Source organism: Methanobrevibacter sp., from assembly GCF_030539665.1.
GTDB lineage: Archaea > Methanobacteriota > Methanobacteria > Methanobacteriales > Methanobacteriaceae > Methanocatella.
In genome coordinates this window covers 2,269-56,460 of the sequence record NZ_JAUNXR010000005.1, presented here as the reverse complement: position 1 = coordinate 56,460, position 54,192 = coordinate 2,269, and the positions used below count along the sequence as shown (strand labels likewise).

The window sequence follows — 54,192 nt, the reverse complement described above, 5'->3', positions numbered from 1 at the left end:
TGTTCCTGAAGACCTTTCCATTGACAGGTAATCCAAACCTACATCAACTAGGAATTTTAATCTTTCACGAATTTCCTTTAAAACTTCTTTGGCAATGAAATTTTCCCTTTCATTAAGTTCCAAATCTAAGAAGAACTGATAGGAATCCTTAATAGACATCTCTACAATGTCTGCAATTGATTTTCCTCCAACTGTAACTGCCAATGCTTCAGGACGAAGCCTTTTACCACCACAGACATGACACTTATGGTCACTCATGAATTTGGAAATATATTTCCTATTGTAGTTGGATTTGGTTTCCAAATATAAACGTTCCATTCTTGGAATTACACCTTCAAACTTACGGTTTACCTGATATGACCTGTTTCTACGTTTGAAAGTAAAAGGTATTTTATCGTTGCAGCCATATAATATTGTATCTTGCTGTTCTGTAGTCAATTCGTTGAATGGAGTGTCCATGCTAAAGTTGAAATGCTGTGCTACTGCAGTAAGCATCTGATGATAGTAATTTTCCTTTTTGTTGGATTTTGACCATGGTACAATAGCACCTTCATTTAATGTAAGGTTTTTGTTTGGAACTATCAAATCAGGGTTGATTTCCATTTTAGAACCAATACCATTACATTCAGGACAAGCCCCCTGAGGAGCGTTAAATGAGAACATTCTTGGTGACAGTTCGTCAAAGTTTATTCCACAGTCCACACATGCAAAATGTTCTGAGTATTTCTTTTCGAATTCCTCCCCATCCTTATCAAATAGAACATTGATTAAACCTTCACCAAATTCAGATGCTGTTTCAAGAGAACCTACCAATCTTCTTTTAAATTCTGTGTCTTTTCTGGTTTTCAATCTATCTACAACAACCTCTATTGTGTGTTTATAGGTTCTAGCAAGTTTAATGTCTTCGTCAAGATTTCTAATCTCTCCATCTACACGAGCTCTAACAAATCCCTTGTTTCTCAAATCCTCAAAGACTTGCTTATGTTCTCCTTTTTTGTCTTTTACAATTGGTGCGAGTATTTGGATTTTAAGACCTTCGCCCTCGTCCATAATATTGTCACCTATTTGACCAATTGTTTGATGGGAGACTTCCTTTCCACAATTAGGACAATGAGGTATTCCTATTCTGGCATATAATAATCTTAAATAATCATATATTTCTGTAATTGTCCCCACAGTTGATCTTGGATTTTCCTTTGTGGTTTTTTGATCTATTGAAATAGCTGGAGATAATCCTTCTATATAATCCATTTCTGGCTTTTTCATTTGGCCTAAAAACTGTCTTGCATATGCAGATAATGATTCAACATATCTGCGCTGTCCTTCAGCATATATTGTATCAAACGCAAGAGAAGATTTTCCAGACCCACTCAAACCGGTGATTACAACAAATTCATCTCTTGGGATAGCTAAATCAATATTCTGCAAGTTGTGTTCCTTAGCCCCTTTAACGACTATTTGTTTTTTTGAATTTACTTCCATTATATCTCCTCTTTTAAATAATAATCATCATAAAATCAGTTAGTAATTCTGTTGTGCTCCAATATTATATATTACCTAAGAGCATTTGAAAAATAAAATAAAAAATAGTAATATATAGCAATCTATTTATATATTAATAGTTCGTACTATATAAAACTTTCTAAAAATACTATGATTTTTTCATCTCTTTAATGGTGAATAATTTATTTCTAAGCTCTGCAGCCTTTTCAAAGTTCAGATTTTTAGCAGCTTCCTTCATATCACTTTCAAGATCCTTGATTAAAAGATTAAGCTCATCTTTAGGCATTTTACTAATGTCAGTAGCTGACTTGTCATACTTCTCTTCTGTTTCTTTTTTCTCTTTCAAAGTACGCCTAGCAGTCTTAGGAGTGATATTGTTTAACTCATTATACTTAAGCTGGATTTTTCTCCTTTTATTGGTAATATCCATAGCATTGCGAACGGAATCGGTCATTTCATCAACATACATGATTACCTTACCATTAACATTTCTTGCTGCCCTACCAATTGTCTGTATAAGGGAAGTCTGGTTTCTCAAAAACCCTTCCTTGTCAGCATCCAAAATAGCCACTAAAGATACCTCTGGCAAGTCAAGACCTTCCCTCAAAAGGTTTACACCAACAAGAACATCAAAAGTTCCCCGCCTTAAATCGTCGATGATTTCAGTCCTTTCAAGAGTATCGATTTCAGAATGCATGTATCTAACTTTAACACCAATCTTAGCATAATAGTCTGTTAAATCTTCAGCCATCCTTTTAGTCAGTGTGGTTACAAGGACCCTCTCATCCCTTTCTGCCCTTAATCTGACCTCATTAAGCAAATCGTCAACCTGACCTTGAACAGGACGTATGATGATTTCCGGATCGACCAGTCCTGTAGGACGATTAATCTGCTCTACAATATTTGTTGAACGTGAAAGCTCATAGGAAGCAGGAGTTGCTGAAACATATAAAACCTGATTCATAGCAGCTTCAAACTCATCAAAGCGCAACGGCCTATTCTCTTTGGCAGAAGGCAATCTGAAACCATGGTCAACCAATGTCTGTTTACGGGCCTTATCACCATTGTACATTCCCCTGATTTGGGGAACAGTAACGTGAGATTCATCAATAATGGTCAAATAATCATCAGGGAAATATTTGAGTAAGGAATAAGGCACATCTCCCCATTTCCTTCCAGACAAGTGCATTGAATAATTTTCAACCCCTGGACAGTATCCCATTTCATTAAGCATTTCAACATCAAAACGAGTTCTTTGTTCAAGTCTTTGAGCTTCCAAAAGTTTATTGGTTTGGTTTAACTCCAAAAGCCTGTCATTAAGCTCCTGATTGATATTATGAATAGCTGTTTCCATCCTATCCTGGCCTACGACAAAATGCTTTGCTGGAAATACCATGTAGCGAGGAAGAGATTCTTTCCTTTTGCCTGTAACCCTATCTATCAAGCTGATGGCATCGATTTCATCACCGAAAAGCTCAATCCTAACAGGAGAAGTTCCATCCACTGGATTTATCTCAATAACATCTCCACGTACTCTAAACTGACCCCTGTCAAATTCAATGTCATTACGTTCATACTGCATGAAAATTAAACGTCTGATAATTTCATCCCTATCATAAATATCCCCAACAGATATTCCGAAAGCAAATTCGCCATAATCTTCAGGAGAACCAATACCATAGATGCATGACACGCTGGAAACGACGATAACGTCATCCCTTGAAAGCAATGATTGTGTGGCAGAATGCCTCATTGTGTCAATCTCTTCATTGATTGAAGCTTCCTTGTCAATGAAGGTGTCAGTCCTAGGCACGTAAGCCTCCGGCTGATAATAATCATAATAACTGACAAAATACTCTACGGCATTGTCTGGGAAAAATTCCTTAAACTCTTCATATAGCTGTGCCGCAAGAGTTTTGTTATGAGAAATAATAAGTGTTGGCTTTTGAACTTTTTCAATAACGTTAGCCATTGTAAAAGTCTTACCGGAACCGGTGACTCCTAAAAGAGTCTGTTCCTTCTTTCCATTTAGAAAGCCTTCAGCTAAGGAATCAATAGCTTTAGGCTGATCCCCTAAGGGTTTATAAGGTGATTGTAGTTCAAATTGTTTCATGATTCATCCCCCAATTAATAACCTTATATTATGAAACAAGCATTATTTATTAATTGTGATGTTGAAACTAATATGAACATATGGTGGTGCACAGCAAGGTACAACTTTTCTATCCCGGATTTTTAAGATTTCATAATCCTTAAAAGCTTCTTCCAAATCTTCTCTTATTTTTTTAACTGAATCTTCCACCATTACCCTCATGTTTCCAAGGAAATTGATGTTTTGTGAGGTATTCATAATAGCTATATGATCCACAACATAAGGCTCATTATATTTTTTTAAAATATCATTAGATTTTTCAATTAAATCCTGCTTAATTACATCTTTATCTATTTCCATATAACCACCTTAATAATATTTGCTAATTTTCCAAGAGCAGTTGAAAAATAATTAATCTTTTAACTCTTCTGCAATTATATCAGCAAGAGAAACACGAGAAGTGTCTGAAGAAATACTGTTGGTGGAAATTAAGCTATTTGCACCTGCCTCATAGATTCTTGCAGTCGCACCGTTTACAAGAATAGGATGAACGCAGCATACATCCACTGATTTGGCTCCGTGCTGTTTTAAAATGTTAATAGCATTTACAATGGTTCCACCGGTAGCTATGATGTCGTCGATGATAACTACCTTTTTACCTTTAACGGCATCAACATTTACGGTCTCTTCATCTGCACCGTCACATCTAACGTCAACTATCCTGGTTTCCACCTTGTCTGGTCCAAGACGAACCTTGGAGAAGTAAGTGCATTCAGAATCTAGAATATGTGCAATTTCCTGAGCAAAATGATATGCTCCCTTATCAGGAGCTACAATTAAAGGCTTTTCATCGTCATCCCTAACATATTCTGCTATTGCAGGCATTGCAGACAATGTTTTTGCTGGAATACTGAAGAAATCAAGAACACATTTTTCATGAATGTTGAATGTTATAAATTCATCTGCACCTGCACATTCAATTAATTCTGCGACGATTCTTGCAGATACTGCTTCGCCAGGATTGAAACGTTTTTCTTGTCTTGCATAACCCATATATGGCATGACAACTTTAACTCTTTTAGCACCTAAATCTTTCACTGTTTTGATTAAAAATAATAATTCAAGAATGTTCTCGTCCTGAGGATAAGCAGTTGACTGGATAATGGTCACTTCGTCTTCAACTGGCCCGTTGACTTTAAGATATCTTTCTCCGTCAGGAAACTTTTTTGTTTCCACATAACACAATTTTTCACCAAGTATGTTAGCAACTTTAGCTGCAAGATCTTGAGAGGTTGAACCACCTATAATCACATAAATCACCTAAATATAAATATTATATAATTTATTTTTCAGAATATAAATAATTTACATAGAAAATTATTATATCAAAAAATATCCATACTATATAGTACTGTGAAATCAATATTCAAAATAATACCTTTAATACTCGTTATAGCAATAATAGGTTTTTTATTAACAGCTAACGTACTGATAATCGCAACAGACACTTCGGAAGGTGGAGATGTTGCACCCGGAGTGGATATGGGAGCAATCTGGAACTTGACTGGAGGAGTAAGTTGGATCTATCCGGGAAATTCAATAAACAGCAATCACCAAACATTGCATAACATTTATTTGGACAATCCTGACCATCCTTACCAGGCAGCATCAGAAATTATGGAATACACATACCACACAAAGCCGAATCTTGTTGTTACAGTAAACAATGATGCTGCTGGAAGAATATTCGGAAATAATTTGGTGGACAACATACGCTCTTATGATGGGGGACAGGGATATGACAGGGCCCCAGCAATAGAAGCCACCACAGGAAATACAAACATAAACTATATGGGTATTTTTGAAAGCCTGTTATTGGGTGACATTGGCATCCATTTCGTTTAAAATAAAAAAAAAAGTAATGTTATTAATTATAGAACAGCAGGTAAAATGACAAAGCAATTCCAACCAATGAGATTAATAACATTATATATCCATGTTTTCTAATTCTCTTATCCGGCGCCTGTATTAAATAAAAAGGCATGAATGCACCGAAGAAACCTAAATATCCAACTGCATATTTGGCCCTTAAAAGGTACACTACGACTCCACCCCATGATAAGATAATTGTAATTATATATGATATGATAATCAGTCTTGTTTTGGATTCCTCTGAAAACTGAATTGGCATTTCCGTACCAATTACGTTATCTGTTAATTGAGTACCACATTTCGCACAGTAATTATAACTATCCTCATTATTATAACCGCAGTTTTTACAAATTCTTACCATACCTATCAAATCTATAAAATATAATTAACATTATCCACATCAGCTCTAGGTGGACTTTGGATTTTGACATCACTTTCATAACCCACCAAAAGTCCGGAAATTGGAACAAATCCTTCAGGAAGTTCGAGTCTTAAAAGAACATCAGGTTCAACCAAGGTTTGTATCGGAGAGACCACATAACAGCTTCCAAGACCCAAATCAGTAGCTGCCAAAGCCATGGTAGTTATTGAACAAGCAGCATTGATTTCTGCAAATGGAACCTCAGGGGTTGAAACCACAATCAAGGTAGGAGCATTGTATAAAGGTTCGTATCCGGGCATTGAAGCCCTTTCTTTCATAAACCCTTTACTTGCCAACATCTTAATTTTGGTCTTATCGTTAATTTCAGTTAAAAACTCCTTATCCTGAATTACAGTAATATGGAAAGGACCTGCATTCGGTGCTTTGTTAGCAACTTCCACAATAGCAGATAACTCCTCTTCTGTAATTTGCTCATCATTATATCCACGAATACTTTTTCTATTGTTGATTGCATCAAAAGTTTCCATTTCTATCTCCTCCTATTTATCAATAATTATAAATAATCTTCACCTTTTAAATACATTGCTATCTCTTTAAATGACCTATAGTTAACATCTAATTTTTCAACCTCATCATAATATTTAAAACCTAACTTTTCAAGAACCCTTTTTGACCTTTTGTTCTGTTTTTGGTATGTCGCATATATCGTTTTCAATTTCAAATCCTCAAAACCATGTTTCAAAATTATTTTAGAGGCCTCTACAGTTATTCCCTGGCCCCAAAACTGCTCACCGATCCAATATCCGATTTCGCCGTTTCCATCACCCCAGTAATAATTGCCGTCGGGATGAACATACAATGTAATGCAGCCAATAGGTTTTCCCTTAAAGGTAATTGCATAAGTCTCTTTTTTGGAAAAAACCGTTTGAATAATATATAAACTTTCTTCCCTAGATTGATGAGGATTCCATCCCGCCATCGGACCTACATTTGGATTTCTTGCATAAAAATACAGCCATTTTGCATCTTTTTCATTCCAGGGTCTTAACACCAATCTTCTAGTTTTAAATATCATTAAATATATTATGTTTCTCATCTAATTTAATAATGTGAGGAAATTTAAATGAATCTTGAAAAAACCATTGAAAATATTGAAAAAACAGCAGATAGCTATATTGATCCAGAACTTGTATCCACAATAGTTTACGACAATTACACTCTTGGAACAAACGATTTCAATAGTTTGAACGAATATGGAATTCAAAAAGATGACAGCTACGCTAAAAAAGTGTTGAAGGTTTTGGAAAAAGAAAACGTGTTCATCAATTTGGGAATGCTCACCTTTGCTCCCGTGATTAATGAATGTGACATATATTCAACTGAAGACTGCACAATACAGTTAACTGCAGAGGAATTTGAAAAATATGGCCATTTGAAAGACAAATATTTCGGAATATTATTTTCTAAAAATAGCCAGGACTACGTAATCGGAGTCTGTGATTTGTGCGGCTGTAAGATTGATGCCTGTTTTAGGGAGTTAGAAGACACAGACGATGCTTTGATTAAAAAAATAAAAGAAATAATAAATGATAAAATCATTTAATTAATTTTTGTTTAATGTTTTCCCACATAGCCTGTTCTTCACCGCAACCAGTCATTATAACATAGTCATAGTCAGAATTGGTAGCTAACTCACATAACTTATCAATTCTTTCAGGCATGTTTTCATAGCTTAAAGGATAAAAGTCTGAATTAAATTCATCTTTGATTTGATTATAGTATTTTTCTGCTATTTCTACAGATTCCCTACCTGGAACAACAATCAAGTGTGCAGGATCAAGTGCACGAATTGACTTTAAATGGTCTTCAAATATTTCTTCTTCATTGACGTCGGGAGTTGTATAAATAAACTCCAAAGGACCTTCAATATATTGATTCATGAACAATGCATTAATTTTGGCTGCATCCCCATTATCTCCTTGTCCCAAACCTACCTTTTTACCATTGACATCCACCACTTCAAATCTTCCAGGCGGAATAAAAGACATATCAAGATTATTGAATATCTCACCAATTGTAGATTCTATTTTTTCAGGAGTTGGTGTAAAGGTTGCATAAGCTGTAATTGAAGCCAGAGTATTGTAAACATTGTGCAAACCGAATGGCGGCACTGTGATTTTAACATTAAAGGAAATATCCTTATTTACAGAGTAGTTAAAGAGATTTCCTACAATATCTAAAGTCCATTTATCTCCAAATTCTATATCTTTCAAGTAGACATTTAATTTTGGTCTTTCCAATCCGCAATCAGGACATTTATATTCCCCCCTATGATTCATGAATCTGTGAGAGTATTCCAAGGAAGTCCCGCAATTAGGGCATTCAACTATTTCGTCTTCAAAGATATCTAATATTTTATCGCTAGCTACGCCATAATAATTGACCTTGATGTCATTTGATTTGTTCAAACCAATATTTGCAGTTCTTGGATCATCGGCATTTGTAATAATTACCCCTTCACCCATTTCTTGTGAAAGTAAAGTTTTAGCCTTTAAATATTGATCAAAGGGATTTTTTATTCCTGCCACCTGCGAATGTTCCCTGGAAATGGTTGTGTAAACTACACCAATCGGATTAACTAGCCTTTGTATAGTGTCTGGAATTCCATGTTTTATATCCCTAATACCATATTCGAAAATACCAATATCACCATCGCCTTTTAAAAGCCCTGTTGCGATTGCAGAAATGGTGTTACTTTCATAACTTCTTCTGATATCCAAATCCTTTGATAACAATTTAATCAATAATGTTGTGGTAGTGGTTTTTCCATTAGTACCGGTGATTAATATTGAACCAATATCCACTTCATCTGACAAGGATTTTAAAGCTTCCTGACCCCCGATTTTTAAAAATAATGATCCTGGAAATGACATTCCCGCTCCAGAACCTAATTTAACCGCATGAATGGCGGCCTTTCCTGCAATTTTAGCTAAATTATAACGCAACTTACTCACCATAGAAATAATTAGTAAAAGATAATATTTAAAATATTATGCTATTCTTTACAATGTAATAACATTTTTATAATAGTCACACAACCGTAAAACTTCATTTAAGTCTTTAATCTGAACCAACCACTCCCCAGGTATTTCTTCATAACCATAATATAATCCTGCAATTCCTCCAGTAATGGCGCCAACGGTGTCTGTGTCATTACCCAAATTGACAGCCATCAGAACAGCTTCCTTATAGCTATTTGTATTGCCCAACACATAAATAACTGCTTCCAATGTAGATAATACATATCCCGTACTTTTAATGGAATCTATAGGATCATCAAAAATGCCACCCTCCAAAATCCTGTCGAAATATTCCAATTCAGAAGAGCATCTATAATTCTCTTTTATTTTATCACTGGCTATTTTTACATGTTCCTCAATAGGATTTTCAGAACTTAAAATGCTTTTTGCAAGCTCAACATAAAATACGCAGGCTATTTTTGATCTTTCATGAGCATGAGTTACTGCAGAAACGTTTTCAATCGTTTCATAGTCAATATCTTCAATGAATGCTAATGGCAAAATTCTCATCAGGCTGCCATTACCATTATCCCTTTCTCCACACAATCCTGAATCCAATGCCTTTGCACCATTTCTGAATTTATTTAATGCTGAAGAAGTTGTAATGCCTATATCAAATGCATCTCCATATTGAGTATATTTACCGAATTTCCACCATTTAACAAACTCGACCATGATATCATCATAATCGATTTCTCCACCATTGTTTGCAATACTGTTCATTGTAGCTAACATCATAGAGGAATCATCAGAAAAAGTTCCGGCAGGCATTCCATAGGTTCCAAAACCCATCATTCCAGTTACAGGATTTTCAGACAAATATTCTCGTGATTCAAATTCAACAGGAACACCTAATGCATCCCCAACAACAAATCCAATTACACCATCTTTTACATCCATGATTATAATAAGAATGTAATAATATATCTTGAAAGATGTTATAGTTTTTTGCTCTTACTAGTTACTTTTGTGGTAAGTTGGTAAAAAAAGTATTGGATGTGCTGATTTTGAACAATTGTTTAGAATTCGATATTGATTTTTGAACAATTATGATAATTATAACACTGTTATATTTAATATGTAAAAAAATAAAAAAAAGAATTCATTGGACAAAATTTTCAAAAATGAATTCTGAAGTATCAGGAATATTTAATTTGTTTCTTTCTTCATTGATTCTAATCTGTAATTCTAAAATCTCATCATTGATTTGATAATTGTTTTCCTTGAAAAGTTGATCTACTTTCTTTTGCATTTCATCCAAATTCATCCTACTCACCTACTTATTATACAAATTCCTTTTTGCGAAATTCCTGCAATGTATTTTGCTTGTTCATTGAAGGATCTGTTTTCAATGTAACCATAATATCCATTGCTTCCTTGTGTTCCCAAACTGTTAAGAATTTGCAAAGCACTATTTGAAGTGTTTACTGTTCTTGGAACTTCATAATGCCCCCATTTTGACCTATACAACAAATGGACAAAAACAGCCTTGTTGGATTGGCACATAAGCTCTCCTAATGCCTTGAATCTTGCAGATAATGTATTCCCCAAATCTGAAAAGTTCTTCCATTCAACTTTAAGATTATAACCATAGGTTTTATTAAACTTCGCGATTGCAGTTTCTATTCCATTATGACTTGTTCCAGCAGTTGTTGTTCCTGCCCAACCCATAATAGTTGATTCGGAGATATTTTTTCCAGTGAGTTCAAAGAACATTTGTTGCAAACTGTTGGCAGCACAACTGTACCCAGTCAATTGCCCCATCCCACTTGCACCTTGAGATGTCAAAAGAGGAGATTGAGAATAAAGATTGCTATATTGATTATTTGAAGGAGAACTATTTGGATTTGCTAAATAAACAATATTGGGAGTTTGTTTGTTTTTCACTTCATATGCAGACACCCTTTGTGCCATATCTACATACATAGATTTAGAATATTGTTTTCCATTGCTCCCAGTAACATAATTTGGCAAGAAATCAAGATTGGATTTGTTGTCCTCAATAGCACATTCCACATACTCTGCTATTGTAGTATTCTGGATCTTGCCTTGTCCTTTTCTGATTTGAGATTCCACAGTTTCTCTTTCAACCCCATTATAACTTTCTCTTTTTTTGAATTGCTTATTGTTATTCAACAGCCACCATGCAATTCTTGCCATCAAAAACTCATATTCCTTGTATTTTATGCTTTCAGTCATTGTTTTCACCTATCAAACATTCGTAAAATTTTCCTTTTTTCATATAAGCATAGCAACAGACAATTCTATTGCAATTCAACTCTTTTTGAGGATTGTTATTGTAGCAACAACCATCGCAATCTTGTTTATTCATCATCACATTCCTCTTCAGTATAATTGTAGCAAGTATCACCTGCTCCCAAGAATTCATTGCATTTTCCACGAGCATCAATGTAACAAGAACTGTTTCCATTTCCTGCACATATTGCTCTTCCTTTATTTCCACCAAATGCCATATTCGATCCAGTTGGATTGTTAAAAGTGCAATTGTATACTCTAAAAGTTCCAGAACTTCCCCAAGCACGACAAGAAGCAGCAGAATGCCCATAGTTGTATGCATTATTGCCACTAAATTCACAATTTCTTACAGTTAAACTTCCACCATTCATATTTCTGCAATCCAATGCACGACCATCCCAAGCACCATAAGCATTTTCAAAAGAACAGTTGTCCACATTGCAGGAATTTCCATAAATATTTACACGAAGCAAATATCTATCACCACTGATTGGAGCATAAAACATCAGATTTCTTATATTTACTGTTTGACCAGACACACCATTTAAATCAAAATATAAAATATATTTCCCAGTTTCACCCATCAACAACCATGGAGGATCACTTATATCTCCTTCAATAGTTATCCCTTTAGTTATTGTAGTTTGAGAGTCGAGATGATATGTTCCACTTCCAACGAAAACACTATCTCCATTTTCCACGACATCTTCCAATGCAGTAAAATCCCTAAAACCAGTTTCTGGAGTTTTTCCATCAAAATCATTCGAACCAGCTTTTCCCATCACATACCAATCATACAATTTAGTGTTTTGCTCATAAATGAGCTGATTATCAAGATATAAACTCTTAACTTGATTTCCATTTAATTTTATACATCTTATTTCTTGAAGAGCGACATTATTTAAAATACTTGAAATTTCTGGTGAAGGAACATCAATAATAGGAATGTCAAAATCTAAATCTTCAAAACCATCAGCCATCAATCTCCCTCCAAAACAACAAGATTGTAAGTGGTTTCATTATTATCAAAATCAACAACAGTCAATTCAACAGCACTCATTGAATCAAGCTTTCCTTTATCATAACTACTCATCAAACCATTTGATTCATCGGTTGCCACACCAGTTCCTGCTTTGCCATTTAATAAAGTATCTGCTTGTGTTTTTGTATAATAATTGTCATGAGAGTGATTATATGGTGCAAAAGTAAAATCTGGCACATAAATTGATTTATTGACATTATCAATAGTAATAGTTCCAATCCATTGACCAGTCAATGCACCAGAATAAGATACTTCATTTGCATAATCAGATATATTGTCTAACTTTGCCTTGTCTTCCTTACTCATCAGACCATCAGATGATGAAGTAGCTTTGCTGTATTCAACTGCTTCTTCTGGCAAAGAAGCATACAAATCAAAAGAAGTACCATTGATTTTGATTGTTCCAATTCTCTCGCCCTCATTTTTTATTTGAATGAATTCAACTTTATCAGCATCAGATGAAACAGAATCTAATTTTATTTTGTCCTCCTTGCTCATCAAACCATTTTTTGAACCAGTAACTGCTGTATTATCTGCTTTGCCATCTACAACAGTTTGCAAATTACTATCACCATATATAATAGTTGATGCATTATGGGAATGACCTACATTGGACTTGCCATCAAGAAGACCATCCACTTCGCTTTCTCTATAATAATCAGACAAGTCAACTTGTGTGCTTCCAATTATGTTCCATCCATTTTCATCATATAAATATTCTGTGTATGGATCATCGCCAGACTCATTAGGAACAAGATAAATTATATTGTTCTCACCAGTGCTTGGCAATTCTTCAACAACCAACCTGCTCAACTTTGCACTTGCTATTTGAGAAATCTTGCTATCCACTTCATCTTTCAAATAAGTTTTGCTTTTCAACCAATTTAGCAAATTACTTCCAATTCTCATCCTATCACCTACTTGTTCACGAAATAATGAAAATGAGTATAAACTGGATTATTATGATTACCATTGTTAGAATTTAACAAACGGAATTTCATAGTTCCATCACTACAAACCTGGACACTCCTTGCATAGCCGTCCATTCCTGCACAAACATGATTTACATCATGTTCTGGTCTAAGCCCTACTGGGAACACAGTTCCATTGTAAAGGTGATAATAAATGTTTACATTTTTTCCACTTGTACGCATATACAAACCAGAAACTTCAACAAACACTCCAATTTTGCTTCCGAAATCAATGGCATGGTACTTCACAGTACCAGTACAATCATTCTTATTAGCAGAAACAGAATTAGAACCAATAACATTGTCATCAACAGAATTATTCACAGCATTCTGCAAATTAACAACCTTCTCATTCAGAACTTTTCCCTGATAAGCAGACAATGCTTCACCATTGACAAAAGTATTGGAATTTAGGTCGTTTTTCACTTTCACATGCCCATACATTCCAGTTGAACCAATACCATATTTTGAAGTGGAATCTGCATGATATGGCACTTCAAAGGAAGATAATCTCTCTTCCATTTCGCTTTTCAAAGCAATCTCGTCAGACTCCAAACCTCTCAACTTTGTAGCATTTATGATTGTTGTTTCATTAGTATTTTCCAATATGCTTTCCAGTTGCTCTACTGAAACATGACTTGTTTCAAATCCTTCAACAGTTTCCTGCAAATCCTCCAAAACCTCACTTTCAACAATAGTAATCTTCTTAACAACATCAGATTCATCATTGTACAAAAGCAAATCAGCAGATACAATTGCACCATTGTTCTTTTTCATCACTACTTTCGCTTGAATTTCACTCATACTTTATACTCCAAATAATTCGGTTTAATGAAACATTGTTTCCTTGTATTTTCCCTTTTAGCATAATATCCAATGGCAATTCCAGTATCCTCAATGTTCGGAGTGTAAACAACACTAATTCTATCATCAATTTTCAAGACATCTGGCTCAATTATGATTTTCTGCTTGGTATAATCAACAACAAAATCCCTATCTTCATGAAGTTCCTCTTCATTCAACACTACTTTTCTGACTGGATCGGCAGGAGAACACCTTAAATTAAATGTTCTTGTTTCGATGTTGTTTTCATCTACAACAAATGATTCTTTGAAATAATCCAAAACCAAGCCTTCATCTTCATCACTAGTGTGCTGACCAATCTCAGAATTTGACAATCCATCAATGATGATTGGATTGTATTTTACTGTCCAATCTCCTCTTAACATGTTGTTTTGAACATCTGGATAAAACCACATGCTATTTGCAGGAATAATATGCTCTTGGCCATCATATTCCTTGATTTTTTTCTCATTGTCATAATTGAATAAGAAATCGTACCATTCACCAATACTTCTTTTCTCAGCAGAAATAGGTTGCATAGTACATTCGAGAATAGGATATGCTACCTTGTTTGTCAGCTCAATACTATTGAAGAAATAATGAACTTCTTCATTTGAATCAACAAAAGGCAGAATATATACATTTTCCCTTTTCAAAGCCTCCAATACTTCTGGATGTGATTCGACATATTCGCACCTTTTTGCCATTGTCTTATCAACCACAGCACTTTCATCAATCTCTTCAAGATGAGTATAATAAACCAAATCATTCAAATTGATTGTCGTAAAATGTTCAATTGCTTCTCTTTCGGAGATAAGTTCTGCACTACATGAAACTGTTGGTTCAACCTCGAATGGAGCATATACTCTTCCCCAAACATTTGCCCCCAACATTGGAGCAGTTTTTGGATAATAATATGGTGTACGAACATACATTTCTGAACTTGCATCGTAAAGGATGTTTACATCAATCCAGTTGATGATTGCTGGTGTGTTGATTGTTGTCTTCATTTTCGCTCTGACAAAAGTCATACATTCATGGTTTTCAAAAGACAACCTATTTCCTGCATTCAAATCAAACCAATCTCTTCCATTATTGGAAACTTGATATATGATGCTTACTCCATCGGTTGCACTATTGTCCTGAGCATTTATCTGTATTCCACTTGCTGGACTTGTACGAATTGGCTTCAAATAAACATAATGGTCAGTATTTTTCACATATTCTTCAGTAGATTGCCTTATTTGCATTTCAAAAGCAAAATCAACTGGAGCAAATTTCCCAAGATGATATGGTACATTCTCACCTTTACCATATCTCATCCAAGTTCCACCATTATTCTCAGTCAAGAATGCATCTCCTCGAGTGTATGGATCTGCTCCACAATTCTTTGACCATCCTCCAAGCCACCATGCATGATTCGGATGAGTCAATGGAGAAAGAAATACAATAGCATAACTTTTATCCTTTTCCAGATATGGAGGATGGTCAAAACTAATAGTACAAATGTTTGGTGTACTGTTACTGAACCTCACCCTCTGTTCGGCAAGATTCTTGTAGTGATATGGAACTGGATAGGCAACTCCATTTTTCATTTCGGTTGGTCTTACTTGGACAAGCAGTGGGCTTCCAGTGTTGGATTTCCAATCACACTTTAAATTTACAGTAATTCCTTCTAAGTAACCACTGACATTTGGTTTGAATGTTTGAGCCCTTCCTACAGCAGGTATTTCTGTATTGTAAATTCCTCTACCTTCTTCTTCGCCTTCAAGCCAGTTCGGTTGGATATGGTAAGATTTGTTCTTGTCAAAACCGATATACCAATATTCATTTACAGACAGATCCATTGATGCTGATGGCCATGGTGATTTGTCTTTTGTAGTACGGTCAATAGTATAGAATGTCTGTTTTGGAGTTTCAGCAGAAATAACTGTCTGACCATCATCCAATCTTGAATGAATGTTTGCAGTTGTCATGAAACTGTCAATCAAAGCCAAATTGCTGAAATCAACATAAGTATTGCTTACATTTCTATTGCTGAAAACAACATTTTCAGATGTTCCTTTTTGATAACCAAAACTGTTTGCATCATCAACCAAACAAGGATTGAACCTTTTTCTTATTGCTGGTGGAGTAAGATACCCCAATTTCTCAACCATCTTGTATAGGTATTCATCGTTTCTGCAGAAATTACTAAGTATTTCTGCTGTTACATATCTTTGCTCACCAAAACTTTCAAAAGATTGGTGGATAAACTTATCATTAGGACAATTCCCCATAATTTTCACCTTGACTGAATTATAATTTCCTGACCATTAGGATCAAGATTTAATTTAATGTACAAATTCTTGCTGTTTCTATCATAGAAAAAAGAACCAAAAACCAATTCTCCCAAGCTATTTTTCGCTTCGAAGCTTTTTCCATTGACAACAACACCAATTATCTCATTTGGCTCATAAACATAATATGTAGACTCTCCATTGTTGGACAAAATCCAGTTGCTTCTTAAAGAACCAGTAACCAAATTGAAAGCATAATCAATATGGACATTGCTACTAGTGTCATTTTCAAGAAGCTCTTCTGTTATTGTTTCATAAATGTCGTGGCTTACCAATATTTCACCATTTCCTACACCAATCTCTGATGTTCCCAAAATTTCTGATGGTTTGCAATCGCAGGACAATATTATCTTTTTGTTTTTCAAATCAATAGAATATTTTGATTGCTTGATTGTAGTCAGATTTCCAAGAGCAGAATCGGATTTCAATGGCCTTGTAGTTCCTTTCCCAAGCATTATTCTGTTTATTGAGTCAAATTCATCGTTCACCCATCTATTTAGAAAAAAAGATTCCCCAATCTGTGTAATTAGATTTGTAGAACGAATTATAGATTTGCCATTTTGAGTAATTTCGTATTCTCCTTTTATAGCAATCATTGTATTTTCACCTCATGTTTATTGACTGACAGAGTTGTATAGACATTGATTCTTGAAGTATATTCTTTATTAGTAGTGTTGAATTGCAAATGAACCTTTTTCGTGAGAGGCATGACTCTTTGAAGTTGATATGACAAACCAACAATATCTTTCAATTTAATGTTTGAAGGAATGTCTTCATAATTGAAATAGATGTCATAGTCATTTGGTGTGTAGTTGTATTTTGTTCTCATGTATTTGCAGTTCATTCTTCCTCACCTACAATTAAATTAGGATTTTCTCCATCATCATCTATTACGAATGTTGCATCGCTTTCTCCATCTGTTATTTCAACTTCCCAGTCATGACTGTTCACCAAACAAGTGTCAATCCATTCATCTTCCATCATAAATTCTGGATTTTCACTGTCAGTTATGATTTCAAGGACATCAACCCCAATATTTAGAAAATTTGAGTCAATGTTTTTGTTGGTAAATAAACAATCATCAATCCATTGTTTGAAACTGGAATAATTGAAATAAATGTTTTGTAGATACAATTGACAATCTTGTGAAACTTTGAAAAAAGTAGTGTTTGGACAAGTTATTGTAGCTGTTGTGTTTGGGCAAGTGATGATTTTTGTGTTTTTCGATATGGTAGAAGTATCATTCAACTCATATGTGCCATCACCTAATACAATTATGTTTTTGCTTCCTTCAACCACAGATATTGCTTTTTCCAATGTTTTAAATGCTGTTTCGATTGTCAAACCATCATTTTGATCATTGCCTTCTGTATTTACATACCAGTCAGCATCATTACAGCTTCGGATATTGATAGTTATTTCATTTGACTCCAAACCAAATTCTTCATTGTCGATGTCATCGATTGAGTTGAAACATTTGAATGAGAATGTTGCAACTGTCCCATCAAACAATGAAGAACTCACTCTCCAAGACTGGTCTGACTGCAAAACAAATTCTGTTCTTTCTCCATTGATGTAAGGAACAATATAAAATAATCTATCTACTTTTTTACCAAGATGGTTTATTATTTCAAATACGAATGTGAAATCTTGCAAAGCAATTGGTGTCAAATCATCAACTGAAGCAGTGAAAAACAAGCTTTCATTTTCATTTTGACAAAGCAGGTCTTTGTGTTCCCATTTTTCTGGAATCCAATTTCCATGATGTCTGCTTGTTTCAAACATCTTGCACAAAATAGCTTCCCTATTCACCATCAGTATTTCATCAATAGGAATTCCAAACAATTTCCAAATTTCCAACACTGCCAAAGGAACATCCTGCAAGTGCTGAAGATAAAACAATATTCTGTTCATATAATGATAATCATCTTCAGTTAATTTGTCATTATATGGTGGTTCTGTATTAGGATAATCCAAAGAAAGAACATAATTTTTTCTTGGAAAATTTATAAATTCTCCAAAGTCATCAATACTATAATCATGATCGAATTCATTGTTTTCTTTGCCATCATTTTCTGGAAATCCCTTAACCAAAACATATTCATCATATGTTTCAACTATTATCTTGAACTTATCAGATGGAATTATATTTTCCGATGTGTCAGAATGAATATAATTGAAGATGTGTTCTTGATTGTCATCAATGAATGAAGTAGTGTATATGACTTCATCGTTTTTGTATAAAGTAACACTTTTTAAGTTATTGAAATTTGCAAAGAAATGAATGTTATAGTTGTGAGGTTCATCTTGCTCTTTCCAAATCCAAATGTTTTTTTGCACTTTGTTATTAAGATAAAGTTTGAATAGATTGTTGTAAATTTCCTTGAACTGGTTGTTGAATATTGACTCGGATGTGTGAAAATTGCTTCCTTTTGTTTTTTTCAAAAAATATGGAAATTTGTTTAGTAGATATTGCAAACTGTTTTTCATAATTGTTACTCCATATTTATTTCAATATCTCCAACAAAACAGCTTTCATCATCTAAAACTTCAACTGGTTGCTTTGGATAATCAAATTGAATATTCTTCAATTCTGAAATATTGTTGTCAAGCCAAACAGCCAATTTGTGAGGAATAAAATCCTCCCCAATCTTCAGACTTGCAAAATAATTATTGATTTCATCATGAATCCTTGATTTGATATTGTCTTTCTCAGAATTGTCAAAAGGATTCAATCTGTCAATATCCACATTGCAATTGATATAGACATCAATTGCCTTTTCATTTGGTGCTGTTAGAAAAATATCTTCGGAAACTTGGCAAATTTTGCTTTGAAGTTCATTATAAACTTTGTTCAAAAAATAAGAGTCAAATGGCGAAATAACAATCTTTATAGTTCCAGTTCCATCCCAATTTGGAATCAACTTATAATCATGAAGACCATCAAGCCTACTGAAATAATTTACATAAGCCCAAAGATTCCCTTTTTGATTAATTTTGATCCAGTTTTTCAACAGTTCTCTGTATTGTTCATCATTGAAACCGTCAGTTCCACCTGTAGATGGCTTTGGATTTGTAACTTTCAAACCATATGATTTGTTTTCAACTTTTGTTAGTTGTTTTTCAGAAACTCTGCCTGCAACTCCTGGCGTGGTTGCTATTGCAGATACTGTGCAAGTATTGTTTTTGGTTGTGAAAGTCAAGGGTTCGAGAGTTCTATATGACAAACCATTTTTAGAAAAAACCAATAAACCTTCATTTTCTGTTATTGTGTCCTCAATTTCCTGATTTGTTTCAAAATTTAATTCAACATAAGCATGTGTAGGTTTTGGACGAGAGCAATTAACAATCGCCCCAATATCATCAAGATCCATTCCTTTAGCAAAATCGACTTTGGAAGACTTGTAAACTTTGGTAATCTCGTTGTAAACTTCAGCCAATGCTTCTGCATGGATAGATAATAGCATCACATAGAAATTGCTGATATCTTTTCTATTTGAAATATAGTCTAAAAAATCTTCATTATGACTGATTAGCTTTTCTTCAAATGCAGTGTTGAGCATTTCTTGAAAAATTTCTCCATAATATTTCTGTTTGTAGTTCATAAGTTCACTTCTCCTTCTACAATTTTGTCATAAATGCTTGTTACTGAGAATTCAACAAGATATTTGAAAAACTCGTTATTGGGATTGTCCGTTACTTTAATCCAGTTTATTTTTTTTACTCTTCTCATGTTCGTTAGAACTTCTGTTATGAACAATTCAATTTTGTATTCTACCATACGCGATTTATTGGCTTTTATTAATTCATGAATTCTACATCCAAAATCCGCGTATAATGGATTCTTGAGTTCTTTGAATCTTGTCATTATTGCTATGCAAATTGCATTCTGTAAACTTTCATATCCTGTGACATTTACTACGTCTCCATTTTCGAATTGCATATCCCATTCGTTGAACTCGTTTGGTTTTAGTAGAATGTCCTCGTTTAGTGACTTATAAAATCTATAGCTTTCTGATTCTGTATCAGCTGGAAGCATTGGTATCTTCCTCCTCTGTTTCTTCTACTTCTTCTTCTCCCTCTTCTTCTTCGGATTTTTCTTTTGGTTTTCCGAATCCTGGAGGATAATCAACCAAATGGATGCTACATTCCCATCCACTATCTGATTCTGAATGAGATGCTTTTGAAATATACATGTATTGATCTTCTTCGAATCTTGGAATCTGTATTTTAACCCAGTTTCCAGATTGCCATTCTTCACCAGGAATTATTTTGCATTCTACACTGTGGCCATTGTTTCTTTTGATTTTCATCCATTCGATATTTGCGAAATGTTGGGCTTCCTCTAATGTTTCAACTGGAACTGCAGTTATCTGGGATGTGCTGGTGCTTGATTGAGAGGCATCATCTACTTCTTCAGTATCTGATGTTGTATCTTCTGTGTTTGTCGCATCGCCAGTGGTTTCAGATGAGTTTTCTGTGTTTTCTTCTGCAACCACATATTTTACAGCATCTAACTCTTTTGGTTTTTCTCCAAATCTTTCAATTAGGTTTTCATCACGAAGAACAATGTCTTCACCTCCTTCCCAATGAACCGTGAGGAAGTTTACTGTGTCTGGATTGATATCAGTAATGGAAATGGAATCTTGAATTATGTTTACTCCTTCTGTTAATTCCAATTTTGAATTTTCAGTTGGATCCGGAATTTTGTTGATGAAGACTTTTTCATTTATTGCTTTGCATTCCACTTCCCCATCCCAAAATGCCAATACTTCCTTTATTGCATCTTTAATAGTTGAAGCAGAAGTTTCACTCTCATTGTCATCAACATCGGAACCTCCATCTTTTAAAATACATTTTGCTAATTGTTCTGGACTATTAGCACAACACCATCCTATCAAAGCTTTGACTTTCGGCTGTGCCATGAACTCTGCATAAGTTTGTTGATTTGGCCATTTGGCACCCCATTGTTTAGAAACAGATGCATTAGCATCTCCCTCCAATGTTTTGTATTTGTAATTTTTCAAAGATTCACAAGTATTGTACTTGTTTCCAATCCAACTCGTATGAGCTATGAATCCTCTTTTAGCTTTATAGTACCCTCTACTAATGCCTTGGCAGAAGTCGGCATTCATCCCAATGTCACGTCCTCCTCCAATCATCACCATTACATCGCATTCGTTGGATCCTACCCATCTTTGCATAACTCCTGGGCCTATGCCTAATTTCGATACTTTGTTTCCTGCATTTTCTATAATCTTACAAACTGTATCCAATGTTTTTTGGTCTTTGCTTCTTCCTTCAATATTGTCAATAGAAATTGCATAATGTTTACTCATTTAAAAACCTCTCAATTTTTTTAGAAAATGTGGAAAAAAAATAATGTTCTCTTTCTGTGTACAAAATAATATAAATTAGTAAATAAATAGCATTATTCATGAATAATAAACAATTAATATTAATAATCGTAGCCATAATAATCGCAGGTTGTATTGTTGCAGGTGCCGTAATTTATGGTTTTGACCATTTACAACAAACTACGGAAAATAAAACTATGAATAATACAACCAATATAACGAAAAACATAACTAATGTTACAGAAAATTATAAAGAAAATTCTAACACTAACAATAATGGTAAAAGCAATGGTTTCTATGATGACTCTGGAAATTGGGTAGAATACAATACTGACCCAAATAAAGGACAAATAATACTTCCAGGAACTTATGAAAAAGGAAAAGAATTAGAGGCTGCAGGAGTTTTTGATTGTCCTCATGGATATTCAAGAGTTGCGGATTGCCCAGTATGTGGATAAATCCATCATATCAAACCATTATCCATTTTTAACTTATTTATAATATTGTCAACTTCTTCTTTAGTGTAAGTTTCTTCTTTTAAAGATAAGTCAACTGGTGAAGTTTCTCCCATTTTGGTAGTATTTATGGAGATTCCTTTACCAGTAATTACATCAAATTTTTCAGCACCAAATGAATAGACACATTCATCGGTTCCTCCAATAATCTTAAATTCTATTAATCCAGGTCTTGGAGGCCTGGAAACAGGTAAATCAAATTCATCATAATAACCCAACACCACATATTCTTCTCTATTAGAATTAATCTTTAAAAGCACTACATATTCCTCAAAAGCAGGAATAATGCACCTTTCATGTAATTTCTCACAATATTCATCAACCCCTAATGGAGTGTAATAATCAGTAGCATATGCCCCATAATTATGTAAAATGTGCGCTATCACTTCTTTTCCATTAGATAACTTCACCAATGCTTGTTGTTTGAACTGATAAAATTTAAGAATTTTCCCTTTATAAGCTAATGATTTTTCAAATTCTTTTTTGATATTTTCTTTTAAAGAATCTTCCAAAGTGATTTTGCTCACATTTTTAAATGCTTCCAATACTCTCCCATCAGTCACTGTTTTCATGTTAAACTTCCCCACATTTCCCAATTATATCTTAAAGAATCTTTAGTTGCACGAGGACATGAACCCCATGTACTATCCCATTTTCCACCAGCACTTTCGATACTAGCATCAAACATGTATACTTTATCTTTAATTACAATCCCATTATACACATGAGCATATCCCATACAATGGGTATTTACATAACCTGTTTTAATCCCTTGAACTGAACATAAAGCATTAATTAATCTTGCATGATCAACACAATTTGCAGTTTTGCATTTTAATACTTCAGTTGGCGAATGTTTAGCTCCATAATACATTGGTCTTTCATATTGGATATTTTTATAAACCCAATGACAGATTGCTTTAGCTTTTGCAATAGCCCCTTTTTTTCCTTTGCATATTCTATTCGATTGTTCCTTTATTGTAGTAGAAAAACCAACACCACTTACATCACTATCCCCACCATCTTCATCTCCAGATGATGAGACATTACTATAATCAATGACCATATCATTGAGGCCGGTTGGGTCAATAACAGGTTCCATTCCTGCTGTTTTTATCATTTCTGCCAATATCTCTGACATTTTCATTTGAGTGAAATCGAATTGATATTTTTGTTCTAAGAGTTTTGTCATTCCACTTATTTTTAAATCGACCTTGTCTTCACTGTAAGTTTGCTCTGTAATGAAACCTAACAACATTTCATTTAATTCTACTGGCTCTATTGGCTCATCATATTGTTCCCATCCTTTTCTAAGTAAAATTCTTACTCCTTTATAGAATCTTTTCTTATCCACTTCAGGCATTGAAATGGATCCATTGTTACTTATGTTTTCATAATCATGTTCCGAATCAACATTGTAAAGATTTCCATAATAATATGTTTCCAATATTTCTCCCTGATGTAGACTGAACCCTTCCATGTTTTCGTCATCTTCATTTGTAGTGGTATCTTCATCATCAGAGCTTTCATTAACAGTTGTTTCCTCTCCACTGTTGGGAATGTATTGTTCAAAGTTTTCAGTATCGACTTTATACACTTCCAATAGGTTTCTTGGGATAGAATATTGGATTACCATTATTGTTTCTCCTCCTCCAATTTATCTTCAGGTATTGTAAACACATCATTAGGGATTGTTGATTCCTGATTTGGGATTTCGATTATGTCTATATCTAATTTCAAGTCTTCAGGAGATGATTCTTCAGCATCTTTTTGAATTATTACTTCTGCCTCAAACATTCCCCCCATATATTGAGATATTACTGTACATGGTTTGCTGACCATCTTTTTAAATATCTCATCATAAACTTCAGGATAATCCTTTTCTATGTGGACATATGTTGAAAAACTAAATTTTCTTGGAATGTATTTTCCTCGACTAACATGTTGAGTTCCTCCAAGAATATTTTTTCTGACTGTTTCTCGACGATTATATGATTCTTCACCAGTTATGGATTGTGCATAGAAAGGATATCCATCTATTTCTACAGTTTCATTTACGCCACTTCGAATATCATCATACATTCCAACCATTTTTATCCACCTATTTCACGTATGTTAACATTTGAAATTACATCCAATCCTTCAAGAGCAGTTATCATTACTTGTTTTGCTTCCTGTGTTGTGAGATTTCTAGCATCCAATTGCACCGCTCCTTCATTTATAATGATGGTTGCATTATTGGCTTCACTTTTCACCGGTGCAGTTGACAACATTGTTTTTATGGATCCAAGATTACTTGCCGAATAATTATTATTGAATCCTACATCAAGCATTGGATTTCCAAAGCCTGAAACTATATCTTTACCAACCTTGGTAGCTGCTTTTACAAGATATTTTCCTTCAGACACTATGAAATCACGAGCATACCACATTTCATCGTACATTGTCCAAGCAATGTCCCCAGGAGACCCTGTGTTAATACCTTCTTTAAATGCTTCTACAACTCTTTCAGCTCCTCCTTTCGCGGCAGAAACTGCTGAGTTGATACCGTTTTCTACTGCTTGATTCATATAACTCATTTCGGTTTTCATCACATCGGCAAGTTTTAAAGTGCTTTTAAAACCAGTAGTTGTTTTTGTTCCAATGTTTTTACCTCCGGTTGCACCTGCAGTTGCACCTGCACTCATTGCAGAACCTACAGCAGATGTTACAACACCATTCAAACCACTTAATCCGGCAGTAACTCCTACTTTAATGCTTGAACCAATAGCTCTGCCAGCACCATAAAATCCAGAAGCAGAAGCTGTTAGAGTTGCTTTGAGTTGTCCTAAAACTGTTGTTATGCTAGTTAATATTCCTCCAATTCCTGCAACACTTGTTCCTGACAAACTGTTTAATTCTGTTGCAATATTTTTTACAGAAGTTACTGCTCCTTGCAATCCCCCAATGTTTGCAACTGGAAATCCCCCAGTGTTCAAATTTGAAATTAGAGTTTTGATACTTCCAATGGCAGTACCCATAGCTGACAAACTACCAGATACTGTTGTAGGCGCTGTCAAGCCATTTAATTGTGTGAGAATATTGGATACTGTTTTTATTTTTGCAATTGCATCTCTGAGATTGACAAGCATTTCAGTATTTGTCCATTTTGGAATTGAAGCTGTATTTAAAGTGGTTATTGCCTGTTTAATTGGTGTGAGGCTATTGGCAATATTAACTACCTTACTTGCCAATCCAGTTGGTGCATCTTGAATGCTTGCAAGGTTTTGAAGAACAGTTGCAACCACAGAAATCTTAGGAACACCATTTCTAAGATTAACAAGCATTTCAGTATTTTCCCAAGGAGGTATTTCGGTTGTATTCAAAACACCAATACTTGCTTTTAAAGGTTTCAATGCATTTGCAACATTTGTAATCTTACTTGACAATCCCTCAGGAACATTAGGAATGTCTTTTAAACCATCAATTGCCTTCGCAGTGTTAATTATATCATCTCTAGCTTGTTCTATGGTTGAGGAGATTGTACCGTTACTTTCATATTCCACTTGGTCAATGTCTTTCAACCTTTCAATAGCTATTGAAATTGGTTTTAATGCATTTGCAATCCTGGTGATTTTAGGCCCTACCTCATCACCAGGGTCAGCGATAGTTTCTGCTCCGAAAGTGCTTAAAACTTCTGCGGCTTTTTTAATGTCTTCTTTTGCAGATTCAAGAGAATTTATAAAATTGGTGAGTGGATTCCAAGTGGTTTGTGCATCAGTAATTCCACGAAGGCTTTTAATAGCTTCTGCCACAGGCTTTAACGCATTTGCCACTCTGGTGATTTTAGGTCCCACATCATTACCAGGGTCTGCAATTGTTTCTCCCCCAAAGGTTTTTAGTTTTTCTGCTGCTTCTTTGATGTCTTTTTCAGCGGATTCTAAAGATTTGATAAAATTGGTGAGTGGATTCCAAGTGGTTTGTGCATCGGTGATGGATCTTAAACTGTTTATCGCTTCTGCCACAGGTTTTAATGCATTTGCAATGTTTGTTATTTTGCCTCCAACACCATTGTTTTCAATTGAGCTAGTATCCAAATTATCTAGAGTAGATAATGTTCCATTTGCAGCCCTTATATCTGTAATTGCGCTTTGAAGCAATGTCTGAAAATTACCTAATTTTCCGCCAAGTGTCATTAGGTTTCCAGTTATTTCAGACCAAGCAATGCCTGCCAATGATTTTACAGCACCGTTTAAAGTATCCAATGTTGTTGAAATTGTTTTTAAATTATTTACTACTCCTTCTCCAGGAACCTTGATATTGCCCAATTCGCTTAAAATTGGTGCTATTTTTTTAATTTCATCAACTAATTGTTTTATTGAATTTGACAATCCTCCTCCGAGGAATGTGATTGCATTTCCAATAGTTCCTAATAATGCTGTTACTGTAATTGCTGCTATTGCACTTGTAAGTTCCCACATTGCCTTTGCAAAACTCTTCAATCCTGCAATGGCTCCTGATAAATCTACACTATTGAAGTTTAAAGCAGCCATTACTTCCATTATTAATTTAACAAAAACCAGTATTTCCACTACTATTCCTGCTACTATTGGAATCATGATTGCTACTGCTGCTGCAACCATTATCATTGGTGCTACCATTGCTCCAAGACTTGCGCCAAATCCTGCAAATGCTCCACTGAAACTTGATGCTCCTGCGGCGGCAGTTTCTGCTCCTGCACTTGCTGTGGCCAAGCCCGCACCAGATTCTGCAATTTCTTCAGCACCTTTAGTTACTTTTTTAACTCCATTGGTGTCTATATCCACATCGGGTATTTGGCCGGTGTTTTTAAATAATTCTCCCCATTTTTTATTATCTTCAGAGATTCTTTTCATTTCTTTTTTATAGAATGCATCGTCGATATGGCCTGCTTCCAAACTTTCTTCAAGAAGCTTTAATTGCTTGTCATTGTTTTTCATGTGTTTGGAATATTTTTCAGCGTTTCTGGATTGGCCTTGGAAAATTGCATCGTCAAGGTCAATTCCTCCACCTCCAAGACCTCCCATTATTTGAGCATCTTGAAGGTCTTTTGAGGATAGGCCAGCTGCAATTTCAGTAGCATTATCCAATGTACCGGTTGCATCACTAGCACTTTTAATAGAATCTGTAACATTATCCCATAATCCTTTTAATTCTTTTACTCCTGCTGCTGTCTGGTTGATACCAGTCATCATTTCTGTAAATGGCTGTGTTACTTGATTTGCAAAATCAATTCCTTGAAATGCAGCAAGTAAACCTGCTGTAATATTCCCTCCAGCCAAATTATCCAAATCTAAAAAAGCTTTTTTAACATCTTTGATTACTGGTAGGAATGTATTACCTATTTTCTTTCCTGCTTTTGACCATTGCTTTCCTATAAGTGCATCAAGACCTTCATTTGTTTTCATGAGCTCTGATGTATCACCTGTAAGTTCTTGAACAGCTGCAATGTAACCTTCAATATCGTTTTCTTCACCATTCCAAAGACCTGTTCTTTTAAGAGCATCTTCTGTAATACCATATTGGTCGAGACTTGCACATGCTCCTTTGATACCTTTGGAGAGATCCATCATTGCCTGTTCTGCGAGTTCTGTACTTCCTGTCTGTGCCAATACTTTTGCACCAAAATCAGCAATACCTTGAGTAGCATTCTTAATCTGCTCATCAGTACCTCCGGTAGCAGACTTAAAGGCATTCAAAGCAGGAATCAAATTCTGCATAGAAACAAGACTGCTGTTAGTAACTTCATTAACATGATCCCCTAACTGCTTGGCAGAAGTGTCTGTTTCAGACATCATTTTAAGTAAAGCATTATTTGTATCTGCTTTACTTGTGGTACCGAAAACAAGTTCTGTTGCAGATTTTCCTGTAAGACTATTTAAAAATCCATTGGTGGCTGAAGACATTTGCATAAAACCAGAACCGAGAGTTGCCATTGCTGATTGTGCTTTACTTGATAAAGATTGTACTTCCTCACCAACACCTTTTATGGTGCTGCTAGCATCATCTTTAGCTTGAATCATAAGTAAAACATCTTCACTTGTAACCATAACCATTATCTCCTTTTTAATTGTTTTTTAGCTTCTTGTATCTGTTTCTGTTCTGATTTGATTTCTTCACCATATTTTCGCATTAACATAATAATGTCAAGATTATCTTTTTTATAAATGACCTCACTGATAGGAATGCCCAAATGCTTACTTACCCTAAAATAAACTTCCCCAAGAAAACTATCTAACAGCTGGAAATAAATCTTCTTGGAAGGTATCAGTTAATTTTAATCTTCCACGAACTTCATGGAAAAGACTTGCTTTAGTGTTTAAGTCAACCTGTTTCCAAAACAATAGGTTTTCTTCAAAAGTGGTTTCTTCATCCCCAATGAATTCTATCCTATCTGCTAAAAACTCGTTTAATACCTGTAAATTGTATTCGGCGGTTCCGAGTTTTTCATTGAGTTTATCGTTTAATGCCTTGATCATTTGAACTTCTTCAGGACTTAGGGTTTGACCCATTTCTGCTTTGGCCATGACCTTTTTCTCATTGATATCTAAGTCTTTGAATAAGCCCATCTGTGTACTGGCTCCTTCAATGTACTGTTTTTCTGTGTATGGTTTTATTCTCATTTGAAGAAGGTATCTTTCACCGTTTAACCAGTAATACATGTCTATGCGATAACGTGATTTATCATGAATGATTTCTAATAATTGTGATTGAGTATTGATAATCTTGTTAGCTTGTTCTACGCTTTCTTCTGCTTTACTAAGATTATATTCTTTGAAATGTTTTCTGTATCTGTTCAATAATAATTTAAGCATAGCCTTTTCATCTTCGGACAATTCTTCTTTTGCTATGCATTTGTCTACCAATTCCTGTTCGGTAAATTCTAGATAATCGTAAGGCAATAATTTGCATTCTTCAGGGAATTTTGAATCCCATAAGTATTTTTCAGTTGCTGGACTAATCATAGCTATACAATCCTCCCATAAAAAAAAGTTGAAAAAAAAATAATATTGTTTAAAAAAGAAAGTGGAAAAGGAATGAAAGGAAAAAAACGATATTCCCATCATTTATTTTATTGAAAGAGATTTTCCACTAATGTCTAAGCTTCTACCGTCTTCTTGACTTATGCTGATTTTTTCAATACGAGAATGGAGTAAAACATCAGCTTCCTGATATTCTCCATTTTCTTCAAAATTATAAGTAGATACTGTGAAATTACTTCTATTTTTCCAGTATTCTTTAAGTAATGGATAATACTCGGGAAATACTCCATTAGCTTCCCATGATATTTCTCTTTTACCACCTTTATATGCAATGGCATCGTGGCTGTTTGTTGCTGTTTTAAGATCTTCTGTGGATTCAAGATCAATGCTGAAATCTTCACATGGAATTACTTCATCATCCAATCTTAACTCTGCAAGATCGTACTGTTTACTATCTGAATTAATTACTGTAGACATTTAAATTCTACCTCCCTATGGTTGTATTTGGTGATTCGATAAATAAACTGAAACCAATGATTAAAGTTGCATTAACTGGTACTGCTACTCCCTCAACTTTCAAATCATATGGATTAGTTCCGGATTCGGTTACTTTTAATTCAGTTCCAGGCATCATATACCCTGCACTAATCTTATTTTCAACTACCACATCAACATCGGTTTGAAGATAAGATAGATTGATTTCTGTTTCATTTCTTTTCAACTGTTTGTATAGTACTGCATATACTTCACGAATCAATTGGTCAACATTTCTTCTAGCATGCAATAAAGCATCTTCAGGTCTGCTATCAGAATTAGTTGCAAATGCTGTAGATACCCCTAGATTGATTCTGGTGTGAATTTCAGAGCCGGCAAGTTCATCAGCAATGAATATGATTCCTGCACTTTGCAATTCATCCATTTCTTCAGGAGTTCTTTTATTGTAAGTTCCTGATTGAATGCTACGGAAATCAGAATACCCTACTTCCTCATAATATGGAGTGCAGCAGATATTAGCAACAGTTTTTCCAAACTCTGAAGGCTCTATAATTCCTACACGGCTTTTTTGAATATCATTTTCTTGAGTATCATCAGTGTATAATTTAAGATTTTCATCTGTTGCTCCTTCAAAGGTAATATATGCAATACGTGGATTTCCAATTTGTGAATCCTCAACAATACAACTGCATGCAGAATCTATAAGACCAACAACAGTTGCTATTGGATCATCTTTTGAAAGGCCTACATAGACTTCAACTTGCACATCCCTTTTACTTTTTGCTAAATCCATAGCTTGAAGCCAAGGGTCGGTTTGAATTGAACGAGATGTTACTGCATTATCTCCTTCACCAGCAGTGGTGGTTGGAACTGCTCCTAAATCGATAACGTAGACGTAAGGTACGGTTATGTCATCGGAAGTTACTTTGCGAGCTTCTTGGAAAAATTCTTTTAAAGTTTTTAATAAAGGATTTGTTTCAGGAGTTGTTCCGATTCCATCGTATGCAACGTCCTTATTCAATGCTTTGAAGTTTTTGAATTTTTGAATTCCTGGTTTTGGAGAAGCATTTCCAGAGTAACCTATAAAAATTGGTATCTGTGCTCCCTCACCGTTTAAAGTTGGGTTGCTGTCTGCTTCGTAATAGCGTACTTTTGGTGTTTCTTCTATACTCATGTCTTAATCACCCAGTGAAATTTTTAATAATTTTCTCTAATTCTGATTCTGTAATTGAAGGTTTTACTACTTCAACACCATGTTTTTCCTTTTCTTCATAGTATTGTTCAAGTAAACCTGCTTTACTTAATGCTCCAACGATTATGTAGTTTCTTGTTGGGTTTTTCTGTACTGCATCATAGAGAGTTAGTTTTTTCTCTTTAACTCTTGATGTTTTAACTTCTTTTTTAACAGATTTTTTAGTCATAATAAATCTCCATCAATTATTATTTCTTCAAATAATTCTCCTCCTATTGGGTAATAGGTGTGGTAATCCATTTGAAGTTTGAAAATGGTTCTAAGAATAGGTGTTTCGTATTCCAATTCATCCAAATCCGTGATGCTGTTAATGTGAAATGTGTTTTTAACTATGTTGTTGGTTTTGAAAAAAGAGGAATACATGTCTTTTATGGGACATTGTTTTTTGATTTGGTTTAAAGCTAAGCATTCGCTTTTTAAAAGTTGGCAGCATGGCTGATTGTAATTTTTGCATGTGTTGAAATGATTAGCTTCTGCTTTTAAAATTTGATTTTTTACTGATTCTATAATGGATTGTCTTTCGTGTTCGGTATTGCACCAAACATTTATCCAAATATCTGAAGTGTATTTTTTCTCGATGTGTTGGATGTGGTCTATTTCAACATATCTTCTTCTTTTGAAGTTTTCATCTGCCTGCATTATTGTTATGCATGGTGTTTGGTCAATTGGAGCGTATCTCCTTATAACAGGTACATGACGGCCATTATAGAATATTTTATTTTTAAGAAGATTTAGGAATGCTTTTTCCATGACAAACATGCTTCTACCCCAGATAACCTTGGTTTTTTAATTCTTGTCTGAATAGTTGTTGGAAGAATTTTCGTGTTTTGTTGGCGGTTCTGGTTACGAATGGATTGGGATGTGATCCTGGATGTTGTACGGATTTTCCATATATAACCTTGCCGTCAGAAAGTGCTTTTTTGTTTTTAACTTTAATTTGGTGAGGTGCTGTTCCATATTGAACATGAACCCAGTATTTAACGCCTGCTGTAATGCAAACTGTTGTCATGTTGGGGTGGCTCATCCCAATACTTCTTCTAAGAGTTCCTGTAACAACTGGTGCTTCTTTTTTCATGGTTCCTTCGCTTTTTAATCCTGTTTTGATAAGTGCGTTTTCAATTACTTTGTCAAAATCGGCATTTAGCATTTTTTCTATGCGAGGTCCTGTTTCAACATTTATGTTTATCATAAGATCACTGGCTTATGGTGTTTCTTAACTGTGATTTTCTTATGGTACAGTATATGGTTCCAGTTTTCAGGAGTTCCTATTATTTCATAGGTGTTTTCCCCTACTTTTATAATGTCAGTATCGTTTATTTCTATACTTGGAGGTGTGTAGATGTGGTAGATATCCTGCAATATTTTTCCGAATTCCTTTTGTGTTGAATTTGGTGATGCCGGTTGCATATCTGCATTTAGTGTTTGGCGATGTTGGTATGAATCCTTTCGCCCATAATCATCGTACTCTTCCATATATTCCCATAATTCAATTTCAGTGTTGTTAAAAAACATTTTATATCATTCTTCCAACAGTGCTGAATTCTTCTTTTAGATTTTCAAGTTGTTTTTGGATTAATGATCCTTTCCCTAGACTAGTGTCTAAAGAAATTGACACGTCTCCTTCACTTATGCTTGCCGCATTCTTATCCCACGCAGAATCCAAACTGTATTCAAGCATGTCAAGTATTAATGGTAAGATAAGATTGCTGTACTGTTCATCGGTGATACAATAGGTGTATTCCAATTTCAAAAACCCGTTATGTGGAATGTCTAGATAGATTATTCCTTCTTGAGAGTTTATGGTGAAATCATTTTCAGATATTTCGTTTCCATTTATTGTAAGAGAATTGACTTCATAAATAGGATAGTAATCTGCTACTAAAGTTAAACCGCTGAATGTTTTTTCGAATTGTATCTTTTCTGTTGGTTGTAAAGGAATTCCAATGGTTTTTACAATATCTGCTTTAATAGTTTTTAGAAGATTTTCAAAGGCATCATCTTCAATGGTTATTCCTTTTGATTCAAGCAAATCCTTTAACTCATCTTCATTTATCAGAAATATCAATCCTCCACCAATTTAATCTTATTTTATCCTTGGCTTTGAACTATGGTAATGCTAATGCTATGATTGTCAGCGTCAACAGTTACGTTGCTAGAGCTTTCATAGTCATTATAACCGTTCTTGGTTGCTGCTACACTATAACTACCATAAGGTACGTTTTTGATTGTTGCGCCGCCTGCTGCTCCGGTTCCAGAATCTGAAGTTGCGTAATCATTATTTTCACTGTCTGTTAAAGTTACGATTGCTCCTTCAATTGGATCTGTTCCGTCGGTGACTGTTACTGTTACGTCGATGATTTCAGGATTCACCTCAGCTACTGGGAGTTCCATCACCAATACCTGTTATAAGACCATCCTTAAACTCACCAGTATTTTGAGTGGTTAAAAATGCGGCGATAACGTCTTTAGTAGCTAGCTTGTTGACTGGAATGTTTGGGATTAAGGTTGGTGGCATTAATCTTCTAACTTCAATAGTTGAAGAATCAATGATTGCCATTTTTCCGCCGTCAGTGGTGTCGAAGTTACGGTCGACGAGAATTGGCATTTCTGTACCTTCAAGGCTGAAATAGGAAATAACCCTATGGCCTAATCCGATATCAACCTTATCAAGGAAGTTTCTTTGATTTGGCTTAATCATGTCTTTTAATTGTTTTGCAACATTATAAGAACAAACCATTACGTCAGGATTACCATTATCATTGTGAAGTTCTTCAAGCATGTCATCAATGATTGCTTCAGTGATTTTTTCACCTTGCAAATCTTCAGTGTGAGTTTTGATAGTGGTGGTGATACCTTTGAAATCCTTATTTGTGTTTCCACTTCCCTCAAGAATTGCGGTGTCAGTTTTATTGTTAATTTCAATAAACTTCTGATCTTGTCTTCTTTTGAGAACGTTGATTGCTTGATTACCTAACTGTGCCATCATGGAAACTTCGATAGGAGCTACAATGGTTCTCATCTTATTGAGGACTGGGAGAATAGTTTCTGCATTTGCATCTGGAATCTCATCACTTTCATCAATCCATTTTACATCAGATTCCTCTTCACGTTTTTCTTCAAAGTATCCGACAAGTGCTGCCTTATTATCAAGAACTTGTCCTTTTGATTCCAAGTATCTTAAGAAAGGTGCTTTTTCAAAAGTTTTGGATTGCAATACTGTACTGTATTCTATCTGCATTGCATCAGGATAATTGCTGGTGGTTTGCATTGTTTTTTGCAATGCTTCTATTTCTGCAGAGTTAACTGCAACTTGTTTTACTACTTCTTCGATTTTTAGATCTGTCATTAATAATCACCCTTTTATTTTTTTTTATAAGTTTTGTGAAATGGCATTCATTATAGGATTAACATTCCTTTGCCTTTCCAACAACATTTTAGATGTCTCCTCAGTAGTGAATGTCTTTTTAATGCCTGCTGCATCTCCATTGATGTCTCCGGTTTTGTTTAAGTCTACTTTTGGCTGTGGATTTCTGTTTTCATCAACACTTTTGAAGAATTGTTTTTTAAACTCGCCGAATGTTTTCTCCATGGATTGTGACATTGACTTTTGCATTTGCTCTGCAAACTTGTCCATGTCAATGGATTTGCTTACTTCGTCAGCTTCACCATCATCCTGTTTGTCTTCTGGTTTTTCATCTTTGGATTTGCCTTCGATTTCTTCTTTTACAATGTCTTTTACTTTCTGTTCTATTTGACTTGTTATTGAGTCAATAAGGCCTTGTTCTTTTTCAGACCATAATTCATCGATTGCTGATTTGATTTTTGCATCGATATCTTCATTTTTTGGTTGGTCTGTAACCTGATTGTTGTATGTCATTTTATTATCCTCCATTGATTGCATGTTTTTTAATATTTCATTGCACACGCCCTGAAAACATGTTCCCTCAACTATTCCACTTTTTGCAGTTACTGTTCCGAGAGTGTCCATGTTTGCAGGGAAAGGTGTTAAACTAATTTCGTATAAATTCAAATCTTTTACGCTTAATCCTCCAACATCATTACGATTGAAGCTTGTTGGCTTTCCACCAATACTGAAACCTAGTTGAACTCCAATATCAAGCATTTCCTTGATTTCAGGAGCATGCTTGCTTAATATTCTAGCCCCAATATGAAGCTCGTTATCGTTGGAATCCAACACTTCAGTTATTGAACCCAGTACTCCGTTTAGGCCATATTGATGGTCTCCATGAAGATTCTTGCCTTTGTTTAGCAGTTGCCTTTTCATAGATTCTATTGCTGAAGGAAGCATAATATCTTTCTGCAAGTCAACATTGCTAGTGCTTGCAATACCCTGTATGTCTAAGGTGCCATCCTCATTTAACTTCACACCACCATCAGATGTGGTGTTTTTGGTTAAAGGAACATAGACCTTAAACTTATCATTAGTGTTTATAGAGTCCATAAATATCTAAAACCCTCTTTCTAAAAAAGAAAAAAAATAGAATTGTATTTAAAAAAAAGAATGTTTAATTTTTTTAGGGAAAAAAGAAGCAAAAATTTTAAAAAACAAATAGATTGTGTTTATTTATAGAAAAAAGAAAGAATCCAACAAAGAAAACAATGATATGTTATATTTTTTTTTGGAAAGAAAAAAAAAAATTTGTTTTAAAAAAATTCATGCTTCTTCAATATACAGTGTAACGAAAAAGAAAAAAAAATAATGCACTTTCAATTAATCCTCAAATTTATATTTTTCTGGATCATAATCGGGATGGGTGGAAAGTAATAATTCCACAAAATTTTCATATTTACGAGGATCCAAATCATGTATTTCCTTTAAAAACTCTTTTCTACGACATTCAGGCAACATATCAAATGCAGAATACATTGCATGAGTTTTTCGAAAATCAAATTCTTCTCCATCAAATTGATGTTTGGCCATAATTAATCACAACCCCCACTAATATATTATTAAATATATAAATTAACTATTATATTATTTTGGTTTAATAAATGTCATCTTAATACCATATTTTTTCAAATAATCATTAAAAATCTTTGTTTGAGCTTTAAAAGTCGAAATCTCAACAGATTTGGATATGTTTTCGAGATTTTGCATAAGTTTAAATCCACTAATCGAATATATATCAATAGATTCTTTATATTTTTGTTTTTCTTTTGTAGATTTTTCATTGAGAAACGTATTTCGTTTCCTATATGCTCTTTTATAATCCTTATGAAAATCTTTATATCTAGATTTATCAATGTCTCCTTCATCACGATAAAATTTGTTTCTTATAACCATAAATCCATTTGAAGAATATATGATATTATACTTAACTTTATTATCAATAATACCAGTACACAAATCAATTTCATGAGGTAAGGGTATTCCAGAAGGATGATTATGAATTGTAAGTCCAAAATAAGAATTTTTTACCTCATCTCTATCTGATTTAGGTAATCCAATTTTATCTTTTTTAAAATCTGTAGTGGCATCAGATATTATTTTAAACTCAGCATCCGTAGTTGTTAAATATTCTATTTCTTTCTTTTTTATTTTATTTATAAAATGAATTAAATTATATGTGACACAGTTAATATCATCATCATCCACAACATCTTTTAAGCTATTTTTAATAGATTCTTCCGACCAGTCGATATCATGTTCATCATATGAATATTTTTTATTATCTGAAGTGAAATCCATAAACTTCGGATTTTCTTTTATTTCCAATTCTTCATATTCATCTACTATTGCTGTTATGGTGCATCTGCAGTTTGGGTGGTATAGTGGGAGGTTGTCTGTGTCTTCAATAGAATAAGGGTTGTTTTTTTCTGCTTGTTGGCAGATTGTGCAGACGTTGGTGTCTTCTGCGGTTAGTACTTCTACTTGTTCTACTCCGTAGTTTTCGTAGGCTTGTAGTGTTCCGGTGAGCATTGCACGGCCAACCTCTGTACGGGCAATCATCTTCGCCCTTTGAGTAGCAGATAAAGTCATACCCTCCAAAGGCTTCAAACCAGATTCCTCAATAGCCTTCGCCACCTCATAGACAGACTGACCCTCAGCAACACCTCTGAAAATATGATGCCTAACACTACCACGAAGATCATCAGACAATCTTTTAATCAAATCAAAATTATAATCCTGAAGAAATTCCAAAGCATACATTGAAGAATCATTAAACACTCTTGCTTGACGGATGTCTCTGTAACCTCTTGATTCTCCTGCACGATACATTCTTTCAATTATCTCGTCCGCAGATAAACTTGTATCATAAACGATTTCATCTAATTCATCATCTATGGCTTCAAATACTTCTTCGGTGAGTTTAATATTATTATAGAAATATTCTTTGGCTTCATTACTGTTAATCCACTGAGAATATTTTGATAAAGTGGAATCAATCATCCTCATCAAATGCCTAGAATACTCCAAATCATCAGATGATAAACTTTTATTTATCTTATTGTCAAAATCAAGAATCTCCATCAGCAGCCAATTGGTTTTCCTCCTTTCGATATCCACTATCATTTGGAGTACTCCTTATTCAATCTTTCCAGATATAGTGCTTTTTGTAGAGTTTCAACTTCCGGCCTATTATTTTTCTGTTCATTTACACCTAAAGGCAATATATTGTTTGTCTCCGATGGAGTTGTTGTTCCGAACATTCCATAATTCATCGGCACATCACCCCAAGCCACCGGCTCCAAACCATAGTCTGTTCTTACTTCGTTGATGTATTTCACACCATTCTTGACTTGAAGGTCTTCAATCTGTGCACGTGTAAGCTTGTTTTCCAAGTCCATATGATTATATTCAAATATCTCCTTGAATCCAGTACGGCCAAGAACCTTATTGAAAGCATTTTCAATTGTTTTGCATTCACCGGACAATGTCTTGTTGAAGCTTTTCTCCTGAGCTTCACCAGTGCCACTACCCAAGCTTGCAGTTTCGATTATTCCAATAATAGCTGGAGGTACCTGAAAGCCAACTAGGACTCTGTCTCGAGCATAGGTCATCAGGTTCAGGAAATCCATATCTCTGTTGCTGTTGCTGGTGGATTGATATGATATTCCTTTTCCGAAAAGCAATCCTTTCTTGTTGCCGTCTGCTTTTATCCTGTTTATTGTCTGCTGTACAGTGGTTGATTTTACATTTGAATCAAAACTTACAATTCCCCTTGGATCTATACCATTGTTTTCGAATATCTCCTTGTTATGTTTCATTCCTTGAAATTCCAATGCGATGGCCAAACCTATGCTGTCTATTTCTGAAACTCCCCAAAGATGATTGTGCACTTCAATTCTTGGTTCATAAATATGAATCAGTTGGTCGTCTTCAAAAAGATAATCTGAATTTCTAATACCCCACTGCTCTGTTTCCCTATTATACATCATAAGCTCTGTGGGAATATATTTGAATCCTATGGGGATGTTGCCGTAGTTTTCATCGTAGTTGATTTCTATGAATGCGTCGCCCGTAAGTTTCCATGATTTCCATATCTGGTCATTCAATATTGCAAATGTCTCAGGCTGATTTTTACCTTGAGGATCCAGGAAAAGATTTTCAAGATAACTTACAGTAACAGGATCAACTTCGACATTATCCCTGTCCTTAATGCTGAAACCGTTCAAGAGGCTGTATCTGCTGAATGCTTTGATACATGATTTTACATAAACGTTGTTGTAGGCTTGATAATATGTTCCTAGGTCTCCCTGTGTTTTGTTTGAGCGTGTGAAACTCCAACCATAATTGTTCATGAATGCGTCATAAAAACTGTTGGTTTTAGGTCTTCTTAATCCAGGAAGACTATCTATTCCTTTTTTTATAGTGTTGATAAAACCCAAAAATATTACTCTCCTGATAATAAAATAATAAAATAAAAATAGTTGTCAAGCATTTTTTTTAGAAGGCTTGACACTTGATAAAAAATAGCTAAAAAAAATAATACATCTTGTTTTTCTTTTTATGAAATGTCTATAATTTCAAATGGTTCAAAACCAATTAACTCTTCATTAAGATAATTAAAAGCATGACTCGCTGCATCAACAATATCATCATGAGCACCATCAGGAAAAGCACGAAACTCATCAATGAAAATTTGCCTCAGCTTATCATCAACAATATCAACAAAAACTTCCCCATCCAAAATCTTATGCTGTAGTGGTGTTGCCCTGTCTGATTTGCTGTTGTCTGATACAGCCATTCCACGTTCAACAAAGTAGCCTTCCAATTGCTTTTCCCATTCGTCAAAAAGAATCGCACCGGCAGCAGCAACTCCTGTTTCAATAATGGAAACATTGTCTACACCATCTTGCCTTACCTGTTCCTTAATGACATTTGCCGTGTTCTCGTTTCCAAACTGACCATAGACAAAGTCAGTTATCAGCACTGACTTCATATCGTCGAGCAAGAACATTGGCACTCCCGCAGTATAGTCGCTTGAGCCTGTTTTGCTTGATGCAATATCCCAACCTCTTACCTTTTGCACTATTTCCATCTCCGGTCTGCACCAATGAATCTTATTAAGGTTAAAGAAATCGGAAGTATCGTCTATAGGCTTTTGCTGATAGATTGACTGAAAAAGCCGTTCTCCAATTGTTTCCTGTTTTTTTCTTAAAACTTCTATGGTGTATCTTTCTTTCCATAGTGGTGTGCCATCTGGAAGAATAGCCGGAAATGTAACGAACTTGTAGTCTTCATTTCTTTCCCTTTCCAAAAATGAAATCAAGTCATTGCTATGCCAACGTGTGTGCAGTATCACCAAACGAGTGTGAATTTCTATCCTCTGTTCAATAATGGAATCAAACCAGTTTAGTTTCTTTGACAGTTGCGTTGGAGTAATATCTTCAATCCCCTTGTATGGATCATCAATAATCAGATAATCTGCATCTTGACCTGTAATAGAACCTGTAGCTCCAACAAGACGAATGCTACCAGAGTATAGTTTTCCCTTGTTGTCTTCGAACTTGATATGTGTGCTTGAATGTTTTACATCTGAAAGATGAACATTGAAATAAGGCCCTATCTCTTTGACCAGTTCCCTTATTCTTATACCGAAATTCTCTGAAAGAGAAGCCTCTGCATTAACAACAAGAATGTTCAAGTCGGGATTGTTTAGGATTAACCATAATGGATAGGCCAATGTGACCATTGATGATTTGGAATGTCTTGGGGGCGTACTGACACATAAACGATGAAAATCACCAAGATACAGCTTCATCAATTCCCTTGAAAGAACACGTATATGTGGAGCTTCAACCTTATCGGCATAACGAGAAGCCACAGTCTCCATATAAAAATCGTACAAGTCATTGATACAATCAGCCATCTTCATTTTCCCCATTCAGTATAGAACGTATCTCATCATCATTAAACTTATCAGATAAATTCAAACTATTGTTCAATTCAACTACAATGTCATTGCTTTTATTGAAATCAAGTTGAAGCTTGATGTAATCTTTAAGAAGCTTGGCCTTATCCAACAGATCAATTTCATAGGAATTCATGACATCCCTGATGATTTCATCACCATAGCTGATTACAAGTTCTATTATCGATTGTGCATCTACTCCTCTTGCTACTGCTTCATCGAATCTTTTCTGAGCCTTGTCTTTCTTTGCCACTTCTTTTTTCACAGCTTCGGCTTTTCTTTTTTTCACTTCGCTTGCAACACTGGAATCAATGTCAAGATGATTCCTCCTATAAGAGTTTATGGCATTGAATCCAATCTCCTCATCATATTGTTCTTTCAAGTAAGCAGATACTTTTCTGCCACTCCAACCCTTCAATAATAAATCAACAATTTCATTAAAATGCTCTGACTTTTCAACTTTAGTTTTAGGAGGCATAAATATCTACATCACATAATATTTTTTCCCTGAACCGATTCAAACTTCTGAATTGAATTGAATTATACTGAATCGATTCAAATGAATCATTTATTTTTATTCAACAATTTTTAATTGTGATCCTTTTAGTGTATTAATTCGAATAGTATTGGTACTGCAATGGCCACTACTGCAATTATTACTCCAATTACCCATTTGAGAGTATTTATGGTGGATTTCATTTCCAGTACGTCCACTCCTAGTTTTTCTATGTCATTGCTGTTTTTGAGTGTGTCTTTGTTGTTTTCCTCAAGCATTGCTATTACTCTTACGACGTTGGCGTTTAGTTCGGCTACTTCTTTTCTTTCTTCTTCTATTGTAGCCATCATCATGGTTATTTCATCGTGCTTTTTGTCTACTCTTGTTTCGAGTTTTATGACTCTGTTTTCTAGTCTTCCTAATCTTTTTTCATTTTGAATGCATCTTTCTTCAAGCCCCATCTTCATCAACTCCTTGTTCTTCTGGTGTTGATTCATCACTTATTGAAGATAGTTCTACAGGGGGAGTTAATATTTCCTGTTTTAGTGCAACAGTTTCAAGATTAGGCTGGTTTATTAATGTATTGTCATATCTTGAATCGAAGTAGGCAAGTATTAATCCTATGGCTGCTACTATTACTGCTATGTATTGGTTGCTTGTTGTTTCTGATATGCTTAGGTATGGTGCTATTGTCATTACTGCGAATTTTACGATTGTTGTAATGTTTCCTTTTAGGTTTAGATCTTCCATGAAAAATCAATCCTCCTCTTTGGGATTTTAAAAAATAGTTACTATTTTTGGGATGGAAAAAAAATATTTTTTAGAGTTTTTTATAAAAAAAATGAGGGAAAGGAAGAATAAATCCTGAAAAATATATTTTAAGGTTTAGATTAAGATAATGTTGATTAATATCCTATTTTTTTAAAAAAAAGTATTTTAATATAATATGTAATAAGATTCAATGAGCTATGTTTATTTTTATAGGATAATTAATCTCCACTATTCTTTTTTTCTTTCCTTAAATCGATTTTTTTAGATTGCTCTTTTTTTCCTTTCCCTTTTTTTACCAAACCCTGATTTTTTTTCCAAAAAAGGAGAAATGATTTGATAAAAATCTTTTGCTAATGCATCAGATGAAAAAATCCGTATTTTTTTTGTTAAAAATGGCAGCAAAAAATATAAAATATGTTTATTCCGTTTTTAGGAAAAAAATGTAAAGTTTTTCATGTTTCACGAGCTTTTAATTGATGATAAACTGTAAAGTTTTGTCGTATAATTGTACCGCAATTCAAACAGAATACTTCATCATGATATTCATCATAAACTATCCTGGAGTCGTCACAGTCACAAACAAGGTCCACTAATAATTTATTCCCATCTGAAACTTTAACAATCTGAATATTGTTTTGCTTAAAATTCTTAAACATAATCCTTAAAAAAACATTCCCCCTCACTATATAGTGTAACGAAAAAGGAAATAAATAATGATTAAGAAAAATAATACTTGGTGAATAATAATGACTTCATTACGCATATATCAAATAAAAGGATTAACATTAAATGATGTTCTTAAAATTAAAAACTTTGAAAAAATAAACGAAGAAGATCAAGAAACAAAAGTAAAATTAAAACAACATATTCTTAATTTTAAAGAAGAAAAAAATTTAATATCATTTACTTTTAAACATGAAACTGCAACAAAAATAGAAATTGATGGTAAAAATGTATCTAATTTTCATGTGTATTCTGGAGAAATCTGGATTCTTTTTAAGAAAAATCATACTTTTTTATTTTTATCAACATATGAAACCTCTGAAGATTTAATATATTCTATGATATTACAGATTATACAAACCTCAATAAACAATTTAGAAAAAGAATTAATATCTGAAAAAGTAGATTTGAAAGAGTGTTTTGTTGAAGTTATAAATACGGATGCTTCAAAAGTTACAAGTTCATGGTTTAGAAAAATTACTCCTCATGACCAATCCGCATTTCTTAGTGGGACATTACGTGATGATGAAGGAAGAGAAAGTAATTTATATCGTGAATTAAAAAAAACAGCACAACAACAGAGCAGTATTTCAATAATATCTAAAAAATTAGCAAATAAAATAACAATAAGTGAAAGTAAAATATCATCTCGAAATAATGAGATAAATCATATTTCACTTATTGATTATTTTGAAAAAATTTTATATGAAATTATGATGTAATAAAACTTAAAATTACAGTAACTATCTTATCGATTGCTTCTTGATTGTCTAACTCTAAAAAATGTAATTCATATTTATTATTGAATTTAGTTACTTCAAAATCATCACATTTAATTGAATCTCCAAAAATTTTAATAAGATTAGATTTAGATAAAATATTTGAGCTTAAAATAAATTGAGTTTTTTGATTAATAGAATGAATGTAATCTAATTTCTGAAAATCTCTGTAAATATCAAACAATGTATTTATTCCATCTTTTAAATTCCTAAACGGAATATTAATTTCTTGTTTTATTAAAATATTCTCCTCTATGGGAAGGTCAATTCTAATAGAAATATGATGATTTCTACGTTTTAAATTTCCATAAATATAAGGATAATCAATATCTGGATGAAAATCATATTCTTTTAATAATCTTTTGAGATTCTCTTTAAAATCGTCATACTCTATATCTTCAGAAATGTTGAATGAATGTTGAAGAATTATTTGAAACTCATTCTTAGACAATAATCTCTTATTTATCCAATTATGAATCCATTTAACTATAGGATAAGATTGTGTTGGAAAAATAACTGAAATTATTGTAAAAATTGATCCAATAAAACCAATAATTGCAAATATAAACTCAATTATTTCCCACATTATATCATCCCAATTTTTTATATATATTTATTATATTTTTTATTAAATTTAAACCTCTTATGTTCATGTTTTTTAGTTTTTTCCAAATATAATCTGGGAGCAGCATATTTAAAAATTTCTGGAGCCCCTCATATAGAAATAATTTTTAGAATAATGAAATATTATAATTTAAGATTTTTTTCAGATTCCTTACACATTTCCTCAAATGTTATTTCACCATTAAAATATTTTTTAGTTAATTCCATTCTTCTACGATCATTGAAATGTATATCCAATTTAATTTGTTTTTTATTTTTTGATTTATCATCCATATTTATCAACTCTTGTAAATTTTATATAATCTTCTAAAATAGAATTATTTTCATAATTTGCCCATAATATTTCTCCAAAAATACCATATCTTCCCTTCGCTCTCCATAATGCATTGTTATAATCATCCTTAACTTCCTCAACTATGATATTTTTAATATCTTCAGATATTTTTTCTTTAAATTCTGCTATATAAATATATCTAGGGGCGTGAACAATCAAATATTTTTGAAAAATAAAATCTGTTTGAAGCATTTCATTAAAATCTTCATCATTGAACGGTACATCATCAATATGAAAATGAGAAATACTAATTTCATCATCTTCCTGAAATACCATATTAACTTGTCCAATATACACTTCATAAGGATTATCACTAGTAACATAATCACTAATATTTCCATCAGTTAAATTAATTATATATCCCCATTCAACTTGCTCATCTTTAATAAACTTATCAAAATCAAACATGCTAAATTTAATAATTCCAGGTAATTCATTAGGCAATTTATCTTCAGAAATTTCTTTAAATAAACTATTACGCTGATTACTTTCAAACTTATTATAAAAATGGAAAGGCAATAAATCAAATATTTTAACATTTTTATTTTCTTCTAATTCTTCATAGTCCTCCACTATTGCAAGTACACTACATCGACAATTAGGATGAAACAAAGGCAAATTATCCGTATCATTAATATCATAAGGGTTGTTTTTTTCTGCTTGTTGACAGATTGTGCAGACATTGGTGTCTCCTGCTGTTAGTACTTCTACTTGTTCTACTCCGTAGTTTTCGTAGGCTTGTAGTGTGCCTGTGAGCATTGCTCGGCCAACCTCTGTACGGGCAATCATCTTCGCCCTCTGAACAGCAGACAAAGTCATCCCCGGCAATGGTTTCAAGCCTGATTCCCCAATAGCCTTTGCAACTTCGTAGACAGATTGTCCCTCTGCAACTCCTCTGAAAATATGATGCCTAACACTACCACGAAGATCATCAGACAAACGCTTAATCAAATCAAAATTATAATCCTGAAGAAATTTCAAAGATAGTTTGGTTGCATCATTAAACACTCTAGCCTGACGAATATCCCTGTAACCTCTACTTTCCCCCACACGATACATTCTTTCGATTATCTCATTTGCAGACAAGCAAGTGTCAAGGATAATTTCATCTAGTTCATCATCAATCACCTCAAACACTTCCTCAGTGAGTTTAACACTATTATAGAAATATTGTTTAGCTTCATTGCTGTTAATCCACTGAGAATATTTTGATAAAGTGGAATCAATCATCCTCATCAAATGCCTAGAATACTCCAAATCATCTGATGATAAGCTTTTATTTATTTTATTGTCAAAATCAAGAATCTTCATCAGCAGCCAGTTGGTTTTTCTTCGTTCTATGTCTACTATCATATTTTTATTCCTAGTCTTTTGAGTTCGTTTTTGATTGTTAGCTCTTCTTTTTCGAAGTCTTTCTTTGAATGTCCGCTTAATCTTCCTGAGCCAAGACCCCATTTGCTTGTAGGATAGTTGATATCATATTTTTGCCTGTGTTTTCTTACTCTTTGCAGTGTTTTTTCCTGATATCCGTATTTTTTACATGTGTCGCTGCAGTATTTTTGACTGTTCCATGTTTTAGTATATTCCTTCCCACACCATTTACAGACACTCATAATTATTCACTCTTCGAAAGTTCCCACATAAGCAGCAGTCAAATGAATGCTTTTGGATCCGTCAATGAAGTCAGGTATTTCTGGATTTATCTTCTTGCATTCGTTTATGAAAGCTACTAGTTCCTTTTTTGTTAAGGTTTCATCAGTTCTTTTAATTGACAGTTCGTTGAATTTTCTTGTAAGGTATTCATAATTTTCTTTCAATTCTTCCAGTTCATTCATTGTCAATTTCCCTCATTTTAATTAATGATTCTCTAATATCATCATACTCTTTTTTACTTTGGATACAATCTAACAAATCATTACATAGAAATATTTGAGCCTGTACAATTTGTTTACCTGCCTCATCGTCATTCAACTCACATTCCATATATTGTCTTTGTTTCATTGTGTAAACTAATCTGATTAATTCAGTGATTTCTTCAACAGTGACCTCAATTTTCATAGTAATTTCTCCAGTCTTGCTTCCAATTCATTCTCCAATTGATCCAATTCTTCCTGCAGCTCTGCTACTCTTTCCTTGTTGTTGATGATTTTGATTAGCTGTTTGGTGAATGCCATCTGGTTTTTTATAGAACGTATTTCCTCATTCAGCACATTCATATTATACACTCCCCACTGCATCTTCTTAATATGTTCACTCTCCATCTTTCTCCATTTGTGGTTTGTAATATTTTGGGAATCCTCTTTCGATTTCAAAACCTATTTCTTTGGATAATTTTTCCAATGCTTCCCTACGACCAAATTTAACATGCATATCCTCCTCTGATTTGCTTCCCGTGTCAGCAAATTCAAAATACACCTTTTCAATAAGTGCTTTAACATCATCGATTGAAATCATATCCTCATCTTGAGGGAATGATTTTAAATAATTTTCAATCAACTCAAATACTTTCCTTGCATAGACCCTATCAGATTCTTTGATTTTTTCATCAAGATCATTGTAAGGTATCCATAAAGTTTTCCACCTTTCCAGCCTTTCATCCTGTTTAATTATTAACTTCCCTTGTTCATCGGTTGTATAATTGTAAACAGATGCAATATTTGCAATATCTAATAATTTATCCATGTCTTTTGCAATGCTTTTGCTCCATTCAATCCACTGTTCATGCTCCAATTCAGCCAATTCTTCAATCAAAAAATCTTTATCATTAATTAGCCCATATTCAATCATAATCTAATTCTCCTTTCAATTTTCTGCCCAATCTTCTCATTGTCTCCCTATTATGCTCGTAGTTTGGATCATCTTCATTGAAGATGTTTCCAGGAAAACCTAACAAACCTTTATAGAAATTTTTCAAATATTCTTCATTCATAACTATCCCCACTTCCTTCTCAAATAAAAATGTAGCCTATGGAAGAAACTTAAATGAACTCCTTTAAGTTCATTCAAATTCCTGACTTCCTGTCTCTGTGACTTTTCCGCCACATATTTCTTCATACACCTAACACCTCAGCACGGACTTCCCAATAGCGGCTTTTATCCCAACCAGTCTTCTCCATTGCCCTTGCAATCTTAAAGGCTGTGGATTTCTTGCGGAATTTACCGAAAAATTGGGATTTGCCATCAATTGATTTCTGAACACGAAAATAACCATCACCATCATGGGAAATGTTACGAGGCATTACGCCCCTTTTCAGCCTAACGTAATCATATTCCGTACGAATCAATTCTCTCAACGTATTCCACTCATTCTGAGCCAAATCGTATTTCACAAGAATATCCACTACACGAAGGTCATCAATATAGTCATCTGTAACAGCAGGTAAAATCTTCTTCAAATCATCCCTTGTTTTTTTAACTCTTCCGTAGCATTTGCGTCTGAATCCTGATTCTGAAATCGCATGCTTTCTCCAACGCTCGTATTCGATGTTAGTCAAGTTATGCTTATTCATCAATTCCTTCTTGGTCAATCGTGTATTGACATAGTCTTCCTTGAATTCTTCAAAGCCCTCGTATAGATCCTTTGAATATTGCTCGATAATGGCCATTATTTCAATAGCCTCCCTCATTATATTTCCAAACCTTAAAGTCAAGTGACCTGTTCAAGTTTCTTAAATCAACTTCACATCTTAAAATGCTGGTTTTAACCCCCAGTATTTCTTTTTTGATGAAAAGCAGTTCCAAATCAATATGGGCTTTACGCCCTTCGGCATTGGTGATTCCAAGTTCTTTCCATTCCTCTTTTGATTTGCTTTGAAGCTTTGCAGATTCCACATCCCGTGCCAACTCCAAACCCATCAATTTTATCTTATGGTCAGCCAATTCTTTTTCAACAGCCTCAATCTTTCCAATTGTATCTTCAATTTCCAACATCAGCATTCAACTCCAGGACAATGCATCTTCCACTAAGGATTTTTCCTCGTTTGGAAGATCCTCCATTCTCATCCTAACCCTTTCATCAAAACTCAAACCATCATCTGATTCTTGGTTTTCATCCCAACATGACTCCAGGAAACTTACAACCTTATCAACCTTTTTCTTATCAACTACCATCTTATATGTCCCCTACAAACTTATGCAAAACCTCTTTTTTATTGACGCAGATATCGTCAACATGATTATCGCAAATCCACGCCAAAGCAATATCCATCAAACCAGCATTATACTTCCTAATCCAATTATAAAAACTATACTCGCTTATTTCATGCTCCCAATCGATCTTATTGTAAATCTCCTTTTTAGGAATTCCCTTCCTGCAGGAAGAAACAATAATCAAAGCCTCACTAGCAGTAACAGGAATCCCATTCTTGCCCTTGCGAGTTTTAAAATACCTTTTATCAAAAGCAGTGAAATACAAGTAGATATGGCGAACATTTGTTTTTGAAGCTTTCCTTTTATTTGCAGATTTTTTGAATGCCTTATCAACAGCATCTTCAACTATCTTCACATTTTCGTTGTCAACCGGCTTGATTTCCTCTTGTTTTTTAGAAGGAAAAACCCAATAATGGATCTTCCTTACAATACTTTCCAACATTTATAATCCCTCTTTTTCTCTTTTGAAAATATACTGTGTACCAGTAGCATACTCCTTTTTCTCAAAACCTTTTTCAAGCAAGTACTCCTCAGCAATCCTTGCCTTCTCATCTGAAACCCATTCCATTATTTTCACATTGAATGAAAACCCAATGTCCTTGGCATAAAATCCAAGAGGATGAGTAACATAGCCATCAAATGAAGCACCAAGAATGTTCATCAGATAATCAACTATTTCATAAGTGGTTGTTTCATTGTCCAGTAAAGATGTTTCTTCGGTCATTTTTTTCTCCTTTTTTTATAACAATGTTATATTTTATCATTATTTTTGAAATTTTAAAATAATAATAATAAAATAATAATAATTTCCTTTCAAAAATTGTCATACAAACTTGTCACACAATTCTCTTTTAATATATTGGAAAACTGTATGACGTATGACGCACCCGTATGACAAAATCCTAACATTCATCCTCCAAATCGTATGACAAACCTGTATGACACATAGTCCTAAGATGATCAACCACACACTCCAAAAAACTATTAGCATCAAAACCATTCTTACGACCATAACTCAAAACAGCAGACTTACCCCCATCAGAACAAACCTGCTCCAAAGCATTCTCCCCATAACCATCAAAAACCCTCTTAGCATAACCATGACTAACCTCACCAATCAAAGAAGCCAACTCCAAATCATTAAGCTTACGAGGCTCAATAACACGAATCTCATTATTAATATTACACAATTCAGACTCTTTCTTATAAAGCTGAGATTTAAGATTAGCAATCTCCAACTCCTTTTCACCCTTCTCAAACTCAAGACAATCCATTCTAGAAGCAAGCTTCTCCATTCCAATACGCCAAAAATCCTCATCAGTGTACCTGCTGCTACCCTTCACGATTTGTGATTTCCTCTTCAAATCATCAGTAGTACGAATACTCACCCTAGCTTCCTTAGGATACCTAATTCTACCCATAAAATCAAACCTCCATCTTATACTCCTCATATTTGCGGTCAATAAAATCCTCAACTTGACGAATGTGCTTGCAAATCCTTTTCCTGAAATGAAAATCAGGACAGGTGCAAAACCAAATCATATCCTCATAAAAGACGTTAACAATATTGGGATTGCCAGGTTCAGATGCTGACTCAACTTCAAACATCATTCCTTGATTATCAGCAATCAATATTCTAGGATTCATATTATCTCCTGTGTGGAAAATTGTTTTAGGAATTCTCTTGATGCGGTCATTGCATCTGAAGAAATGTCATGCTTTCCCAATTCAAGTGCAATATTGCGTCTGGTGGTTGGAATGCCTTTATCCTCCAATATTTCTTTCATTTTCTCTATGGTTCTTGGAGTTTCATCTTCCTTCATTTCAATGCATTCCTTTTGAGTTGCATTTACAGAGGGAACTTCGCTCTTGTAAATCAGGAAAGTGTTTCTGAGAACTTGAAGCTTCAACTCCTCGTAATCGTTTTCATCTTTTGTTGGGATTCTTACATTGAGCTCTCCGTATTCATTATTCCAAGATTTTACTTTCAATATAAGGGCATCTTCTATGATGTTAAACCATAGGGATAATTCCTTTTCGAAACATTCATTTTTCAATATAGACAAAACCACATTCAATGGTGTTTCCTCATCAATATCATAATTTGGGAGATTCCTCTGAATCTCCGCCAACTTACGATAAACCACATTCATATTGGTTCCTCCTTTCTTCCACGCCATTTAGTGCATTCATTGGAAAAAGAGTTTCCCTAAACTCAAGACAATCCATTCTAGAAGCAAGCTTCTCCATTCCAATACGCCAAAAATCCTCATCAGTGTACCTGCTGCTACCCTTCACGATTTGTGATTTCCTCTTCAAATCATCAGTAGTACGAATACTCACCCTAGCTTCCTTAGGATACCTAATTCTACCCATAAAATCAAACCTCCATCTTATACTCCTCATATTTGCGGTCAATAAAATCCTCAACTTGACGAATGTGCTTGCAAATCCTTTTCCTGAAATGAAAATCAGGACAGGTGCAAAACCAAATCATATCCTCATAAAAGACGTTAACAATATTGGGATTGCCAGGTTCAGATGCTGACTCAACTTCAAACATCATTCCTTGATTATCAGCAATCAATATTCTAGGATTCATATTATCTCCTGTGTGGAAAATTGTTTTAGGAATTCTCTTGATGCGGTCATTGCATCTGAAGAAATGTCATGCTTTCCCAATTCAAGTGCAATATTGCGTCTGGTGGTTGGAATGCCTTTATCCTCCAATATTTCTTTCATTTTCTCTATGGTTCTTGGAGTTTCATCTTCCTTCATTTCAATGCATTCCTTTTGAGTTGCATTTACAGAGGGAACTTCGCTCTTGTAAATCAGGAAAGTGTTTCTGAGAACTTGAAGCTTCAACTCCTCGTAATCGTTTTCATCTTTTGTTGGGATTCTTACATTGAGCTCTCCGTATTCATTATTCCAAGATTTTACTTTCAATATAAGGGCATCTTCTATGATGTTAAACCATAGGGATAATTCCTTTTCGAAACATTCATTTTTCAATATAGACAAAACCACATTCAATGGTGTTTCCTCATCAATATCATAATTTGGGAGATTCCTCTGAATCTCCGCCAACTTACGATAAACCACATTCATATTGGTTCCTCCTTTCTTCCACGCCATTTAGTGCATTCATTGGAAAAAGAGTTTCCCTTTTTCTTGCATTCGAACTTCCAGTCAACCATATTGTTGATCTTCTCGGAAATCTTGCTTGACTCGTTTTCCTCTGTCACAATCAGATCCTTCTGACCTATGAAAATCACGTTTATGTCTGATTTTCTCATGCATTTCCAGAGCTTGTTGAAATTCTGGCTACGGTTAAGCCAAGCTTGCTGACCTTTAGCATCATTAGGAATTAATAAATCTGTCAGGCTTCCTACACCATCGATGATTAAAGTGTCGAAATCTTTACTTTGACATATGTCAGTGATGATGTTGCTAATGGCTGTAACAAGCATGTTCGGGCCAGTTATTTTCAAATCGAGAATTGGCAGTTCAGTGTGGTTGGTGTCATCCATATCCAACACCACCGGTGACAATCCTTTCTTTTTACAGTATCTTTCAGCAGCAGTACTTTTCCCTGTACCGTCAAGACCATAAATGAGGGTCTTGATTTTCTTATCTTCTTTCTTTTTGAACTTTAACATTCTAATCAACCTTTCCTTAACAAATACAATTCATCTGACACGTAGAACAATGGAATTCTTTTTTCATCAGATACTCTTTCAATAAACTGTGCTGGAGTGTATAACGCCTTCCAACAGTCTTCACTAGGATATTCAGCAACAACATCACGATACCTGATGAAGAAATCATCTGCAGTAATCAGGTCATAGTAATCTAGAAATGTTTCCAATTGTTGGAAACTGCTTACTGCAAACCATTGTAGTATCTGACAGATTTCATCACTGTACAATTCTATTCTGGGAAATGCATCCCTTACCACTTCAAAAAGAAACATTTTTAGAAATCCCCCAAATGATAGTAGTAGAGATTGGATTCAGTAGCTGAACCAATAACCATGTAACAGATCATCACGAACAGAATCAAAGCAAGGAATGATGTTAATGCAATCAATATGAAACTGTTTCTTACAGTCCATTCTTCGACCTCTTCCTTTTTAGCTTCCCATCTCTCACCGTAGGACAATTTTTTCTCAAGCCTTACAGGGCTTTTCCCGGTTCTAAATAGTTGCATGAGAATCACCTCCAAGATTATCGGTTATTTCTCTGCATTCCTTTTTAACAGCACTGTGATAATAAAATCCTTCTAGAAGATTGCATAATTCTTCATCTGTAACGCCTGTGTAGAAACGGACGAATTCAACGAATTTTATGAGGTTTGTGAAATCTTCCTTTGCAAGATGATAGCAGCATCTTACAATTGGATCTTCATTGTTTTGCCAGAATGCCGGAGGATTCATAACGCAGCCTCCACTAGAATTTCAAGGATTGATGCGTCTGCAACTTCTCTGATGACTGAATATTTTGAATCAATACCTTTAGGGTCGTTTTCTTCCTTACGGAATATTGCTCCGATTGTCCATCTGTTGAAGCTTCCGGCCTTTTCAATGTAGGGTTTGAGATAGTCAAAATCAGGAATGTCCTTTTCCTCGTAGCAGACAATATTTAGGACATTTTCATGTGAATCTGTTAGAATTCCCTGAATCTCATTAGCATATCTTGCTGCTATGACTACTTCATTCCATCTGTCCTTGTCTTCCTTTGAAGTGTTTTCCCAGTCACCCCATAGGCATTGTACTATGCCTTTTCTTTGGTCTCTTTCAAAACGGTTTTTGATGGTTTCGTGCTTTGATTCAGCATATCTAAGTTCGTTTTGCAGGATAGTGGTGTTCATTGTACACCTCCCTCTGCTGCGAAATTCACCCATTCCATCATTTCATCCGCTGACATTGTCCAGACATTTGGAGAGTTTACCTGTGGAATCTCTTCTTCAGGTGTTTCTGGATCTAGAATGTTAAGGATTTTTTCCTCTGATGTTTTCCCCATTTTTTCGGGGAGTTTGCGTAATTCGTCTTTAAAAAAGTCTACTTGTTTTTTCAGTTTTAGACAATTCTCACATACTGTGATAATGTCTTCCTCTGTGAAGGGAACACCCCTCACCATAATAAATTCACTCATTGAAATTTCACCTTGTTTGGATTTTTAAGATGATTTTAAGAGTTGCAGCCCTTAAAAACCTTCTTGATTATTGATTAGTATAAACTACTATATAAATATATGCTTTATTATATGCTATTAAATATATATATGAGTATGCTTAAATATAAGAATATTAAATATAATAAATATAAACATAAAGGTATGAGATTAATGTATTCAAGTAAAGTACAACAACATGGAGGAAGCAAAATAGTCTCCATTCCAAAAACAATAGTGGATTTATTAGAAATAGAAAAAGGAGACTCAATGATTTGGGAACTAAATTTAGAAGATAAAACATTATCAGTTAAGAAAAAAGAAAAATAATTTATTTTATTAAATTGACAAAAATGCTTAAAATTAATGATAGCTCTCGCTAATGATATTAAACTTCTTTTTGCCCATTGATTCTTATTTAAATTAAATATAGGTAATTTTAAATAGTTTTTATTACATATATTAAAAGTGGTTACGGAAATCGTTTCACCTTGTTTGGATGTTGATTCTATTTTTTGTAACCGATGTGGGCGAGAATGTTGCAGCATTCTACGACCCCACAATTAAATAATTGATTACAAAAATATTAATATTAAGCTCTTCTTTTTCTTTTAAACGTCCTTTTCTATCGTCATGAGCGAATCCCCATAATAAAATTCACTCATTGAAATTTTCTCCCATATAAAAAAATAAACTATTTTTCATAAA

76 protein-coding genes (1 of these 76 only partly in view) are annotated in these 54,192 nt (G+C 34.2%); 5 read left to right on the top strand and 71 right to left on the bottom strand.

Annotated elements, in window-relative coordinates:
- The 4 genes from uvrA to Q4P18_RS07370 all read right to left on the bottom strand — a co-directional run.
- On the bottom strand, positions 1-1,482 hold the 5' portion of the coding sequence (gene uvrA / locus Q4P18_RS07385; RefSeq protein WP_303337404.1) for an excinuclease ABC subunit UvrA. 1,410 nt of this gene lie to the left of the window's left edge; only the first 1,482 of its 2,892 coding nucleotides appear in the window; it begins with the start codon at positions 1,480-1,482; the stop codon falls past the left edge of the window.
- A 169-nt stretch (positions 1,483-1,651) separates the two neighbouring features.
- Positions 1,652-3,616, bottom strand: a complete 1,965-nt coding sequence (gene uvrB / locus Q4P18_RS07380; protein ID WP_303337402.1) for an excinuclease ABC subunit UvrB — start codon at positions 3,614-3,616, stop codon at positions 1,652-1,654.
- 42 nt (positions 3,617-3,658) lie between these two features.
- Positions 3,659-3,955, bottom strand: a complete 297-nt coding sequence (locus Q4P18_RS07375; RefSeq protein WP_303337400.1) for a hypothetical protein — start codon at positions 3,953-3,955, stop codon at positions 3,659-3,661.
- 51 nt (positions 3,956-4,006) lie between these two features.
- The gene (locus tag Q4P18_RS07370; RefSeq protein ID WP_303337398.1) at positions 4,007-4,906 is read right to left on the bottom strand and encodes a ribose-phosphate diphosphokinase; all 900 of its coding nucleotides are present in this window, start codon (positions 4,904-4,906) and stop codon (positions 4,007-4,009) included.
- 102 nt (positions 4,907-5,008) lie between these two features.
- Here Q4P18_RS07370 and Q4P18_RS07365 point away from each other — a divergent pair, with 102 nt between their 5' ends.
- Positions 5,009-5,500 (top strand): hypothetical protein, encoded by a 492-nt coding sequence (locus tag Q4P18_RS07365; RefSeq protein ID WP_303337396.1) that lies wholly within the window; start codon positions 5,009-5,011, stop codon positions 5,498-5,500.
- Positions 5,501-5,522: 22 nt separating this feature from the next.
- On the opposite strand, the gene Q4P18_RS07360 is transcribed toward Q4P18_RS07365, so the two are convergent.
- The 3 genes from Q4P18_RS07360 to Q4P18_RS07350 are packed head-to-tail and all read right to left on the bottom strand — an operon-like array spanning position 5,523 to position 6,960.
- Positions 5,523-5,888, bottom strand: a complete 366-nt coding sequence (locus tag Q4P18_RS07360; RefSeq protein WP_303337394.1) for a zinc ribbon domain-containing protein — start codon at positions 5,886-5,888, stop codon at positions 5,523-5,525.
- Between the two features lie 11 nt (positions 5,889-5,899).
- Entirely contained in the window at positions 5,900-6,436 is a 537-nt protein-coding gene (locus tag Q4P18_RS07355) for a nitroreductase family protein (protein ID WP_303337391.1), read from the bottom strand.
- 26 nt (positions 6,437-6,462) lie between these two features.
- The gene (locus Q4P18_RS07350) at positions 6,463-6,960 is read right to left on the bottom strand and encodes a GNAT family N-acetyltransferase (RefSeq protein ID WP_303337389.1); all 498 of its coding nucleotides are present in this window, start codon (positions 6,958-6,960) and stop codon (positions 6,463-6,465) included.
- A 72-nt stretch (positions 6,961-7,032) separates the two neighbouring features.
- On the opposite strand from Q4P18_RS07350, the gene Q4P18_RS07345 reads away from it, so the two are divergent.
- On the top strand, positions 7,033-7,512 hold the full coding sequence (locus Q4P18_RS07345) for a hypothetical protein (protein WP_303337387.1): 480 nt from the start codon (positions 7,033-7,035) through the stop codon (positions 7,510-7,512).
- Here Q4P18_RS07345 and Q4P18_RS07340 read toward each other — a convergent pair.
- The 15 genes from Q4P18_RS07340 to Q4P18_RS07270 all read right to left on the bottom strand — a co-directional run bounded on the left by Q4P18_RS07340 (position 7,505) and on the right by Q4P18_RS07270 (position 21,779).
- Positions 7,505-8,926: a Mur ligase family protein gene (locus Q4P18_RS07340; protein ID WP_303337385.1), complete on the bottom strand. Its 1,422-nt coding sequence runs from the start codon at positions 8,924-8,926 to the stop codon at positions 7,505-7,507. The genes Q4P18_RS07345 and Q4P18_RS07340 overlap by 8 nt on opposite strands.
- A 45-nt stretch (positions 8,927-8,971) precedes the next feature.
- On the bottom strand, positions 8,972-9,889 hold the full coding sequence (locus Q4P18_RS07335) for an ADP-ribosylglycohydrolase family protein (protein ID WP_303337383.1): 918 nt from the start codon (positions 9,887-9,889) through the stop codon (positions 8,972-8,974).
- Between the two features lie 202 nt (positions 9,890-10,091).
- Positions 10,092-10,256, bottom strand: coding sequence for a hypothetical protein (locus Q4P18_RS07330; protein ID WP_303337381.1), 165 nt, complete (start codon positions 10,254-10,256; stop codon positions 10,092-10,094).
- 5 nt (positions 10,257-10,261) lie between these two features.
- The gene (locus tag Q4P18_RS07325; protein WP_303337379.1) at positions 10,262-11,188 is read right to left on the bottom strand and encodes a hypothetical protein; all 927 of its coding nucleotides are present in this window, start codon (positions 11,186-11,188) and stop codon (positions 10,262-10,264) included.
- A complete protein-coding gene (locus tag Q4P18_RS07320; RefSeq protein ID WP_303337377.1) occupies positions 11,181-11,324 on the bottom strand; it encodes a hypothetical protein in 144 nt (47 codons plus the stop codon). The genes Q4P18_RS07325 and Q4P18_RS07320 overlap by 8 nt, the downstream gene beginning before the upstream one ends.
- Positions 11,314-12,225 carry a hypothetical protein gene (locus Q4P18_RS07315; protein ID WP_303337375.1) on the bottom strand — a complete coding sequence of 304 codons (912 nt, stop codon included), beginning with the start codon at positions 12,223-12,225 and terminating at the stop codon, positions 11,314-11,316. Before Q4P18_RS07315 ends, Q4P18_RS07320 begins: the two co-directional genes overlap by 11 nt.
- Positions 12,225-13,196 carry a hypothetical protein gene (locus Q4P18_RS07310; RefSeq protein ID WP_303337373.1) on the bottom strand — a complete coding sequence of 324 codons (972 nt, stop codon included), beginning with the start codon at positions 13,194-13,196 and terminating at the stop codon, positions 12,225-12,227. Before Q4P18_RS07310 ends, Q4P18_RS07315 begins: the two co-directional genes overlap by 1 nt.
- An 8-nt stretch (positions 13,197-13,204) precedes the next feature.
- Positions 13,205-14,062 (bottom strand): hypothetical protein, encoded by an 858-nt coding sequence (locus Q4P18_RS07305; protein ID WP_303337371.1) that lies wholly within the window; start codon positions 14,060-14,062, stop codon positions 13,205-13,207.
- Positions 14,059-16,380 carry a hypothetical protein gene (locus Q4P18_RS07300; RefSeq protein WP_303337369.1) on the bottom strand — a complete coding sequence of 774 codons (2,322 nt, stop codon included), beginning with the start codon at positions 16,378-16,380 and terminating at the stop codon, positions 14,059-14,061. The genes Q4P18_RS07305 and Q4P18_RS07300 overlap by 4 nt, the downstream gene beginning before the upstream one ends.
- A 5-nt stretch (positions 16,381-16,385) precedes the next feature.
- On the bottom strand, positions 16,386-17,036 hold the full coding sequence (locus Q4P18_RS07295; protein ID WP_303337366.1) for a hypothetical protein: 651 nt from the start codon (positions 17,034-17,036) through the stop codon (positions 16,386-16,388).
- Positions 17,033-17,284 carry a hypothetical protein gene (locus Q4P18_RS07290; protein ID WP_303337364.1) on the bottom strand — a complete coding sequence of 84 codons (252 nt, stop codon included), beginning with the start codon at positions 17,282-17,284 and terminating at the stop codon, positions 17,033-17,035. The genes Q4P18_RS07295 and Q4P18_RS07290 overlap by 4 nt, the downstream gene beginning before the upstream one ends.
- Positions 17,281-18,930, bottom strand: coding sequence for a hypothetical protein (locus tag Q4P18_RS07285; protein WP_303337362.1), 1,650 nt, complete (start codon positions 18,928-18,930; stop codon positions 17,281-17,283). Before Q4P18_RS07285 ends, Q4P18_RS07290 begins: the two co-directional genes overlap by 4 nt.
- Positions 18,931-18,935: 5 nt before the next feature.
- Complete coding sequence (locus Q4P18_RS07280) at positions 18,936-20,045, bottom strand: baseplate J/gp47 family protein (RefSeq protein WP_303337360.1); 1,110 nt, start codon at positions 20,043-20,045, stop codon at positions 18,936-18,938.
- Complete coding sequence (locus Q4P18_RS07275) at positions 20,042-20,479, bottom strand: hypothetical protein (protein ID WP_303337358.1); 438 nt, start codon at positions 20,477-20,479, stop codon at positions 20,042-20,044. The genes Q4P18_RS07280 and Q4P18_RS07275 overlap by 4 nt, the downstream gene beginning before the upstream one ends.
- Positions 20,466-21,779 (bottom strand): hypothetical protein, encoded by a 1,314-nt coding sequence (locus Q4P18_RS07270; protein ID WP_303337356.1) that lies wholly within the window; start codon positions 21,777-21,779, stop codon positions 20,466-20,468. The genes Q4P18_RS07275 and Q4P18_RS07270 overlap by 14 nt, the downstream gene beginning before the upstream one ends.
- Before the next feature lie 98 nt (positions 21,780-21,877).
- Here Q4P18_RS07270 and Q4P18_RS07265 point away from each other — a divergent pair, with 98 nt between their 5' ends.
- Positions 21,878-22,255 carry a hypothetical protein gene (locus Q4P18_RS07265; RefSeq protein ID WP_303337354.1) on the top strand — a complete coding sequence of 126 codons (378 nt, stop codon included), beginning with the start codon at positions 21,878-21,880 and terminating at the stop codon, positions 22,253-22,255.
- Between the two features lie 5 nt (positions 22,256-22,260).
- Here the strand turns inward: Q4P18_RS07265 and Q4P18_RS07260 are convergent, their stop codons facing one another.
- From Q4P18_RS07260 to Q4P18_RS07150, 23 genes are all read right to left on the bottom strand, one after another.
- A complete protein-coding gene (locus Q4P18_RS07260) occupies positions 22,261-22,884 on the bottom strand; it encodes a hypothetical protein (protein WP_303337352.1) in 624 nt (207 codons plus the stop codon).
- Positions 22,881-23,948, bottom strand: coding sequence for a transglutaminase-like domain-containing protein (locus Q4P18_RS07255; RefSeq protein WP_303337350.1), 1,068 nt, complete (start codon positions 23,946-23,948; stop codon positions 22,881-22,883). The genes Q4P18_RS07260 and Q4P18_RS07255 overlap by 4 nt, the downstream gene beginning before the upstream one ends.
- A complete protein-coding gene (locus tag Q4P18_RS07250; protein ID WP_303337348.1) occupies positions 23,948-24,403 on the bottom strand; it encodes a hypothetical protein in 456 nt (151 codons plus the stop codon). Before Q4P18_RS07250 ends, Q4P18_RS07255 begins: the two co-directional genes overlap by 1 nt.
- A 2-nt stretch (positions 24,404-24,405) precedes the next feature.
- Positions 24,406-28,380, bottom strand: coding sequence for a hypothetical protein (locus tag Q4P18_RS07245; RefSeq protein ID WP_303337346.1), 3,975 nt, complete (start codon positions 28,378-28,380; stop codon positions 24,406-24,408).
- 180 nt (positions 28,381-28,560) lie between these two features.
- The gene (locus Q4P18_RS07240; protein ID WP_303337344.1) at positions 28,561-29,295 is read right to left on the bottom strand and encodes a hypothetical protein; all 735 of its coding nucleotides are present in this window, start codon (positions 29,293-29,295) and stop codon (positions 28,561-28,563) included.
- Positions 29,296-29,397: 102 nt separating this feature from the next.
- Complete coding sequence (locus Q4P18_RS07235; protein WP_303337342.1) at positions 29,398-29,790, bottom strand: hypothetical protein; 393 nt, start codon at positions 29,788-29,790, stop codon at positions 29,398-29,400.
- 7 nt (positions 29,791-29,797) lie between these two features.
- Positions 29,798-30,982, bottom strand: coding sequence for a hypothetical protein (locus tag Q4P18_RS07230; RefSeq protein ID WP_303337340.1), 1,185 nt, complete (start codon positions 30,980-30,982; stop codon positions 29,798-29,800).
- Positions 30,983-30,989: 7 nt separating this feature from the next.
- Positions 30,990-31,229, bottom strand: coding sequence for a hypothetical protein (locus Q4P18_RS07225; RefSeq protein WP_303337338.1), 240 nt, complete (start codon positions 31,227-31,229; stop codon positions 30,990-30,992).
- Positions 31,226-31,819 (bottom strand): hypothetical protein, encoded by a 594-nt coding sequence (locus Q4P18_RS07220; RefSeq protein ID WP_303337336.1) that lies wholly within the window; start codon positions 31,817-31,819, stop codon positions 31,226-31,228. The genes Q4P18_RS07225 and Q4P18_RS07220 overlap by 4 nt, the downstream gene beginning before the upstream one ends.
- Before the next feature lie 4 nt (positions 31,820-31,823).
- Entirely contained in the window at positions 31,824-32,249 is a 426-nt protein-coding gene (locus tag Q4P18_RS07215; protein ID WP_303337334.1) for an HK97 gp10 family phage protein, read from the bottom strand.
- Positions 32,246-32,533, bottom strand: coding sequence for a hypothetical protein (locus Q4P18_RS07210; protein ID WP_303337332.1), 288 nt, complete (start codon positions 32,531-32,533; stop codon positions 32,246-32,248). Before Q4P18_RS07210 ends, Q4P18_RS07215 begins: the two co-directional genes overlap by 4 nt.
- Before the next feature lie 40 nt (positions 32,534-32,573).
- The gene (locus Q4P18_RS07205; RefSeq protein ID WP_303337330.1) at positions 32,574-33,125 is read right to left on the bottom strand and encodes a hypothetical protein; all 552 of its coding nucleotides are present in this window, start codon (positions 33,123-33,125) and stop codon (positions 32,574-32,576) included.
- A gap of 23 nt (positions 33,126-33,148) precedes the next feature.
- The gene (locus Q4P18_RS07200; RefSeq protein WP_303337329.1) at positions 33,149-33,451 is read right to left on the bottom strand and encodes a carboxypeptidase-like regulatory domain-containing protein; all 303 of its coding nucleotides are present in this window, start codon (positions 33,449-33,451) and stop codon (positions 33,149-33,151) included.
- Positions 33,432-34,406, bottom strand: coding sequence for a phage major capsid protein (locus Q4P18_RS07195; RefSeq protein ID WP_303337327.1), 975 nt, complete (start codon positions 34,404-34,406; stop codon positions 33,432-33,434). Before Q4P18_RS07195 ends, Q4P18_RS07200 begins: the two co-directional genes overlap by 20 nt.
- 24 nt (positions 34,407-34,430) lie before the next feature.
- On the bottom strand, positions 34,431-35,522 hold the full coding sequence (locus Q4P18_RS07190; RefSeq protein WP_303337325.1) for a hypothetical protein: 1,092 nt from the start codon (positions 35,520-35,522) through the stop codon (positions 34,431-34,433).
- Positions 35,523-35,792: 270 nt separating this feature from the next.
- Positions 35,793-36,002, bottom strand: coding sequence for a hypothetical protein (locus Q4P18_RS07185; protein ID WP_303337323.1), 210 nt, complete (start codon positions 36,000-36,002; stop codon positions 35,793-35,795).
- Between the two features lie 54 nt (positions 36,003-36,056).
- Positions 36,057-37,595 carry a phage minor head protein gene (locus Q4P18_RS07180; protein WP_303337320.1) on the bottom strand — a complete coding sequence of 513 codons (1,539 nt, stop codon included), beginning with the start codon at positions 37,593-37,595 and terminating at the stop codon, positions 36,057-36,059.
- Positions 37,592-38,911 (bottom strand): phage portal protein, encoded by a 1,320-nt coding sequence (locus Q4P18_RS07175; protein ID WP_303337318.1) that lies wholly within the window; start codon positions 38,909-38,911, stop codon positions 37,592-37,594. Before Q4P18_RS07175 ends, Q4P18_RS07180 begins: the two co-directional genes overlap by 4 nt.
- 119 nt (positions 38,912-39,030) lie before the next feature.
- Positions 39,031-40,395: a hypothetical protein gene (locus Q4P18_RS07170; protein ID WP_303337316.1), complete on the bottom strand. Its 1,365-nt coding sequence runs from the start codon at positions 40,393-40,395 to the stop codon at positions 39,031-39,033.
- Positions 40,388-40,915 carry a hypothetical protein gene (locus Q4P18_RS07165; protein WP_303337314.1) on the bottom strand — a complete coding sequence of 176 codons (528 nt, stop codon included), beginning with the start codon at positions 40,913-40,915 and terminating at the stop codon, positions 40,388-40,390. Before Q4P18_RS07165 ends, Q4P18_RS07170 begins: the two co-directional genes overlap by 8 nt.
- A 125-nt stretch (positions 40,916-41,040) precedes the next feature.
- Complete coding sequence (locus Q4P18_RS07160; protein WP_303337311.1) at positions 41,041-41,400, bottom strand: hypothetical protein; 360 nt, start codon at positions 41,398-41,400, stop codon at positions 41,041-41,043.
- Complete coding sequence (locus tag Q4P18_RS07155; protein WP_303337309.1) at positions 41,384-41,683, bottom strand: hypothetical protein; 300 nt, start codon at positions 41,681-41,683, stop codon at positions 41,384-41,386. The genes Q4P18_RS07160 and Q4P18_RS07155 overlap by 17 nt, the downstream gene beginning before the upstream one ends.
- Positions 41,684-42,156: 473 nt before the next feature.
- A complete protein-coding gene (locus tag Q4P18_RS07150) occupies positions 42,157-42,360 on the bottom strand; it encodes a hypothetical protein (protein ID WP_303337307.1) in 204 nt (67 codons plus the stop codon).
- A 90-nt stretch (positions 42,361-42,450) separates the two neighbouring features.
- On the opposite strand from Q4P18_RS07150, the gene Q4P18_RS07145 reads away from it, so the two are divergent.
- Positions 42,451-43,149, top strand: a complete 699-nt coding sequence (locus Q4P18_RS07145) for a hypothetical protein (protein ID WP_303337305.1) — start codon at positions 42,451-42,453, stop codon at positions 43,147-43,149.
- On the opposite strand, the gene Q4P18_RS07140 is transcribed toward Q4P18_RS07145, so the two are convergent.
- From Q4P18_RS07140 to Q4P18_RS07015, 26 genes are all read right to left on the bottom strand, one after another.
- On the bottom strand, positions 43,139-43,792 hold the full coding sequence (locus Q4P18_RS07140; protein ID WP_303337303.1) for a hypothetical protein: 654 nt from the start codon (positions 43,790-43,792) through the stop codon (positions 43,139-43,141). The genes Q4P18_RS07145 and Q4P18_RS07140 overlap by 11 nt on opposite strands.
- A gap of 161 nt (positions 43,793-43,953) precedes the next feature.
- Positions 43,954-44,103: a hypothetical protein gene (locus Q4P18_RS07135; protein WP_303337301.1), complete on the bottom strand. Its 150-nt coding sequence runs from the start codon at positions 44,101-44,103 to the stop codon at positions 43,954-43,956.
- Positions 44,096-45,517 carry a phage minor head protein gene (locus Q4P18_RS07130; RefSeq protein ID WP_303337299.1) on the bottom strand — a complete coding sequence of 474 codons (1,422 nt, stop codon included), beginning with the start codon at positions 45,515-45,517 and terminating at the stop codon, positions 44,096-44,098. The genes Q4P18_RS07135 and Q4P18_RS07130 overlap by 8 nt, the downstream gene beginning before the upstream one ends.
- Positions 45,514-45,777: a hypothetical protein gene (locus Q4P18_RS07125; RefSeq protein ID WP_303337297.1), complete on the bottom strand. Its 264-nt coding sequence runs from the start codon at positions 45,775-45,777 to the stop codon at positions 45,514-45,516. Before Q4P18_RS07125 ends, Q4P18_RS07130 begins: the two co-directional genes overlap by 4 nt.
- A gap of 6 nt (positions 45,778-45,783) precedes the next feature.
- Positions 45,784-45,999: a hypothetical protein gene (locus tag Q4P18_RS07120; RefSeq protein WP_303337295.1), complete on the bottom strand. Its 216-nt coding sequence runs from the start codon at positions 45,997-45,999 to the stop codon at positions 45,784-45,786.
- A complete protein-coding gene (locus Q4P18_RS07115; protein ID WP_303337293.1) occupies positions 45,992-46,222 on the bottom strand; it encodes a hypothetical protein in 231 nt (76 codons plus the stop codon). The genes Q4P18_RS07120 and Q4P18_RS07115 overlap by 8 nt, the downstream gene beginning before the upstream one ends.
- A complete protein-coding gene (locus Q4P18_RS07110) occupies positions 46,219-46,380 on the bottom strand; it encodes a hypothetical protein (RefSeq protein ID WP_303337291.1) in 162 nt (53 codons plus the stop codon). The genes Q4P18_RS07115 and Q4P18_RS07110 overlap by 4 nt, the downstream gene beginning before the upstream one ends.
- A gap of 34 nt (positions 46,381-46,414) precedes the next feature.
- Complete coding sequence (locus Q4P18_RS07105; RefSeq protein WP_303337289.1) at positions 46,415-46,951, bottom strand: hypothetical protein; 537 nt, start codon at positions 46,949-46,951, stop codon at positions 46,415-46,417.
- Positions 46,944-47,093, bottom strand: a complete 150-nt coding sequence (locus Q4P18_RS07100) for a hypothetical protein (RefSeq protein ID WP_303337287.1) — start codon at positions 47,091-47,093, stop codon at positions 46,944-46,946. Before Q4P18_RS07100 ends, Q4P18_RS07105 begins: the two co-directional genes overlap by 8 nt.
- A 121-nt stretch (positions 47,094-47,214) precedes the next feature.
- Entirely contained in the window at positions 47,215-47,790 is a 576-nt protein-coding gene (locus tag Q4P18_RS07095; RefSeq protein ID WP_303337285.1) for a hypothetical protein, read from the bottom strand.
- Positions 47,774-48,094, bottom strand: coding sequence for a hypothetical protein (locus tag Q4P18_RS07090; protein ID WP_303337283.1), 321 nt, complete (start codon positions 48,092-48,094; stop codon positions 47,774-47,776). The genes Q4P18_RS07095 and Q4P18_RS07090 overlap by 17 nt, the downstream gene beginning before the upstream one ends.
- Positions 48,095-48,100: 6 nt before the next feature.
- On the bottom strand, positions 48,101-48,274 hold the full coding sequence (locus tag Q4P18_RS07085) for a hypothetical protein (protein WP_303337281.1): 174 nt from the start codon (positions 48,272-48,274) through the stop codon (positions 48,101-48,103).
- Position 48,275: 1 nt separating this feature from the next.
- Positions 48,276-48,755 carry a hypothetical protein gene (locus tag Q4P18_RS07080; protein ID WP_303337279.1) on the bottom strand — a complete coding sequence of 160 codons (480 nt, stop codon included), beginning with the start codon at positions 48,753-48,755 and terminating at the stop codon, positions 48,276-48,278.
- On the bottom strand, positions 48,756-49,037 hold the full coding sequence (locus Q4P18_RS07075) for a hypothetical protein (protein ID WP_303337277.1): 282 nt from the start codon (positions 49,035-49,037) through the stop codon (positions 48,756-48,758).
- Positions 49,038-49,215: 178 nt separating this feature from the next.
- On the bottom strand, positions 49,216-49,734 hold the full coding sequence (locus tag Q4P18_RS07070) for a hypothetical protein (RefSeq protein WP_303337275.1): 519 nt from the start codon (positions 49,732-49,734) through the stop codon (positions 49,216-49,218).
- A gap of 4 nt (positions 49,735-49,738) precedes the next feature.
- A complete protein-coding gene (locus Q4P18_RS07065; protein ID WP_303337271.1) occupies positions 49,739-49,960 on the bottom strand; it encodes an SWIM zinc finger family protein in 222 nt (73 codons plus the stop codon).
- Positions 49,957-50,466 carry a hypothetical protein gene (locus Q4P18_RS07060; protein ID WP_303337269.1) on the bottom strand — a complete coding sequence of 170 codons (510 nt, stop codon included), beginning with the start codon at positions 50,464-50,466 and terminating at the stop codon, positions 49,957-49,959. The genes Q4P18_RS07065 and Q4P18_RS07060 overlap by 4 nt, the downstream gene beginning before the upstream one ends.
- A complete protein-coding gene (locus tag Q4P18_RS07055) occupies positions 50,447-50,656 on the bottom strand; it encodes a hypothetical protein (RefSeq protein ID WP_303337273.1) in 210 nt (69 codons plus the stop codon). The genes Q4P18_RS07060 and Q4P18_RS07055 overlap by 20 nt, the downstream gene beginning before the upstream one ends.
- Positions 50,657-50,693: 37 nt before the next feature.
- Entirely contained in the window at positions 50,694-50,915 is a 222-nt protein-coding gene (locus Q4P18_RS07050; RefSeq protein ID WP_303337271.1) for an SWIM zinc finger family protein, read from the bottom strand.
- Positions 50,912-51,421, bottom strand: coding sequence for a hypothetical protein (locus tag Q4P18_RS07045; RefSeq protein ID WP_303337269.1), 510 nt, complete (start codon positions 51,419-51,421; stop codon positions 50,912-50,914). The genes Q4P18_RS07050 and Q4P18_RS07045 overlap by 4 nt, the downstream gene beginning before the upstream one ends.
- Positions 51,418-51,972 carry an ATP-binding protein gene (locus Q4P18_RS07040; RefSeq protein ID WP_303337267.1) on the bottom strand — a complete coding sequence of 185 codons (555 nt, stop codon included), beginning with the start codon at positions 51,970-51,972 and terminating at the stop codon, positions 51,418-51,420. The genes Q4P18_RS07045 and Q4P18_RS07040 overlap by 4 nt, the downstream gene beginning before the upstream one ends.
- A gap of 5 nt (positions 51,973-51,977) precedes the next feature.
- On the bottom strand, positions 51,978-52,286 hold the full coding sequence (locus tag Q4P18_RS07035; RefSeq protein WP_303337265.1) for a hypothetical protein: 309 nt from the start codon (positions 52,284-52,286) through the stop codon (positions 51,978-51,980).
- A gap of 2 nt (positions 52,287-52,288) precedes the next feature.
- Positions 52,289-52,522: a hypothetical protein gene (locus Q4P18_RS07030; RefSeq protein WP_303337262.1), complete on the bottom strand. Its 234-nt coding sequence runs from the start codon at positions 52,520-52,522 to the stop codon at positions 52,289-52,291.
- Positions 52,509-52,748: a hypothetical protein gene (locus tag Q4P18_RS07025; protein WP_303337260.1), complete on the bottom strand. Its 240-nt coding sequence runs from the start codon at positions 52,746-52,748 to the stop codon at positions 52,509-52,511. The genes Q4P18_RS07030 and Q4P18_RS07025 overlap by 14 nt, the downstream gene beginning before the upstream one ends.
- On the bottom strand, positions 52,745-53,182 hold the full coding sequence (locus tag Q4P18_RS07020; protein WP_303337258.1) for a hypothetical protein: 438 nt from the start codon (positions 53,180-53,182) through the stop codon (positions 52,745-52,747). Before Q4P18_RS07020 ends, Q4P18_RS07025 begins: the two co-directional genes overlap by 4 nt.
- Positions 53,179-53,451: a hypothetical protein gene (locus Q4P18_RS07015; protein ID WP_303337256.1), complete on the bottom strand. Its 273-nt coding sequence runs from the start codon at positions 53,449-53,451 to the stop codon at positions 53,179-53,181. Before Q4P18_RS07015 ends, Q4P18_RS07020 begins: the two co-directional genes overlap by 4 nt.
- 207 nt (positions 53,452-53,658) lie before the next feature.
- Between Q4P18_RS07015 and Q4P18_RS07010 the strand changes: the two genes are divergently transcribed.
- Positions 53,659-53,814, top strand: coding sequence for an AbrB/MazE/SpoVT family DNA-binding domain-containing protein (locus tag Q4P18_RS07010; RefSeq protein ID WP_303337253.1), 156 nt, complete (start codon positions 53,659-53,661; stop codon positions 53,812-53,814).
- The last annotated feature ends 378 nt before the right edge of the window (positions 53,815-54,192 follow it).

What these genes read in the sequence shown, in the direction of transcription:
- uvrB (WP_303337402.1), bottom strand. Translation starts at nt 3,616, where the DNA reads ATGAAACAATTTGAACTACAATCACCTTATAAACCCTTAGGGGATCAG.
- Q4P18_RS07375 (WP_303337400.1), bottom strand. Translation starts at nt 3,955, where the DNA reads ATGGAAATAGATAAAGATGTAATTAAGCAGGATTTAATTGAAAAATCT.
- Q4P18_RS07360 (WP_303337394.1), bottom strand. Translation starts at nt 5,888, where the DNA reads ATGGTAAGAATTTGTAAAAACTGCGGTTATAATAATGAGGATAGTTAT.
- Q4P18_RS07355 (WP_303337391.1), bottom strand. Translation starts at nt 6,436, where the DNA reads ATGGAAACTTTTGATGCAATCAACAATAGAAAAAGTATTCGTGGATAT.
- Q4P18_RS07345 (WP_303337387.1), top strand. Translation starts at nt 7,033, where the DNA reads ATGAATCTTGAAAAAACCATTGAAAATATTGAAAAAACAGCAGATAGC.
- Q4P18_RS07340 (WP_303337385.1), bottom strand. Translation starts at nt 8,926, where the DNA reads ATGGTGAGTAAGTTGCGTTATAATTTAGCTAAAATTGCAGGAAAGGCC.
- Q4P18_RS07335 (WP_303337383.1), bottom strand. Translation starts at nt 9,889, where the DNA reads ATGGATGTAAAAGATGGTGTAATTGGATTTGTTGTTGGGGATGCATTA.
- Q4P18_RS07330 (WP_303337381.1), bottom strand. Translation starts at nt 10,256, where the DNA reads ATGAATTTGGATGAAATGCAAAAGAAAGTAGATCAACTTTTCAAGGAA.
- Q4P18_RS07325 (WP_303337379.1), bottom strand. Translation starts at nt 11,188, where the DNA reads ATGACTGAAAGCATAAAATACAAGGAATATGAGTTTTTGATGGCAAGA.
- Q4P18_RS07320 (WP_303337377.1), bottom strand. Translation starts at nt 11,324, where the DNA reads ATGATGAATAAACAAGATTGCGATGGTTGTTGCTACAATAACAATCCT.
- Q4P18_RS07315 (WP_303337375.1), bottom strand. Translation starts at nt 12,225, where the DNA reads ATGGCTGATGGTTTTGAAGATTTAGATTTTGACATTCCTATTATTGAT.
- Q4P18_RS07310 (WP_303337373.1), bottom strand. Translation starts at nt 13,196, where the DNA reads ATGAGAATTGGAAGTAATTTGCTAAATTGGTTGAAAAGCAAAACTTAT.
- Q4P18_RS07305 (WP_303337371.1), bottom strand. Translation starts at nt 14,062, where the DNA reads ATGAGTGAAATTCAAGCGAAAGTAGTGATGAAAAAGAACAATGGTGCA.
- Q4P18_RS07300 (WP_303337369.1), bottom strand. Translation starts at nt 16,380, where the DNA reads ATGGGGAATTGTCCTAATGATAAGTTTATCCACCAATCTTTTGAAAGT.
- Q4P18_RS07295 (WP_303337366.1), bottom strand. Translation starts at nt 17,036, where the DNA reads ATGATTGCTATAAAAGGAGAATACGAAATTACTCAAAATGGCAAATCT.
- Q4P18_RS07290 (WP_303337364.1), bottom strand. Translation starts at nt 17,284, where the DNA reads ATGAACTGCAAATACATGAGAACAAAATACAACTACACACCAAATGAC.
- Q4P18_RS07285 (WP_303337362.1), bottom strand. Translation starts at nt 18,930, where the DNA reads ATGAAAAACAGTTTGCAATATCTACTAAACAAATTTCCATATTTTTTG.
- Q4P18_RS07280 (WP_303337360.1), bottom strand. Translation starts at nt 20,045, where the DNA reads ATGAACTACAAACAGAAATATTATGGAGAAATTTTTCAAGAAATGCTC.
- Q4P18_RS07275 (WP_303337358.1), bottom strand. Translation starts at nt 20,479, where the DNA reads ATGCTTCCAGCTGATACAGAATCAGAAAGCTATAGATTTTATAAGTCA.
- Q4P18_RS07270 (WP_303337356.1), bottom strand. Translation starts at nt 21,779, where the DNA reads ATGAGTAAACATTATGCAATTTCTATTGACAATATTGAAGGAAGAAGC.
- Q4P18_RS07265 (WP_303337354.1), top strand. Translation starts at nt 21,878, where the DNA reads ATGAATAATAAACAATTAATATTAATAATCGTAGCCATAATAATCGCA.
- Q4P18_RS07260 (WP_303337352.1), bottom strand. Translation starts at nt 22,884, where the DNA reads ATGAAAACAGTGACTGATGGGAGAGTATTGGAAGCATTTAAAAATGTG.
- Q4P18_RS07255 (WP_303337350.1), bottom strand. Translation starts at nt 23,948, where the DNA reads ATGGTAATCCAATATTCTATCCCAAGAAACCTATTGGAAGTGTATAAA.
- Q4P18_RS07250 (WP_303337348.1), bottom strand. Translation starts at nt 24,403, where the DNA reads ATGGTTGGAATGTATGATGATATTCGAAGTGGCGTAAATGAAACTGTA.
- Q4P18_RS07245 (WP_303337346.1), bottom strand. Translation starts at nt 28,380, where the DNA reads ATGGTTACAAGTGAAGATGTTTTACTTATGATTCAAGCTAAAGATGAT.
- Q4P18_RS07240 (WP_303337344.1), bottom strand. Translation starts at nt 29,295, where the DNA reads ATGATTAGTCCAGCAACTGAAAAATACTTATGGGATTCAAAATTCCCT.
- Q4P18_RS07235 (WP_303337342.1), bottom strand. Translation starts at nt 29,790, where the DNA reads ATGTCTACAGTAATTAATTCAGATAGTAAACAGTACGATCTTGCAGAG.
- Q4P18_RS07230 (WP_303337340.1), bottom strand. Translation starts at nt 30,982, where the DNA reads ATGAGTATAGAAGAAACACCAAAAGTACGCTATTACGAAGCAGACAGC.
- Q4P18_RS07225 (WP_303337338.1), bottom strand. Translation starts at nt 31,229, where the DNA reads ATGACTAAAAAATCTGTTAAAAAAGAAGTTAAAACATCAAGAGTTAAA.
- Q4P18_RS07220 (WP_303337336.1), bottom strand. Translation starts at nt 31,819, where the DNA reads ATGTTTGTCATGGAAAAAGCATTCCTAAATCTTCTTAAAAATAAAATA.
- Q4P18_RS07215 (WP_303337334.1), bottom strand. Translation starts at nt 32,249, where the DNA reads ATGATAAACATAAATGTTGAAACAGGACCTCGCATAGAAAAAATGCTA.
- Q4P18_RS07210 (WP_303337332.1), bottom strand. Translation starts at nt 32,533, where the DNA reads ATGGAAGAGTACGATGATTATGGGCGAAAGGATTCATACCAACATCGC.
- Q4P18_RS07200 (WP_303337329.1), bottom strand. Translation starts at nt 33,451, where the DNA reads ATGGAACTCCCAGTAGCTGAGGTGAATCCTGAAATCATCGACGTAACA.
- Q4P18_RS07195 (WP_303337327.1), bottom strand. Translation starts at nt 34,406, where the DNA reads ATGACAGATCTAAAAATCGAAGAAGTAGTAAAACAAGTTGCAGTTAAC.
- Q4P18_RS07190 (WP_303337325.1), bottom strand. Translation starts at nt 35,522, where the DNA reads ATGGACTCTATAAACACTAATGATAAGTTTAAGGTCTATGTTCCTTTA.
- Q4P18_RS07185 (WP_303337323.1), bottom strand. Translation starts at nt 36,002, where the DNA reads ATGGCCAAACATCAATTTGATGGAGAAGAATTTGATTTTCGAAAAACT.
- Q4P18_RS07180 (WP_303337320.1), bottom strand. Translation starts at nt 37,595, where the DNA reads ATGATAGTGGATATCGAAAGGAGGAAAACCAATTGGCTGCTGATGGAG.
- Q4P18_RS07170 (WP_303337316.1), bottom strand. Translation starts at nt 40,395, where the DNA reads ATGGCTGATTGTATCAATGACTTGTACGATTTTTATATGGAGACTGTG.
- Q4P18_RS07165 (WP_303337314.1), bottom strand. Translation starts at nt 40,915, where the DNA reads ATGCCTCCTAAAACTAAAGTTGAAAAGTCAGAGCATTTTAATGAAATT.
- Q4P18_RS07160 (WP_303337311.1), bottom strand. Translation starts at nt 41,400, where the DNA reads ATGAAGATGGGGCTTGAAGAAAGATGCATTCAAAATGAAAAAAGATTA.
- Q4P18_RS07155 (WP_303337309.1), bottom strand. Translation starts at nt 41,683, where the DNA reads ATGGAAGATCTAAACCTAAAAGGAAACATTACAACAATCGTAAAATTC.
- Q4P18_RS07150 (WP_303337307.1), bottom strand. Translation starts at nt 42,360, where the DNA reads ATGTTTAAGAATTTTAAGCAAAACAATATTCAGATTGTTAAAGTTTCA.
- Q4P18_RS07145 (WP_303337305.1), top strand. Translation starts at nt 42,451, where the DNA reads ATGACTTCATTACGCATATATCAAATAAAAGGATTAACATTAAATGAT.
- Q4P18_RS07140 (WP_303337303.1), bottom strand. Translation starts at nt 43,792, where the DNA reads ATGTGGGAAATAATTGAGTTTATATTTGCAATTATTGGTTTTATTGGA.
- Q4P18_RS07135 (WP_303337301.1), bottom strand. Translation starts at nt 44,103, where the DNA reads ATGGATGATAAATCAAAAAATAAAAAACAAATTAAATTGGATATACAT.
- Q4P18_RS07130 (WP_303337299.1), bottom strand. Translation starts at nt 45,517, where the DNA reads ATGATAGTAGACATAGAACGAAGAAAAACCAACTGGCTGCTGATGAAG.
- Q4P18_RS07125 (WP_303337297.1), bottom strand. Translation starts at nt 45,777, where the DNA reads ATGAGTGTCTGTAAATGGTGTGGGAAGGAATATACTAAAACATGGAAC.
- Q4P18_RS07120 (WP_303337295.1), bottom strand. Translation starts at nt 45,999, where the DNA reads ATGAATGAACTGGAAGAATTGAAAGAAAATTATGAATACCTTACAAGA.
- Q4P18_RS07115 (WP_303337293.1), bottom strand. Translation starts at nt 46,222, where the DNA reads ATGAAAATTGAGGTCACTGTTGAAGAAATCACTGAATTAATCAGATTA.
- Q4P18_RS07110 (WP_303337291.1), bottom strand. Translation starts at nt 46,380, where the DNA reads ATGAATGTGCTGAATGAGGAAATACGTTCTATAAAAAACCAGATGGCA.
- Q4P18_RS07105 (WP_303337289.1), bottom strand. Translation starts at nt 46,951, where the DNA reads ATGATTGAATATGGGCTAATTAATGATAAAGATTTTTTGATTGAAGAA.
- Q4P18_RS07100 (WP_303337287.1), bottom strand. Translation starts at nt 47,093, where the DNA reads ATGAATGAAGAATATTTGAAAAATTTCTATAAAGGTTTGTTAGGTTTT.
- Q4P18_RS07095 (WP_303337285.1), bottom strand. Translation starts at nt 47,790, where the DNA reads ATGAGGGAGGCTATTGAAATAATGGCCATTATCGAGCAATATTCAAAG.
- Q4P18_RS07090 (WP_303337283.1), bottom strand. Translation starts at nt 48,094, where the DNA reads ATGTTGGAAATTGAAGATACAATTGGAAAGATTGAGGCTGTTGAAAAA.
- Q4P18_RS07085 (WP_303337281.1), bottom strand. Translation starts at nt 48,274, where the DNA reads ATGGTAGTTGATAAGAAAAAGGTTGATAAGGTTGTAAGTTTCCTGGAG.
- Q4P18_RS07080 (WP_303337279.1), bottom strand. Translation starts at nt 48,755, where the DNA reads ATGTTGGAAAGTATTGTAAGGAAGATCCATTATTGGGTTTTTCCTTCT.
- Q4P18_RS07075 (WP_303337277.1), bottom strand. Translation starts at nt 49,037, where the DNA reads ATGACCGAAGAAACATCTTTACTGGACAATGAAACAACCACTTATGAA.
- Q4P18_RS07070 (WP_303337275.1), bottom strand. Translation starts at nt 49,734, where the DNA reads ATGGGTAGAATTAGGTATCCTAAGGAAGCTAGGGTGAGTATTCGTACT.
- Q4P18_RS07065 (WP_303337271.1), bottom strand. Translation starts at nt 49,960, where the DNA reads ATGAATCCTAGAATATTGATTGCTGATAATCAAGGAATGATGTTTGAA.
- Q4P18_RS07060 (WP_303337269.1), bottom strand. Translation starts at nt 50,466, where the DNA reads ATGAATGTGGTTTATCGTAAGTTGGCGGAGATTCAGAGGAATCTCCCA.
- Q4P18_RS07050 (WP_303337271.1), bottom strand. Translation starts at nt 50,915, where the DNA reads ATGAATCCTAGAATATTGATTGCTGATAATCAAGGAATGATGTTTGAA.
- Q4P18_RS07045 (WP_303337269.1), bottom strand. Translation starts at nt 51,421, where the DNA reads ATGAATGTGGTTTATCGTAAGTTGGCGGAGATTCAGAGGAATCTCCCA.
- Q4P18_RS07040 (WP_303337267.1), bottom strand. Translation starts at nt 51,972, where the DNA reads ATGTTAAAGTTCAAAAAGAAAGAAGATAAGAAAATCAAGACCCTCATT.
- Q4P18_RS07035 (WP_303337265.1), bottom strand. Translation starts at nt 52,286, where the DNA reads ATGTTTCTTTTTGAAGTGGTAAGGGATGCATTTCCCAGAATAGAATTG.
- Q4P18_RS07030 (WP_303337262.1), bottom strand. Translation starts at nt 52,522, where the DNA reads ATGCAACTATTTAGAACCGGGAAAAGCCCTGTAAGGCTTGAGAAAAAA.
- Q4P18_RS07025 (WP_303337260.1), bottom strand. Translation starts at nt 52,748, where the DNA reads ATGAATCCTCCGGCATTCTGGCAAAACAATGAAGATCCAATTGTAAGA.
- Q4P18_RS07020 (WP_303337258.1), bottom strand. Translation starts at nt 53,182, where the DNA reads ATGAACACCACTATCCTGCAAAACGAACTTAGATATGCTGAATCAAAG.
- Q4P18_RS07015 (WP_303337256.1), bottom strand. Translation starts at nt 53,451, where the DNA reads ATGGTGAGGGGTGTTCCCTTCACAGAGGAAGACATTATCACAGTATGT.
- Q4P18_RS07010 (WP_303337253.1), top strand. Translation starts at nt 53,659, where the DNA reads ATGTATTCAAGTAAAGTACAACAACATGGAGGAAGCAAAATAGTCTCC.